The sequence below is a fragment of the Luteibacter yeojuensis genome, assembly GCF_011742875.1.
Classification (GTDB): Bacteria; Pseudomonadota; Gammaproteobacteria; order Xanthomonadales; family Rhodanobacteraceae; genus Luteibacter; species Luteibacter yeojuensis.
Map to the genome: position 1 here is coordinate 114,942 of NZ_JAAQTL010000003.1, position 54,634 is coordinate 169,575.

Annotated in this window: 57 protein-coding genes, 1 pseudogene and 1 riboswitch (2 of these 59 only partly in view); of the genes and pseudogenes, 36 read left to right on the plus strand and 22 right to left on the minus strand. The window is 67.2% G+C overall.

Annotation, left to right across the window (positions count from 1 at the left end):
* Positions 1-38, minus strand: partial view of a hypothetical protein gene (locus HBF32_RS18040; protein WP_166701195.1) — the 5' end (the start) only. It extends 151 nt beyond the left edge of the window; the window shows 38 of its 189 coding nt (coding positions 1-38); it begins with the start codon at positions 36-38; the stop codon falls past the left edge of the window.
* A 117-nt stretch (positions 39-155) separates the two neighbouring features.
* Here HBF32_RS18040 and HBF32_RS18045 point away from each other — a divergent pair, with 117 nt between their 5' ends.
* The 8 genes from HBF32_RS18045 to HBF32_RS18080 all read left to right on the plus strand — a co-directional run bounded on the left by HBF32_RS18045 (position 156) and on the right by HBF32_RS18080 (position 7,237).
* Entirely contained in the window at positions 156-1,079 is a 924-nt protein-coding gene (locus HBF32_RS18045; protein WP_166701196.1) for a LysR substrate-binding domain-containing protein, read from the plus strand.
* Positions 1,080-1,235: 156 nt separating this feature from the next.
* Entirely contained in the window at positions 1,236-1,451 is a 216-nt protein-coding gene (locus HBF32_RS18050) for a hypothetical protein (protein ID WP_166701197.1), read from the plus strand.
* A gap of 19 nt (positions 1,452-1,470) precedes the next feature.
* Positions 1,471-1,809, plus strand: coding sequence for a toxin glutamine deamidase domain-containing protein (locus HBF32_RS19760; RefSeq protein WP_425482255.1), 339 nt, complete (start codon positions 1,471-1,473; stop codon positions 1,807-1,809).
* Positions 1,806-2,090: a YrhB domain-containing protein gene (locus HBF32_RS18060; RefSeq protein WP_166701198.1), complete on the plus strand. Its 285-nt coding sequence runs from the start codon at positions 1,806-1,808 to the stop codon at positions 2,088-2,090. Before HBF32_RS19760 ends, HBF32_RS18060 begins: the two co-directional genes overlap by 4 nt.
* Positions 2,091-3,134: 1,044 nt before the next feature.
* A complete protein-coding gene (locus HBF32_RS18065) occupies positions 3,135-3,314 on the plus strand; it encodes a hypothetical protein (RefSeq protein WP_166701199.1) in 180 nt (59 codons plus the stop codon).
* A 117-nt stretch (positions 3,315-3,431) separates the two neighbouring features.
* Positions 3,432-6,062, plus strand: coding sequence for a magnesium-translocating P-type ATPase (gene mgtA, locus HBF32_RS18070; protein WP_166701200.1), 2,631 nt, complete (start codon positions 3,432-3,434; stop codon positions 6,060-6,062).
* Between the two features lie 107 nt (positions 6,063-6,169).
* A complete protein-coding gene (locus HBF32_RS18075; protein ID WP_166701201.1) occupies positions 6,170-6,628 on the plus strand; it encodes a hypothetical protein in 459 nt (152 codons plus the stop codon).
* Between the two features lie 114 nt (positions 6,629-6,742).
* The gene (locus tag HBF32_RS18080) at positions 6,743-7,237 is read left to right on the plus strand and encodes a hypothetical protein (RefSeq protein ID WP_166701202.1); all 495 of its coding nucleotides are present in this window, start codon (positions 6,743-6,745) and stop codon (positions 7,235-7,237) included.
* Between the two features lie 47 nt (positions 7,238-7,284).
* Here HBF32_RS18080 and HBF32_RS19665 read toward each other — a convergent pair whose 3' ends face one another.
* The 3 genes from HBF32_RS19665 to HBF32_RS18095 form a co-directional block, all read right to left on the minus strand.
* Entirely contained in the window at positions 7,285-9,114 is a 1,830-nt protein-coding gene (locus HBF32_RS19665; RefSeq protein WP_166701203.1) for a diguanylate cyclase, read from the minus strand.
* Positions 9,115-9,127: 13 nt separating this feature from the next.
* Positions 9,128-9,394: a hypothetical protein gene (locus HBF32_RS18090; protein ID WP_166701204.1), complete on the minus strand. Its 267-nt coding sequence runs from the start codon at positions 9,392-9,394 to the stop codon at positions 9,128-9,130.
* 97 nt (positions 9,395-9,491) lie between these two features.
* A complete protein-coding gene (locus HBF32_RS18095; RefSeq protein ID WP_338039829.1) occupies positions 9,492-10,292 on the minus strand; it encodes an SAM-dependent methyltransferase in 801 nt (266 codons plus the stop codon).
* Positions 10,293-10,439: 147 nt separating this feature from the next.
* On the opposite strand from HBF32_RS18095, the pseudogene HBF32_RS18100 reads away from it, so the two are divergent.
* The 14 genes and pseudogenes from HBF32_RS18100 to HBF32_RS18165 all read left to right on the plus strand — a co-directional run.
* A pseudogene (locus tag HBF32_RS18100) lies at positions 10,440-11,543 on the plus strand (acyltransferase family protein); the annotation flags it as partial.
* Positions 11,540-11,769, plus strand: a riboswitch (cobalamin riboswitch). It overlaps the preceding pseudogene by 4 nt.
* Before the next feature lie 78 nt (positions 11,770-11,847).
* Positions 11,848-13,764, plus strand: a complete 1,917-nt coding sequence (btuB, locus tag HBF32_RS18105; protein WP_166701300.1) for a TonB-dependent vitamin B12 receptor — start codon at positions 11,848-11,850, stop codon at positions 13,762-13,764.
* Positions 13,765-13,791: 27 nt separating this feature from the next.
* Complete coding sequence (locus HBF32_RS18110) at positions 13,792-14,373, plus strand: hypothetical protein (protein ID WP_240148058.1); 582 nt, start codon at positions 13,792-13,794, stop codon at positions 14,371-14,373.
* Positions 14,374-14,396: 23 nt separating this feature from the next.
* Complete coding sequence (cobO, locus tag HBF32_RS18115) at positions 14,397-14,999, plus strand: cob(I)yrinic acid a,c-diamide adenosyltransferase (protein ID WP_166701301.1); 603 nt, start codon at positions 14,397-14,399, stop codon at positions 14,997-14,999.
* Positions 14,996-16,285 (plus strand): cobyrinic acid a,c-diamide synthase CobB, encoded by a 1,290-nt coding sequence (locus HBF32_RS18120; RefSeq protein WP_166701205.1) that lies wholly within the window; start codon positions 14,996-14,998, stop codon positions 16,283-16,285. The genes cobO and HBF32_RS18120 overlap by 4 nt, the downstream gene beginning before the upstream one ends.
* The gene (gene cbiB, locus HBF32_RS18125) at positions 16,282-17,190 is read left to right on the plus strand and encodes an adenosylcobinamide-phosphate synthase CbiB (RefSeq protein ID WP_166701206.1); all 909 of its coding nucleotides are present in this window, start codon (positions 16,282-16,284) and stop codon (positions 17,188-17,190) included. Before HBF32_RS18120 ends, cbiB begins: the two co-directional genes overlap by 4 nt.
* Positions 17,183-18,262 (plus strand): threonine-phosphate decarboxylase, encoded by a 1,080-nt coding sequence (locus HBF32_RS18130; RefSeq protein ID WP_166701207.1) that lies wholly within the window; start codon positions 17,183-17,185, stop codon positions 18,260-18,262. Before cbiB ends, HBF32_RS18130 begins: the two co-directional genes overlap by 8 nt.
* Positions 18,259-19,725 carry a cobyric acid synthase gene (locus HBF32_RS18135; RefSeq protein ID WP_166701208.1) on the plus strand — a complete coding sequence of 489 codons (1,467 nt, stop codon included), beginning with the start codon at positions 18,259-18,261 and terminating at the stop codon, positions 19,723-19,725. The genes HBF32_RS18130 and HBF32_RS18135 overlap by 4 nt, the downstream gene beginning before the upstream one ends.
* Positions 19,719-20,240 (plus strand): bifunctional adenosylcobinamide kinase/adenosylcobinamide-phosphate guanylyltransferase, encoded by a 522-nt coding sequence (cobU, locus tag HBF32_RS18140; RefSeq protein ID WP_166701209.1) that lies wholly within the window; start codon positions 19,719-19,721, stop codon positions 20,238-20,240. The genes HBF32_RS18135 and cobU overlap by 7 nt, the downstream gene beginning before the upstream one ends.
* Positions 20,237-21,280, plus strand: coding sequence for a nicotinate-nucleotide--dimethylbenzimidazole phosphoribosyltransferase (gene cobT / locus HBF32_RS18145; RefSeq protein ID WP_166701210.1), 1,044 nt, complete (start codon positions 20,237-20,239; stop codon positions 21,278-21,280). Before cobU ends, cobT begins: the two co-directional genes overlap by 4 nt.
* Positions 21,277-21,846, plus strand: a complete 570-nt coding sequence (locus tag HBF32_RS18150) for a histidine phosphatase family protein (RefSeq protein WP_166701211.1) — start codon at positions 21,277-21,279, stop codon at positions 21,844-21,846. Before cobT ends, HBF32_RS18150 begins: the two co-directional genes overlap by 4 nt.
* On the plus strand, positions 21,843-22,565 hold the full coding sequence (locus HBF32_RS18155; RefSeq protein WP_166701302.1) for an adenosylcobinamide-GDP ribazoletransferase: 723 nt from the start codon (positions 21,843-21,845) through the stop codon (positions 22,563-22,565). Before HBF32_RS18150 ends, HBF32_RS18155 begins: the two co-directional genes overlap by 4 nt.
* Before the next feature lie 273 nt (positions 22,566-22,838).
* Positions 22,839-23,369, plus strand: a complete 531-nt coding sequence (locus HBF32_RS18160) for a hypothetical protein (RefSeq protein WP_166701212.1) — start codon at positions 22,839-22,841, stop codon at positions 23,367-23,369.
* On the plus strand, positions 23,251-24,345 hold the full coding sequence (locus HBF32_RS18165) for an N-acetylmuramoyl-L-alanine amidase family protein (RefSeq protein WP_166701213.1): 1,095 nt from the start codon (positions 23,251-23,253) through the stop codon (positions 24,343-24,345). Before HBF32_RS18160 ends, HBF32_RS18165 begins: the two co-directional genes overlap by 119 nt.
* Positions 24,346-24,554: 209 nt before the next feature.
* On the opposite strand, the gene grxD is transcribed toward HBF32_RS18165, so the two are convergent.
* The 4 genes from grxD to HBF32_RS18185 form a co-directional block, all read right to left on the minus strand.
* A complete protein-coding gene (gene grxD / locus HBF32_RS18170; protein ID WP_166701214.1) occupies positions 24,555-25,463 on the minus strand; it encodes a Grx4 family monothiol glutaredoxin in 909 nt (302 codons plus the stop codon).
* A gap of 70 nt (positions 25,464-25,533) precedes the next feature.
* Complete coding sequence (locus HBF32_RS18175; RefSeq protein ID WP_166701215.1) at positions 25,534-26,406, minus strand: UDP-2,3-diacylglucosamine diphosphatase; 873 nt, start codon at positions 26,404-26,406, stop codon at positions 25,534-25,536.
* Positions 26,407-26,624: 218 nt separating this feature from the next.
* Complete coding sequence (locus tag HBF32_RS18180) at positions 26,625-27,230, minus strand: GDSL-type esterase/lipase family protein (RefSeq protein ID WP_166701216.1); 606 nt, start codon at positions 27,228-27,230, stop codon at positions 26,625-26,627.
* 3 nt (positions 27,231-27,233) lie between these two features.
* A complete protein-coding gene (locus HBF32_RS18185; RefSeq protein WP_166701217.1) occupies positions 27,234-28,478 on the minus strand; it encodes an aminotransferase class I/II-fold pyridoxal phosphate-dependent enzyme in 1,245 nt (414 codons plus the stop codon).
* Between the two features lie 100 nt (positions 28,479-28,578).
* On the opposite strand from HBF32_RS18185, the gene rsgA reads away from it, so the two are divergent.
* The 9 genes from rsgA (at position 28,579) to HBF32_RS18230 (ending at position 36,785) form a co-directional block, all read left to right on the plus strand.
* Complete coding sequence (rsgA, locus tag HBF32_RS18190) at positions 28,579-29,634, plus strand: ribosome small subunit-dependent GTPase A (protein ID WP_166701303.1); 1,056 nt, start codon at positions 28,579-28,581, stop codon at positions 29,632-29,634.
* A 95-nt stretch (positions 29,635-29,729) separates the two neighbouring features.
* Complete coding sequence (locus HBF32_RS18195) at positions 29,730-32,036, plus strand: autotransporter outer membrane beta-barrel domain-containing protein (RefSeq protein WP_166701218.1); 2,307 nt, start codon at positions 29,730-29,732, stop codon at positions 32,034-32,036.
* A 161-nt stretch (positions 32,037-32,197) separates the two neighbouring features.
* Complete coding sequence (locus HBF32_RS18200) at positions 32,198-32,347, plus strand: hypothetical protein (protein ID WP_166701219.1); 150 nt, start codon at positions 32,198-32,200, stop codon at positions 32,345-32,347.
* Positions 32,340-32,714 carry a hypothetical protein gene (locus HBF32_RS18205; protein ID WP_166701220.1) on the plus strand — a complete coding sequence of 125 codons (375 nt, stop codon included), beginning with the start codon at positions 32,340-32,342 and terminating at the stop codon, positions 32,712-32,714. The genes HBF32_RS18200 and HBF32_RS18205 overlap by 8 nt, the downstream gene beginning before the upstream one ends.
* A gap of 13 nt (positions 32,715-32,727) precedes the next feature.
* Complete coding sequence (locus HBF32_RS18210; RefSeq protein ID WP_166701221.1) at positions 32,728-33,129, plus strand: hypothetical protein; 402 nt, start codon at positions 32,728-32,730, stop codon at positions 33,127-33,129.
* Entirely contained in the window at positions 33,126-33,326 is a 201-nt protein-coding gene (locus HBF32_RS18215) for a helix-turn-helix transcriptional regulator (RefSeq protein ID WP_166701222.1), read from the plus strand. The genes HBF32_RS18210 and HBF32_RS18215 overlap by 4 nt, the downstream gene beginning before the upstream one ends.
* A complete protein-coding gene (locus tag HBF32_RS18220; RefSeq protein WP_166701223.1) occupies positions 33,323-34,882 on the plus strand; it encodes an alpha/beta hydrolase in 1,560 nt (519 codons plus the stop codon). The genes HBF32_RS18215 and HBF32_RS18220 overlap by 4 nt, the downstream gene beginning before the upstream one ends.
* Positions 34,879-35,613 (plus strand): ABC transporter ATP-binding protein, encoded by a 735-nt coding sequence (locus HBF32_RS18225; protein WP_166701224.1) that lies wholly within the window; start codon positions 34,879-34,881, stop codon positions 35,611-35,613. The genes HBF32_RS18220 and HBF32_RS18225 overlap by 4 nt, the downstream gene beginning before the upstream one ends.
* A complete protein-coding gene (locus HBF32_RS18230) occupies positions 35,610-36,785 on the plus strand; it encodes an ABC transporter permease (RefSeq protein ID WP_166701225.1) in 1,176 nt (391 codons plus the stop codon). The genes HBF32_RS18225 and HBF32_RS18230 overlap by 4 nt, the downstream gene beginning before the upstream one ends.
* 90 nt (positions 36,786-36,875) lie before the next feature.
* Here HBF32_RS18230 and HBF32_RS18235 read toward each other — a convergent pair whose 3' ends face one another.
* Positions 36,876-38,987: a TonB-dependent receptor family protein gene (locus tag HBF32_RS18235; RefSeq protein ID WP_240148059.1), complete on the minus strand. Its 2,112-nt coding sequence runs from the start codon at positions 38,985-38,987 to the stop codon at positions 36,876-36,878.
* A 180-nt stretch (positions 38,988-39,167) separates the two neighbouring features.
* Here HBF32_RS18235 and HBF32_RS18240 point away from each other — a divergent pair, with 180 nt between their 5' ends.
* Both HBF32_RS18240 and HBF32_RS18245 read left to right on the plus strand, forming a co-directional pair.
* Entirely contained in the window at positions 39,168-40,016 is an 849-nt protein-coding gene (locus tag HBF32_RS18240; protein WP_166701226.1) for a class I SAM-dependent methyltransferase, read from the plus strand.
* A 5-nt stretch (positions 40,017-40,021) separates the two neighbouring features.
* The gene (locus HBF32_RS18245; protein WP_166701227.1) at positions 40,022-40,555 is read left to right on the plus strand and encodes a pseudouridine synthase; all 534 of its coding nucleotides are present in this window, start codon (positions 40,022-40,024) and stop codon (positions 40,553-40,555) included.
* Between the two features lie 100 nt (positions 40,556-40,655).
* Here HBF32_RS18245 and dgoD read toward each other — a convergent pair whose 3' ends face one another.
* From dgoD to HBF32_RS18280, 8 genes are read right to left on the minus strand one after another with little or no spacing between them, the layout of a single operon-like run.
* Positions 40,656-41,807: a galactonate dehydratase gene (gene dgoD, locus HBF32_RS18250; protein WP_166701228.1), complete on the minus strand. Its 1,152-nt coding sequence runs from the start codon at positions 41,805-41,807 to the stop codon at positions 40,656-40,658.
* 2 nt (positions 41,808-41,809) lie between these two features.
* Positions 41,810-42,421 (minus strand): 2-dehydro-3-deoxy-6-phosphogalactonate aldolase, encoded by a 612-nt coding sequence (locus tag HBF32_RS18255; RefSeq protein ID WP_166701229.1) that lies wholly within the window; start codon positions 42,419-42,421, stop codon positions 41,810-41,812.
* Between the two features lie 5 nt (positions 42,422-42,426).
* Positions 42,427-43,230: an SDR family oxidoreductase gene (locus tag HBF32_RS18260; RefSeq protein WP_166701230.1), complete on the minus strand. Its 804-nt coding sequence runs from the start codon at positions 43,228-43,230 to the stop codon at positions 42,427-42,429.
* Positions 43,227-44,120, minus strand: a complete 894-nt coding sequence (locus tag HBF32_RS18265; protein WP_166701231.1) for an SMP-30/gluconolactonase/LRE family protein — start codon at positions 44,118-44,120, stop codon at positions 43,227-43,229. The genes HBF32_RS18260 and HBF32_RS18265 overlap by 4 nt, the downstream gene beginning before the upstream one ends.
* Complete coding sequence (araH, locus tag HBF32_RS19125; RefSeq protein ID WP_193570551.1) at positions 44,120-45,121, minus strand: L-arabinose ABC transporter permease AraH; 1,002 nt, start codon at positions 45,119-45,121, stop codon at positions 44,120-44,122. The genes HBF32_RS18265 and araH overlap by 1 nt, the downstream gene beginning before the upstream one ends.
* 3 nt (positions 45,122-45,124) lie before the next feature.
* Positions 45,125-46,651, minus strand: a complete 1,527-nt coding sequence (gene araG / locus HBF32_RS19130; protein WP_193570552.1) for an L-arabinose ABC transporter ATP-binding protein AraG — start codon at positions 46,649-46,651, stop codon at positions 45,125-45,127.
* 2 nt (positions 46,652-46,653) lie between these two features.
* Complete coding sequence (locus HBF32_RS18275; protein ID WP_166701232.1) at positions 46,654-47,640, minus strand: arabinose ABC transporter substrate-binding protein; 987 nt, start codon at positions 47,638-47,640, stop codon at positions 46,654-46,656.
* A gap of 29 nt (positions 47,641-47,669) precedes the next feature.
* Positions 47,670-48,668 (minus strand): 2-dehydro-3-deoxygalactonokinase, encoded by a 999-nt coding sequence (locus tag HBF32_RS18280; RefSeq protein ID WP_166701233.1) that lies wholly within the window; start codon positions 48,666-48,668, stop codon positions 47,670-47,672.
* Positions 48,669-48,771: 103 nt separating this feature from the next.
* On the opposite strand from HBF32_RS18280, the gene HBF32_RS18285 reads away from it, so the two are divergent.
* Positions 48,772-49,647 carry a LysR substrate-binding domain-containing protein gene (locus HBF32_RS18285; protein WP_166701234.1) on the plus strand — a complete coding sequence of 292 codons (876 nt, stop codon included), beginning with the start codon at positions 48,772-48,774 and terminating at the stop codon, positions 49,645-49,647.
* Between the two features lie 113 nt (positions 49,648-49,760).
* On the opposite strand, the gene HBF32_RS18290 is transcribed toward HBF32_RS18285, so the two are convergent.
* The 5 genes from HBF32_RS18290 to rpsU form a co-directional block, all read right to left on the minus strand.
* Positions 49,761-50,375: a DedA family protein gene (locus HBF32_RS18290; RefSeq protein WP_166701235.1), complete on the minus strand. Its 615-nt coding sequence runs from the start codon at positions 50,373-50,375 to the stop codon at positions 49,761-49,763.
* Between the two features lie 91 nt (positions 50,376-50,466).
* A complete protein-coding gene (gene dnaG, locus HBF32_RS18295; protein ID WP_166701236.1) occupies positions 50,467-52,209 on the minus strand; it encodes a DNA primase in 1,743 nt (580 codons plus the stop codon).
* Between the two features lie 52 nt (positions 52,210-52,261).
* Positions 52,262-52,435 carry a DUF1328 domain-containing protein gene (locus tag HBF32_RS18300; protein WP_166701237.1) on the minus strand — a complete coding sequence of 58 codons (174 nt, stop codon included), beginning with the start codon at positions 52,433-52,435 and terminating at the stop codon, positions 52,262-52,264.
* A gap of 164 nt (positions 52,436-52,599) precedes the next feature.
* Positions 52,600-53,043: a GatB/YqeY domain-containing protein gene (locus HBF32_RS18305; RefSeq protein WP_166701238.1), complete on the minus strand. Its 444-nt coding sequence runs from the start codon at positions 53,041-53,043 to the stop codon at positions 52,600-52,602.
* A 135-nt stretch (positions 53,044-53,178) separates the two neighbouring features.
* Positions 53,179-53,394 carry a 30S ribosomal protein S21 gene (gene rpsU / locus HBF32_RS18310; RefSeq protein ID WP_029213735.1) on the minus strand — a complete coding sequence of 72 codons (216 nt, stop codon included), beginning with the start codon at positions 53,392-53,394 and terminating at the stop codon, positions 53,179-53,181.
* Between the two features lie 66 nt (positions 53,395-53,460).
* Here rpsU and tsaD point away from each other — a divergent pair, with 66 nt between their 5' ends.
* Positions 53,461-54,501, plus strand: coding sequence for a tRNA (adenosine(37)-N6)-threonylcarbamoyltransferase complex transferase subunit TsaD (gene tsaD / locus HBF32_RS18315; RefSeq protein ID WP_166701305.1), 1,041 nt, complete (start codon positions 53,461-53,463; stop codon positions 54,499-54,501).
* Between the two features lie 99 nt (positions 54,502-54,600).
* Positions 54,601-54,634, plus strand: partial view of a dihydroneopterin aldolase gene (folB, locus tag HBF32_RS18320; protein WP_166701239.1) — the beginning only. 326 nt of this gene lie beyond the right edge of the window; only the first 34 of its 360 coding nucleotides appear in the window; its start codon is at positions 54,601-54,603; the stop codon falls past the right edge of the window.

Below are 54,634 nucleotides of genomic sequence, written 5' to 3' on the forward strand. Positions count from 1 at the left end.
CCATGCATGAAGGCCAAGCCAGTGAAAATCGATGCCATGACAACCTCCAGCGGGAGCGCCGCAATGCCTTGCGACTACAGGGGAGCTAAAGGGTGCCCGTTCCGCGGGTTCGCAAAAAGCGATATGTTTGCAACCCGGTCTTGAGGATTTTTCACATGTCCCGGTTGCCGCTCGGTCAGCTTCAGGGGTTTGTCCTGGTCGCCCGCACGGGCAAGCTCTCGCGCGCCGCGGAACAGCTGAACCTGACCGTCAGCGCGCTCAGCCACCAGATCCGCAACCTGGAGGAACGCCTCGGACGTTCCCTGTTCGACCGCGGTCCGCGGGGTGTCACCCTGACCACGGAAGGGGCCAACCTCCTCGAGGCCATCGGCCACCATTACGAAGGCATCGAGCAAGCGCTCGGCCGCTACGAGGGGCGCCATCAGGACGCCGTGACGCTCAGCGTGCTTCCCTCGGTGGCCTCGAGCTGGCTCGTGCCGCGCCTGCCGCGCCTCGTCGGCAAGCATCCGGAGCTGGAGCTGAGCCTGCATTCGTCCGTATCGGTGGTCGATTTCGACCGCGAGCCCACCGTCGACGTGGCCTTCCGTTACGGTCTCGGCTCCTGGCCGCGCACGAAGGCCGACCGCCTGTTCGACGAATACATCGTGCCCATCGCCAGCCCGTCCCTGGTCCGTCGCATGGGCGGCCTCCCCGGGACGTCGCTCGAGGGCTGGCCGCTGCTCGGCGATCCCTCGGGTCGCTGGAACAACTGGGCCGAAGCCTTCGGCATGCCCCTGCCTTCGCGCTATGTCGCCCGCTTCGACAACACCGAGCACCTGCAGCGCGCGGTACTGGAGGGCATGGGCGTGGCCCTCGGCCGACTGGTCATGGCGCGCTCGCTCATCGAATGCGGCGCGCTCACCGTGCTCTGCGAAGAGCGCCTGCGTGTCACGGAGGCGTACTACCTCGTCTATCCCAAGCGGTCCGAAGCGCACAGCGGCGTCTCCCGTTTCCGCGAATGGCTGCTCGCCGAGGCCAGGGAATACGAGGAAGGCCTGGGCGACGGCACCCGCCTTGGCGCCTGGCGATACCTTCCCTGAGCTGCCTCTTGCCCGATTCACAATCGGATAGAACCTACGAGAACGCGCGCTCCCGCGCCATGGCTTAGTCGACCTGCCTCGATTGGAATAGCTCCCCTCTGAGCGACGGCGGGGCCGCATCCAATGAAAGCAGCAGGGGAACACGGCGGATGCGCGATGCGCCCGCTCGCACTGGCGATTGTACTCACCACCCTGGGAACGCCGGTCGTGTCGCGAGCACAGCAGGTACCGGATCCTGCCACAGGCGCCCACCGCCCGAAGATGGATTCAGCCGCGAACGGTGTGCCGGTGGTGAATATCGTTGCTCCCAACGCGAAAGGTATTTCGCATAACAAGATAAATTCGAAATATAAATCCGGGATTTCCCATTGATGGCCGGACACATAATTGTGTGAACTGCTCGGTTGCGACAGATGCAACACTTGCGGGCAACCCGGCCTCTGCGTTGCCGATCAGCTCGACTACTGGAGTGCCAATCTCGGTACTAGAGAAGCAGTTTGGAGCCAGGTTTCAGAGCATGAAAGGCTCGGACGAGATATACGCGACGATATTAGGTGCTGGTCCGGGTGCAAGGGGCATAGTCTTCGGAGCAACGGAGGATGGTCGGCTTGGTCATGTCTTCAACGTGGTAAATCAGAATGGCGTGGTTCGGTTCCTTGACGGGCAAACAGGCCAAGTTGCAAATTTTGAGCAATTTAAAGTATTTAAATTATTGAGGACAAACAAATGATTGACTACAACGTTGCTCTGGCTAAGGTGAACGAGCATCTCGGGAAATCCGAGATGGCTTTGCAAGTTACTAGTTGCGATGAGTTTCCGGTAGGTTGGCTGTTCTACTATCAAACCAAGGAATACCTGGAGACGGGGGACCCCTCATCCCTTCTTGCAGGGAATGGTCCGATGTTGATCGATCGAGAAACTGGCGATCTTTTAATTCTGGTGACGTATAGGCCGGTGGAGGTGCAGATCGAAGAGTACGCGCGACGTAGAGGGCATGCTATAGGCGGTTAGCAGGCTGTTGAGAAGCGGCTGTTTCCTCGCCTAGTGGCTTCTACAAACGGCGGGACCGCTGGCTTCGGAAATTGCAGGCGCAGTAAGAGAGAAGGTGGCGGAAATTAATGTCGATGGATCGGCCGGGTATGAGAATAATTAGGGTATTCCGGATCTTGGTCGTGGGTTATTGGTTCTTTGCGGTCGTTTTTGCTTTCTCATTAGGGATTCCCTACATCGAGAGCCTACTGATGGGTTGGAGGTTTGATCTCAGGGCCGTGTGGTTCATCGCTTTCAAGGGAGGGCCTCTTGCTGGATCTATTGGGATGCTATTGGCAAGCATCCGCCTACCGGCGCCGCGAGATCAGAATTGATGGAGGTGGATAGAACTTGATGTCCTCGGTTCCAGCAGGATAGCTAAGAACCGAGAGCCGTATGGCAGCCGGCGACTGATTGGACTCGCGATGCCAGCGCTAAAACAACTAGGATAGCCGTAGACAATGCGGTCAGTCATGAAAATAAGTATGGTCTTTAGACTTCTCCTCGTGGGCTTAATCCATTTTGCAACGGTTTTGGATTCGCTTTGGTAGTTCCGTACATTCATTTCTTGATTGTTGGTTTGGAGTTCGATGTGAAGGCGGCATGGTTTATTGCCTTCAAGGGTGGGGCTCTAGGCGGCATAGTTTCAATGTTGCTAGCGAGCATTCATTTTCCTCCGCCTCGGGATGAGGTTTGACGGGCTTGCGAGTGGGCGAGCCAGGACAGTGAAAAGCCCCACGTTCAGCTAAAGGGTCGCCCCTTCCCCTTGACCGGCCCACGCTGCGGCGCGACAATTCCCCGGCTGTCGCGTGGCGTTTCGCGTGACGGCATCCTCCTTAGCTTATCCAGGCATATGGACGTCTACCCTAGTCGACGCGCCGGCTCCCGCACGCATCGGGTCCCGGCGCTGGCAAAACTCATCGCCCGCGGCGACCGCACCCGGTCGGCCGGCGCTTTCCTCCGCTAGGGAAAGTCCGGCTCTCCTCGTCCGGAAGCCGTGAGCTTCCGTTATTCGAGGATTGAGCCATGAACCTCCAGCTCGAAAAGACCGGTCCACGCATGTTCGGTCGCCGTCTCGCCTTCGCACTCGCCCGTCGCCGCGCCACCGGACCCGTGCCGGCCAAGCGCACGGTCACCGTGCCGCGCTCGCTCGATACCGCCGAAAGCCCGGCGAAACCGGCGGATGGCAAACTCTCGCGGCCATGAACAGCGACATAGACCCTAACGACACCGCACGTCGGCTTCGCGCCGGCGCGAACATCATCGGCTGACGCCGAGGACCGCTCGCGCCCGACCGGACCGGCGTCCGGAAGGCAGCGAGCCATGAAGATCCACACCTCGCAGGCGGCCGTTGCCGCCAGGACCAACGCCCATGCCGTCGCCGCGGACGCCTACCGTCCCGCGGACGAACTGCTGCGCGCGCTGGACGCGCGTCCCGACGGTCTCGACGAAACCGCCATTTCGGAGCGGCTGGACCGCGACGGCGTCAACGAAGTCGGTCACGAGAAGCCACCGCACTGGTCGGTGCAGCTGCTGCGCGCCTTCCGCAATCCGTTCATCGTCGTGCTGCTGGTGCTCGCGGTGGTGCAACTGTTCACCGAACCCGACGACTACACCGGGCCGACCATCATCGCGGCGATGGTCGGCATCAGCGTGCTGCTGTCGTTCACCCAGGAATTTCGTTCGTCGCGCGCGGCCGAAGCGCTGAAGGCGATGGTACGGAACACGGCCACGGTGACCCGCCGCGCCGCGGACGGGCATGCCGAACGCATCGAGGTGCCGGTGGAGGAACTGGTCGCCGGCGACATCGTGCACCTCGGTGCCGGCGACATGGTGCCGGCCGACCTGCGCCTGCTGGCCGCGAAGGACCTGTTCATCAGCCAGGCCATCCTCACCGGCGAATCGATCCCGGTGGAGAAGGTGGCGCCGAACGGCACCACGGCCGTCGACGCGTCGGCGGCTCCGCTCGACCTGCCGACGGTCTGCTACATGGGTACCAACGTCGTCTCCGGCAGCGCCACCGCCGTGGTCCTCGCCACCGGTCCGCGTACCTATCTCGGTTCGCTGGCACACACGCTCGCCGGCGAGCGCGTGCAGACCAGTTTCGATCGCGGCATTTCCTCGGTCAGCTGGCTGCTCATCCGCTTCATGGCGGTGATGGTGCCCGTCGTCTTCGTCGTCAACGGCTTCGACAAGCACGACTGGCTGGAGGCCTTCATGTTCGGCCTGTCCGTGGCCGTCGGCCTCACGCCCGAGATGCTGCCGCTGATCGTCACCGCCAATCTCGGCAAGGGCGCCATCGCCATGTCGAAGCGCAAGGTGGTGGTGAAGCGCCTCAACGCGATCCAGAACTTCGGCGCGATGGACGTGCTCTGCACGGACAAGACCGGCACCCTCACGCTGGACAGGATCGTGTTGGAGCGCCACGTCGATCTCGCCGGCGAGGACTCCGACGAGGCGCTCGAATACGGGTACCTCAACAGCCGCTTCCAGACCGGCTTGCGCAACCTGATGGACAAGGCGGTCCTCGCGCACCGCGACCTCGAGCCGGCCGCCCGCCGCTTCCGCATCGTCGACGAGATTCCTTTCGACTTCCAGCGCCGGCGCATGTCCGTGGTGGTGACGGACGGGCAGGGCGAGCAGCTGCTGGTCTGCAAGGGTGCCGTCGAGGAGATGCTGGGCATCTGCACGCAGGCGCGCACCGGCGACGTCGTCGAGCCGATGACCGAGGAGAAGCGGCTCGCCATCCGCGCCATGACCCACCGGCTCAACGAGGACGGCCTGCGCGTCCTTATCGTGGCGATCCGCCGCGATCCGTCCGGCGACCGCGCATACGGGGTCGCCGACGAATCCGGCCTCACCGCCGTCGGTTGCCTGGCCTTCCTGGATCCGCCGAAGGATTCGGCGGCCACCGCCATCCGCGCGCTGCACCACCATGGCGTCGCGGTGAAGGTGATCACCGGCGACAACGAGGCCGTCACGCGAAAGATCTGCGTCGAGGTCGGTCTCGACGTGGAAGCCTCCGCGCAGGGCCGCGACATCGAACAGCTCGACGACGCGGCACTCGACGCGATGGTCGGCCGGACCACCGTGTTCGCGAAGATGTCGCCGGTGCAGAAGGCGCGCGTGGTGAAGTCGTTGCAGCGTCTCGGCCACACCGTCGGCTTTCTTGGCGACGGTATCAACGATGCACCGGCGCTACGCGACGCCGATGTAGGTATCTCGGTGGATACCGCCACCGACATCGCCAAGGAGTCGGCGGACATCATCCTGCTGGAAAAGAACCTGATGGTGCTGGAGGAGGGGGTGGTCGAGGGCCGCGTCACCTTCGGCAACATCATGAAGTACATCAAGATGACCGCCAGCTCGAATTTCGGCAACGTGTTCAGCGTGCTGGTGGCGAGCGCCTTCCTCCCGTTCCTGCCGATGCTGCCCTTGCAGATCCTCGTGCAGAACCTGCTCTACGACCTGTCGCAGCTGTCGATCCCGTTCGACCGCATGGACGAGGAATACCTGCGTCGGCCGCGCAAGTGGGATGCCGGCGACATCGGGCGTTTCATGGCCTGGATCGGGCCGGTCAGCTCGGTGTTCGACATCACCACCTTCTGGCTGATGTGGCACGTCTTCGGTGCGAACGACGTGGCACACCAGTCGTTGTTCCAGTCGGGCTGGTTCATCGAGGGCCTGCTCTCGCAGACCCTCGTGGTGCACATGATCCGTACGCGGCGCGTGCCGTTCCTGCGCAGCATGGCGTCGGCACCGGTGCTCGCGCTCACCGGTGCGATCATGGTGGTCGGCATGCTCATTCCGTACTCGGGGCTGGGCGCGCGCATCGGCATGCATCCGCTGCCCGGCATCTATTTCGCGTGGCTGGCGCTGACGCTGGCGAGCTACTGCGTGCTGACCCAAGTGGTGAAGACGATCTACATACGCCGGTATGGCCGCTGGCTGTAACCCCGGCTTGCGCAGGGATGACAGGCTACGGTGAAGCGTGGGCGATAAGGAATATCGCGTTCCCGCGGGGCAGTGCTTCATTAGCGCCTCCCAACGGAGAAACCGCCATGCTTCGACGCGCCGTCGCCCTTAGTCTCTTCACCCTTTCCCCAGCCTCCGCCCACCACGTCGACGCCATCGACTGGCCGACGAAAGAGGCCGGCATGGCCCGCTTCGCGACCATGGAATACCTGCTCGGCCTGAGCTTCGAGCGCCTCTGCGGCGACACCTTCTGCGAAGACACCTATGCCAACCTGCGTCCCATGCAACTGAGTTGCTCGGTGGATGCCCGCAAGGGAACGGTGCGGCAATGCCTGTGGATGTTCTCCGGCAGCAGTACCAGCGTTCACCCGAAGTCCGGCGCGGTGCGGGCATCCTCACGGGTCTACGCGTGCCGGCTGCCGATCGCCAGGGATACGCCGGTGGATTCGTTGTACGAAGCCCTCCATGGCGCGGAGCTGCTGCACGCGAAACTTCCGATGACCCACCGCGTCATCTACGACAGCCTGCGCGACTGCCTGCGGTGAGGTCTCCCACATGCCGCCTGCGATTACCGCTACACGGGCCCATGGGCATCGAGGGACAGACGCGTGGTCGCGGCGAGGGTTTCATACACCCTCCACCCCAACGGAGACACCAGCATGATTCGAAAGACCCTCGCCGCAGGCCTTCTCGTCCTCACGGTTGCCGGGTTCGCCGGCACGGCGGGCGCCGCGGAAGCCGCAGCGGAGCGTTACGTGGATGTCATCGACTGGCCGGCCATGGGAGCCGGCATGGATCGCTTCATGGGAGCCGAGGCGAAGCTCGTCGCGGGTTTCGACAGCGTCTGTGGCGACACCTTCTGCGAAGGCGAGTTCTCCAACCTGCGGCCGATGGACCTGCGCTGCTCGGTGGATAGCACCAAGTCGACCCTGAAGCAGTGCGTCTGGACGTTCGCGGGCAGCAGCTCCGGCGTGAACAAGAAGACCGGCGCGGTGACGACCTCGGCCAGGCTGTTCAAATGCAAGCTGATGCTCGCCAAGAACACGCCTGTCGATGCGTTCTACGAGGTGATGGACGGGGGCGATCCCTTGAACGCGAAGCTTCCGATGTCGCGCCATTCCGTTTACGACAGCGTGAGCAATTGCCTGTATTGATGCTCGCAAGGTGTCTCCCGCTCGGGCGGGAGATACTCCCAGGCCCGTCAGGGGCGTGCCATGCGCAGATGGGGCGAGGGCGCCACCGGCATAGGCGTCTCCTTGGCGGGAACGGGCTCCGTGGATGTCGCGACCACGACCCGGTCGCGTCCTGCCTCCTTGGCCCGATAGAGTGCCTCGTCGGCGACGATCAGCAGGCGATCGAGTTCGACGCCATGAAGTGCCGTGCATGCGACGCCGAAGCTCGCCGTCACGTGTGCACTGGAAGGACCGTCGGGGGGAGGCGCGGCGATGGCGCCGCGAATCGCCTCCGCGCGTTCGCTACCCTTCGCTTCGTCGGTGCCGGGAAGAAGGATGGCGAACTCCTCGCCGCCGAGGCGCCCGAACACGTCTTCCTGGAGCAGGTGGTCGCGGCATTCGGCGACGACGCGCAGCAGCACCCAGTCGCCTTCCGAATGCCCGTACGTGTCGTTCACCAGTTTGAAGTGGTCGAGATCGAAGAGGATCAGGCAAGAGGGCCTGCCGGCCTTCTGCGCGGCGAGCAGCGCCTGCTGTGCGCGTTCGACGAAGTGCTGGCGGTTGCAGATGCCGGTGAGGCTGTCGCGGCGGGCCATGCGCATGAAGCGCAGCTGCGAGCGCTTGGTGCGCACCAGCCACAGGGCGATGGTGGCCAGCACGGTGAGCAACAGCACGATATACAGGCGGCTGGTTTCCATGGCGCGCCGGTCGACTTCGCGCTGCAGGTGCAGGATCTGGTTCTGGCGATCCAGGGCATCGGCTTCCATGTGGCTGGAAACCACCTGCTGCTTCACCATCTGGTAGGCGAGGGCGCGTGCGCTCACATCGTCCAGGTAGCCCTTGTCGGCCTGCATATAGCGTTCGAGCCACCGCATCGCCGTCTGGAAATCGCCGCGTTCGCGCGCGATCAGGTACAACGTGCGCAACGCGGCGGCGAGCGGTTCGGAGGCGTCCCCTCCCGGCGCGCTCTTCACGGCGGCATTCGCGTACTTGCCCGCCGCTTCGGCGTTGCCCGCGTCCCAGTAGGCCTGCGCAAGCAACGACTCCACCTGTGAAATGAGGCTGGGGTAACTGTCGCGCAGCACGGCTGGATAGCGCTTCTCCAGCAGGTCGATGGCATCGTGCGGGCGACGATCGTGGATCGCGGTCTCGGCCACGTCGGCGCGCAGCGAGTTGGCGATCAGGTTCTCGTCGGCCGCTTCGCAATCGGCGATACCCTTCGTGTAGCGCGCGTCGCTTCCATCGATCTTCTTGCCCAGGTAGAGCGCATGGAGCTTGATGAAGGTGCCCTTACAGGCACTGTCGCCGGTAGGCGTGCTCTGGATCATGCGTTCGGCATAATCGGCGGCAAGCTCGTACTGGCCCGCGGTCGCGAGCATCTGCGCCGCCTCGCCGAGACCTTGCAGGCGTGCCTGTGGATCGGTGATCCCGGGGAGCATGTCGGTGAGCTCGGTGAGCCGCGAAAAGGCCTCCTGGTAGCGATGCGCGATGCCCAGGATGTTGATCAGCGTGGCGGTGGCGCGGAACCGCAGCACCTTGTCGGGCGAACCGCCGACGACGGCCTCGAGGAGCGGGGCCGCGTCGTCGTAATCGCCGGCATAAGCCACCTGCCAGGCTTCCAGGTAGCGCAGGTGGGCGAGCTGTGCCGCGGTGAGCTTTCCCGAGTCGTTGCCCAGGCGGGTGAGCGTCTCGAGGAAGTCGCGATGGTCGGATGTCTTGTTGGCATCGGCCCAGGCGAGGGTCGCGGTCGCGTCCTCGCCCGGCGCGAGCTGGGCGAGGACGGTGCCGGCATGGGCCGCCAGGGCGAACAGCGCGATCGCCGGCCTGCAGCGGCGGAAGATGCGACCTGCGGTGCCCACCTGCCGGAACGCCTTATGCCTGGCGCCGCGCGATGCGGATGGCGGTTTCGTCGTCCTCGCTTTCCTCTTCCTTTTCCTCTTCCTGGTCGAGCTGGATGCCGTAGAACGTGCCCGGCGCGAGCCGGTCGCGCAGGACGGTGTCGTCCCCGGCGAGGATCGCAGCCGTCAGGTCGGCGTCGACCGCGGAGGCGGCGAGTTCGTGGGCTAGCGCGTCGGCGCCTGCGGTACGCAGCGTGGCGTCTGCGCCCATGCGCTCCAGAAAATCGATAACGTTCGACATGATTTCCCCTGTTTGATGGCACCGGACACCTCCCCAGGTGGCCGCGCGCCCGCCGATCATAACGCGCCGGGCAAGGGTGTCGGTGAAGGCGTTTCGTTCAGGATTCGCCGGCAAGCGCGGCGAGCCGGCCGCGGATGGCGGGATCGGCTTCCATGGCACGGCACGGTGGTATCGCCAGCGTGTCGGACATGCCGAGGGTCGCCTCCGGCAGGGCGGACAGTGGCATGCGTTCGATGCGCGGCGCCTGGAAGGGGAGGGTCGCCGCACGGTAGACGATCGCCTCGTGGCGCAGGGGATAGTGGCGCACCAATACGTCCACGAGCACACCGAGGCGCGCGGCATCGGTATCGAACCGCCCGCCGCCGAGGTCGCCGGCAATGCCCACCTGCCACAACAGCAGCCATGCCGAGGTGTCGACCATGCGACGGTGGAGCATGAACTGTGTCGCCTCGAAGTGCTGGCAGCCGAACCTGCCCGGGTCGAGACCGAGATCGGCATAGAGGCAATCTTCCGAGGACACCCCTGGTTCCATGGTCGCCACGAAGCCTTCCTCCCGTGCGCGCACCACGGCCTCGTGCGGGGCCTGCGCGAAGACGCCGGGGTGGCCGTAGAACACGCCGCAGACCCGCCGCCCGGCACGCACCTCGGCGAGCATGGCCTCGACCATCTCGCGATACGTGGCCCGGCGCGCCTTACCGTCGGTGTAGAAGGCCTGCAGGCTGCGGACGTCGGCGTGCATCCGCCGCACCCACTGTTCGACGAGGCCGTCGGAAACGCCGACGAAGACCACGTCGGCCGAAACGATGTGGCTGCGCGCCAGCGGCGTCAGATGCGATCCGAGCGTCATGCCAAGGCCCACGCATGCAAGCGACCCCCGCGCCCCTTCCGTCATTCGCATCCCCCCGTTCCGATGGCGCCATCATAGCCGTCGTTCCTGCGAAGGCAGGAACCCAGCGACTCCTGCGCCCGAAAACTGCCACACATGGCACCTCGCCTCGCCTCACCCGTGCCCCAGCATCCCTTCGCCGACAAAGGGGAGCCGCCGATGCAAAGGACGCCGGGACTGGATACGCTTCGCGCCATCGCGATCGTCTGGGTGATGCTGTTCCACAGCGTCTATGTCGGCGGTCTCGGCGAAGGCTTCGGCTGGCTGGAGCGTTCCGGGTGGATGGGCGTGGACTTGTTCTTCGTGCTGAGCGGCTACCTCATCGGTTCGCAGGTCCTGACGTCGCTGAAGGCCACAGGCGGTATCGATGTCGCGGACTTCTACCGGCGCCGAAGCGTACGCATCCTGCCGGCGTTCCTCGTGGTGTTCGCCATCTATGCCTTCCTGCCGGCCTGGCGCGAAACCCCGGGCATGCAGCCGTGGTGGCAGTTCCCGACCTTCACCTTCAACCTGCTGTTCGACGCCAGCGACAACTACGCGTTCTCGCACGTGTGGTCGTTATGCGTCGAGGAACACTTCTACCTCGTATTCCCGTTCCTGGCCTTCGCGCTCACCCGCCGTCCGGCGGCCTGGAAGCTGGCGGCTGCCTGCGGTGTCGTGGTGCTTGGCGGCATCGTCCTTCGCGCGTGGCTCTGGACGCACATGCTGGCACCGGTACGCGACGCCGGCGGCAATGCCGGCCTCGCGTACCTGCGTCACCTCTATTACCCCACGTGGTCGCGCCTCGACGGCCTCGTGGCGGGCGTCGCCCTCGCCGCCTGTCGCGTGTACCGGCCGGCGACCATGGACTGGATGCGCGCGCGCGCCGGATCGCTGCTGGTCAGCGGCCTGTTCGTGCTCGGCCTGTCGCTCGCCCTGTTCGACGGCGCCCGCATGGCTTTCTGGCCCTGCGTGATCGGCTATCCGCTGCTCTCGCTGGCCATGGCCGCATTCGTCGCCGCAGCCAGCGGGTCCACCTGGCTGGCGCGCCTGGAGATTCCCGGTGCCGGCTGGCTGGCACGCGCCTCGTATAGCTTGTACCTGAGCCACAAGCTCGTCTTCGCCTTCATGGAGAGGAGTCTGGACGGCCATCTGGCGGACCATCGTTTCCTGCGCTTCGGCCTTTTCGCCGTCGCCACCCTCGCCGGCGGCGCCTTGCTCCACTATCTCGTCGAGCGTCCCTTCCTGCGCTGGCGTGACCGTCGCGCCTCCGCTTCGGCTACACTGTCGCCGCCCAAGGTGATCCAAGGCGTACACGCCGCGGATTGAAACGGGAATCCGGTGACGCGCGCGGTCTCCACGCCGCCGCCATTCCGGAGCTGCCCCCGCAACGGTAGGCGAGCAAAAGGTCGGCAACGAGCCACTGTGCCAGCAGGCATGGGAAGGCGCCGACCGGCAGGACATTCCTGCGCTCGCGAGCCCGGAGACCGGCCCGAGGTACACCGGACAGGCGGAGGGCCATGTCGTGGGTGGCCGTCGCGCCAAGCCGCCGGCAATCCCGCATCCCTGTTCCCGTCCCTCGCCATTCATGCCGCGCGGGTTGGCGCGGTCAGCAGGGAGTCACCACGTGTCGTTTCGTTCCTCCACCCTCGCGGTCGCCATCGCGACGGCCTTCCTCGCGCCCGTCGTATCCTTCGCCGACGAGCCTTCCTCCGACCTCGACACGGTCGTGGTCACTGCCAGCCGCACCGAACAGTCGGCCGGCCAGGTCCTGGCCGCCTCCACCGTGATCGACCGCACCGAGATCGAACGCCTGCAGCCGCGCTCGCTGGCCGACTTGCTGGGCCGCACGCCCGGCGTATCCATCGCCAACAATGGCGGCCCGGGCAAGGCCACATCCGTCTTCATGCGCGGCACCGAAGCCGACCACGTCCTCGTGCTGGTGGACAGCGTGAAGGTGGGCTCGGTCACCTCGGGCACCGCCGCCTTCCAGGACATCCCGGTCGATCAGATCGAGCGCATCGAGATCGTGCGCGGCCCGTATTCGAGCCTGTACGGCTCCGACGCCCTCGGCGGCGTCATCCAGATCTTCACCCGCCATCCCGAAGGCGCCTTTGTCCCGAACGTCTCCGTGGGCGTGGGCAGTTACGACACCTTGCGCGGTTCCGCCGGTTTCGCCGGCCGCGGCACGCAGGGCTGGTATTCGGTGGAAGCCAGCCACGACCAGACCGACGGCATCAATGCCTGTCGCGGCAAGCCCAGCCCGGGCGGTGGCGGGTGCTTCACCTATGAGCCGGACAAGGACGGTTACCGCAACAACGCGCTGTCGCTGAAGGGCGGCTGGCGCTTCGACGAACAGTGGGACGCGGACGCCAGCGCCACGCGCACGGAAGGCCGCAACCATTACGACGGCACCAGCAGCAACTTCGCCGAATCGGCGACCCAGGTGCTTGGCGGCCGCGTGCGCTACAAGCCGGCGAAGGACGTGCTTGTCACGGCGAACGTCGGTCGCAGCGAAGACCTCTCCACCGATGAGGAGAACGGCGTCTACGCCGACACGTTCAACACGCATCGCGACCTCGCGTCCGTGCAGGCGGATATCGGCCGGGTCTCCGCTGGCGCCGGCCTCACCACGCTGGGCTTCGACTGGCAGCGCGATCGCGTCGTCGGCAATACCGATTACCTCGTGGATGCCCGCCGCAACCATGCGTTGTTCGCCCAGTGGCAGGGCGAATTCGGCGACAGCTCCGTGCAGGGAAGCCTGCGCCGCGACGAGAACAGCCAGTTCGGCGGCAAGACCACCGGCAGCCTTCAGTACGGCTACGCGCTGACGAAGGAACTGCGGGTCACCGGCAGCTACGGCACCGCGTTCAAGGCACCCACGTTCAACGATCTCTACTACCCCGACTACGGCAATCCCGGTCTCGGTCCGGAAACTTCGCGGAACTGGGAGCTGGGCCTGCGCGGCACGCCCGCTTGGGGCAATTGGTCGCTCAATGCGTTCCAGAACAAGATCGATAACCTGATCGTCTTCGATGCCAGCCTCAGCGGCCCGCTGTTCCCCTTCGGCGGCGCGAACAACATCGCGCGTTCGCGCATCCGCGGCGTGGAACTGGCGGCGGACACCACTTTCGGCGACTGGCGTGTCTCCGGCAACGCCACGTGGCTCCAGCCGGAAGACGATGGCGACGGCCCCACGCACGGCAACCTGCTGCCGCGCCGGGCGCGTCGCACGGCGCACCTCGATGTCGACCGCGGCTTCGGCGCGCTGAGCGTCGGCGCGAGCGTGTCGGGCTCCGGTTATCGCTACGACGACACCGCGAACGCCAACCGCCTCGGCGGCTATGCGCTCACCGACCTGCGCGCGGCCTATGCCTTCGCCGATGCGTGGAAGGTCGAGCTGTCGGCGAACAACGTGTTCGACCGTCATTACGAAACCGCCCGCTACTTCAACCAGCCCGGCCGCAACTGGCTGCTCACGCTGCGCTACCAGCCGCGTTCCTGATCCGTCCAATCCCTGGGAGATTCCGCGATGAAACCCTTGTCACGCCCCCTGTTCGCCGCCGTCGCCGCCTTGTTCGCGATCCTCATGATCGCCACGCGCTTCAACCACTTTGGCGATGCCCTGCATCTGCCGGACGCGTCGATGGCATTGTTCTTCCTCGGTGGCATCTACCTGCGCAAGCACCTCGCCTTCGTCGGCTTCGTCGTCCTCTCGGTGTTGGTGGACTGGTACTCGGTGACCTATGCGGGCGTGAGCGATTTCTGCATCACCATGGCGTATTCGTTCATGCCGCTGGCATATGCGGTGCTTTGGTACGCGGGTCGCCTGGCCGCACCGCGCTACAACGGTTCCCTGGCCTCGCATGCGCTGGTCTTCGGCAGCCTGCTGGTCGGCGCGACGCTGTCGTACGCCGTGTCCAACGGTGCCTTCTACTGGCTCGGCGGACGCTATACGGACCCGAACATGACCCAGTACGTGCAGCGCTTCTTCCAGTGGGCACCGCTGTTCGTCCGCGCCGCGGCGGGCTACGTCCTGGCCGCGCAGGTGGTGCAGGCGCTGGTGTTCCGCTTCGTGCCGCGTGCCGCCGACGATCGGACCGCGCGGGCATGAACGACACCACGTCGTGGCAGGCCATGGACGAGGAGGCCCGTCACCGCGACCGCATGCGCCGCAAGAAGGAACTGATCGACCGGCGCATCGCGCGCGCCACCATCGATCGCGGCGTGCTGGTGGTGAACACCGGTAACGGGAAAGGCAAGAGTTCGTCTGGCTTCGGTATGCTGGCGAGGTCGCTCGGGCATGGTTTCCGCTGTGGCGTGGTGCAGTTCATCAAGGGCAGTTTCTCCACCGGCGAGGAGGCGTTTTTCCGCATGTTCGAGGACGGCCCGCTGGACTACCACGTGATGGGCGAGGGCTACACCTGGGAAACCCAGGACAAGGCCCGCGATATCGCCGCGGCGACGGCCGCCTGGGAAGAAGCGGAGCGCATGCTGCGCGATCCGTCCTACGACTTCATCCTCCTGGACGAACTGAATATCGCGCTGGTGAAAAACTACGTCCCGTTGGAGCGCGTGCTCCAGGCGCTGGTCGCGCGCCCGGAAAGGCAGCACGTCGTCGTGACCGGCCGCGGCGCTCCCGACGCGCTCGTCGCGGTCGCCGACACGGTCACCGAGATGCGCGTGGTGAAACACGCCTACCAGGCGGGCATCCGCGCGCAGAAGGGCGTGGAGCTATGAGCCGGCGCTGTCCCGCGCTGCTGGTTTCCGCGCCGGCCTCGGGGCAGGGCAAGACCAGCGTGACCGCGGCGCTCGCCAGGGCGCACACCCGACGGGGCCGGCGTGTGCGCGTGTTCAAGACCGGGCCCGACTTCCTCGATCCGATGATCCTCGAGCGGGCCAGCGGCGCGCCGGTCTACCAGCTCGATCCCTGGATGGGTGGCGACGACGACGTGCGCGGGCGCCTGTACGAGGCCGCCGGCGAGGCGGACCTGATCCTCGTCGAAGGCGTGATGGGTCTGTTCGACGGTTCGCCATCCAGCGCGGACCTCGCCATCGCGTATGGCCTGCCGGTCATGGCGGTGATCGATGGCAGCGCCATGGCACAGACCTTCGGTGCGCTGGCGCATGGACTGGCGACCTACCGGCCGGGCCTGTCGCTGGGCGGGGTGCTCGCCAACCGCGTCGGCAGCGCGTATCACGCGGGGCTGCTGCGCGACAGCCTGCCCCCCGGTCTGCAGTGGTATGGCAGCTTGCCGCGCGACGCGGCGATGACCCTCCCGGAGCGCCACCTCGGCCTCGTTGCCGCGGGCGAACTGGCCGACATCGAAGGGCGGCTGGATGCCCTCGCCGATGCCTGGCTTGCGCAGGGTGTCGTGGACCTTCCGCCGGCGGTCGCGTTCGCCGCACCGGCGGCCACCGTGACCGAACCTCGCCTCGACGGCGTGCGCATCGCCATCGCGCGCGATGCCGCGTTCGCTTTCATCTATCCCGCGAACCTCGACATGCTGCGCGCGGCCGGCGCGGCGCTTTCCTTCTTTTCGCCCGTCGCGGGCGAGGCACTCCCTCCGTGCGACGCGGTCTGGCTGCCCGGCGGCTATCCCGAGCTGCACCTCGATGCGCTTTCCGCCCACGCGGGACTGCGACGCGACCTGCGGGCGCACGTCGATGCGGCTCGCCCCCTGCTCGCCGAGTGCGGCGGCCTGCTCTATGCGCTGGATCGCCTCGCCGATCGCGACGGGCGCGAAGCGCCGATGGCGGGCCTGCTGCCCGGTCGCGCGGTCGTGCAGCCGCGGCTCGCCGCGCTCGGCATGCAGGACGTGCGGCTGCCCGAAGGCACGCTGCGCGGTCATTCGTTCCACTACGCGCAGGCGAACGTGGAGGCCGAACCCATCGCGGTCGCGGGCAACCCGCATGGCGGCCCCACGGCGGAGAGCGTGTATCGCCGCGGCCGGATGACGGCGAGCTTCGTGCACTTCTACTTTCCGTCGAATCCCGGCACGGCGGCGCGCCTGTTCCTCCCATGACGACGGCACTGGCGATGGTGGCGGCGTTGCTGCTGGATGCGGTCCTCGGGGAGCCGCGCCGCTTCCATCCGCTGGTTGGCTTCGGTCGTTTCGCGGCCGCGTTGGAAGCCCGTCTCCACGCGGATGCGCGGGTCGCCGGCGTCGCCGCCTGGTGTATCGCCGTGCTCGTGCCCGTCGCGCTGCTCTGCCTGCTGCGCGCGGCGCTGCCAGCGGCGGCCGTTTTCTTCGTGGACGTCCTCGTGGCATACCTCGCGCTGGGCCGGCGCAGCCTCGGCGAACATGCGCGGCCGGTGGCATGCGCTTTGCGCGGCGGCGATATCGACCGCGCGCGCATCGCGGTAGGCCGCATGGTGAGCCGCGACACGCAGGCACTGGATGAGACCCGGGTGGCGGTGGCCGCCACGGAATCCGTGCTGGAGAATGGGCACGATGCCGTGTTCGGCGCGATGTTCTGGTTCGCCGTGCTCGGCGCGCCCGGCGCGCTGCTGTTCCGCCTGGCGAATACGCTGGATGCGATGTGGGGTTACCGCACGCCGCGCTACGAGCGCTTCGGCTGGGCCGCGGCGCGGGCGGACGATGCGCTCGGTTACCTTCCGGCAAGGCTCACGGCGCTGACGTACGCCGCCGTGGGCCATGCCGCGAGAGCCATGCGTTGCTGGCGCACGCAGGCGCCCACCTGGGACAGTCCCAATGCCGGGCCCGTGATGACCGCCGGTGCGGGCGCGCTGGGCGTGCGCCTGGGCGGTGCCGCGCCGTACCACGGCCGGTGGGAGGAACGACCCGACCTCGGCGAAGGCGATCCGCCCGGCGCCGGCACCATCGTTCGTGCCCTGGGCCTCGTGGACCGCGGTGTCGTCGCCTGGCTCGTCGTCATGTTTCTCGGTGGAGCGGCGGCCCATGCTTGAGCACGGCGGACGCCTTGGCCGCGCGGCGCGCGAGTACGGCATTCCGCGCGAGGCGTGGCTGGACCTGTCGACCGGGGTGAGCCCCTACGCATGGCCCGTGCCGCCGGTCCCGCCGTCGGCATGGCATCGCCTGCCGGAGGACGACGACGGATTGCTGGAAACCGCGCGTGCATATTACGGCAGCCATCACCTGCTGCCCGTCGCAGGTTCGCAAGCGGCCATCGCCGCGCTGCCGCGGCTGCGCCCGCCGTCGCGCGTGGCGATCGTCGATCCCGGGTATGCCGAACATGCGCATGCGTGGCGGCGGGCCGGGCACGATGTTACGACGATGCCGATGGACGACTTGCTCGTGCGCGCCAATGAATTCGACGTCGTCGTCCTGATCCGCCCAAACAATCCGACGGGCGGTTGCCCCGAAATCGAAGCCGTCTCGACCTTGCACGCGCTGATCGACCCTGTAGGAGCCGCTATGACGGCGAGAGACCCATTGAGCGCCGAAGCATCGAGGCCGGATTCCCTCGCCGCCATGGCGGCTCCTACAAGAGCGGTCCGGTACGATGGCCCGTGGCTTGTTGTAGACGAAGCATTCATCGACGCCCATCCGGAGCGGAGCCTCGCGCCCTACGCAAGCGAAGGCCTCGTCATCCTCCGCTCGGTCGGAAAGTTCTTCGGACTTGCGGGTGCGCGGGCCGGCTTCGTCGTCGCATGGCCGGAGTTGCTTGATGCATTGGCCGAAGCGCTCGGCCCGTGGACGCTGACCGGGCCCACGCGTTACGTCGTGGCACAGGCATTTGCGGACCGCGCATGGCACGCGTCGGCGCGCGAGTGGCTGCGTGTGGCGTCGTCGAGACTGGCAGCCCTCCTGACGAAGCATGGCCTCCCGCCGTCCGGTGGGTGCGAGTTCTTCCAGTATTGCGTGCATCCCGCTGCGCGCGCACTGCACCGCGCGTTGGCGGAGCGCGCGATCCTCGTCCGTCATTTCGACACGCCGCAAGCGCTGCGCTTCGGCCTGCCGGGCGACGAGGATGGTTTTGCGCGCCTGGACGATGCCCTGGCCAGGGTGCTCGCATGAGCGCGCATGTCGTCATGGTCCAGGGGTGCACGTCCGATGCCGGCAAGAGCACGGTGGTGGCCGCATTGTGCCGTTGGCTGTGGCGTCGCGGCGTTGCCGTCGCACCTTTCAAGCCGCAGAACATGGCGCTCAATTCCGCCGTGACCGTCGACGGCGGCGAGATCGGTCGCGCGCAGGCCGTGCAGGCCCAGGCCGCGGGCGTGCCGCCGCATACCGACTTCAACCCCGTGCTGCTGAAACCGAACAGCGATACCGGCGCGCAGGTGATCGTCCATGGCCGCCCGGTCGGCAACATGGATGCCGTCGGCTACCACGCGTACAAGCGCGTGGCGATGGAGGCCGTGCTCGCCTCGCACGAACGCCTTGTCGCGGCATACGCCGCGCTGGTCGTCGAAGGCGCCGGAAGCCCGGCCGAAATCAACCTGCGCGATCGCGACATCGCCAACATGGGCTACGCCGAGGCCGTCGACTGTCCCGTGATTCTCGTGGCCGACATCGACCGCGGCGGTGTCTTCGCTCATTTCGTAGGCACGCTGGCGCTGCTGTCGGAAAGCGAACGCGCGCGCGTCGCCGGTTTCGTCGTGAATCGCTTCCGCGGCGACATCGCGCTGCTGCAACCCGGCCTCGACTGGCTCGAACGGCACACGGGCAAACCGGTGCTCGGCGTGCTGCCGTACCTGCACGGGCTGGCTATCGAGGCGGAGGATGCGCTTCCGCGGGACAACGAGAGGAAGGCCGCCGCGCGCCTTCGCGTGGCCGTACCGGCCCTCCCGCGGATCAGCAACCACACCGACCTCGATCCGCTGCGCCTGCATCCGGAGGTGGAATGCCTCTTCGTGGGACCGGGCGAAACCTTCCCCGCCTGCGACCTCGTGGTGATCCCGGGCTCGAAGTCCACGCGCGCCGATCTCGCATGGCTGCGCGCACAGGGATGGGATGAAGCGATCCTCCGTCACGTGCGCTACGGCGGGAGCGTGATCGGTATCTGCGGCGGCATGCAGATGCTCGGCCGTGCCGTGCACGACCCGGAAGGGATCGAAGGACCGCAGGGATCGAGCGAGGGCCTCGGCCTGCTCGATCTCGAGACGACGCTGGCACCCGCGAAGCAGCTGCATAACGTGCGGGGTCGACTCGCGGGAAGCGACGCGCCGGTGTCGGGCTATGAAATCCACTGCGGGATAAGCGAAGGCCACGGGATGTCGCGGCCTGCGGTCCGCCTGGAGGACGGTCGCGACGACGGCGCGCGTTCCGCGGACGGGCGCGTCGTCGGAACCTACCTGCATGGTCTCTTCGATCGTCCCGAAGCGCTTGCCGCCCTGCTCGGCGGGGCGGGCCTCGCCGGGCCGGCGCCGCTGGACATCCATGCGCTGCGCGAGGCCACGCTCGACCGTCTCGCCGATGCCGTCGACGCGCACATGGACACCGCTGCCCTCGCCTCGCTCTTCGGACTGCCGTCATGCTGACCCTCATCCTCGGCGGCGCACGCTCGGGCAAGAGCGCCCTGGCCGAACGCCTCGCCATCGACAGCGGTCGCGAGGTGGCCTACGTCGCGACGGCACAGGCACTGGACGGCGAAATGGCTTCGCGCATCGCGCACCATCGCGAACGGCGTCCCACGGAGTGGCTCTGCGTGGAGGAACCCCTGGCGCTGGCGGACACCTTGCGCCGGCATGCGCGCGAATCCCGATTCGTCCTTGTCGATTGCCTCACGCTCTGGCTGTCCAACCTCCTCGGCCTGGCGGAAGGTTCCCGCTTCGCGGCGGAACGCGAGGCGTTCCTCGATACGGTGTCCATGCTGCCGGGCGATATCGTCTTCGTCAGCAACGAAGTCGGCCTGGGCATCACGCCCCTCGGCGAACTCACGCGCCGCTTCGTCGACGAAGCCGGGCGCCTCCACCAGACCCTCGCACAACGGTGCGACCGCGTCGTCTTCGTCGCCGCGGGCCTCCCCCTGATCCTGAAAGGAACACTTCCATGAACGACTGGCTCGCGGCCCCCTGCCGCGTACCGGACCGCGCCGCCGCCGATGCCGCCGCGACGCGGCAGGCCACGCTCACGAAACCGCAAGGTTCGCTCGGGCGGCTCGAAGCGCTCGCCATCCAGCTCGCGGGACTCCAGGCCGCCGCGCGGCCGCGGGCCGATCGCGTGCACATCGCCGTATTCGCCGCGGACCACGGTGTGGCGGCGGAAGGCATCTCGGCCTTTCCCCAAGCGGTGACGGGAGAGATGCTGCGCAACTTCGCGCAGGGCGGCGCGGCCATTGCCGTGCTCGCGCGCGAACTTCGCGCCACCCTGGAAGTCGTGAACCTCGGCACGGTGAACGATCCGGGCGAGATCGCCGGCGTGCGCCGCCATGTGATCGCGGCCTCGACGGCGAACTTCAGCACCGGCGACGCGATGACCGATATCCAGCTCGACGCGGCGCTGGCCGCGGGTGTCGCGAGCGTGGGAAGCGCCATCGCCGCGGGCACGGATATCTACATCGGCGGTGAGATGGGCATCGGCAATACCACGTCCGCCAGCGCCCTCGCGTGCGCACTGCTTGGCGAGACGCCGGACGTGCTGACCGGGGCAGGCACGGGCCTGGACGCGAAGGGCGTGGCGCACAAGACCCGCGTGATCGCCCGTGCGCTGCAAACGCACGCGGATGCCATGACGCCTCGCGAGCGGCTGCGCCGGCTCGGTGGCTTCGAGATCGCGGCGCTCGCCGGCGCGTTCGTCGCGGCGGCCCAGCGCGGGATGCCCGTACTGGTCGACGGTTTCATCGCCAGCGTGGCGGCGCTCGCCGCCGTGGCGCTGCGCCCCGACGTGCGGCCATGGCTTCTTTTCGCACACCGCTCGCGGGAGAGAGGACATACGCGCGTGCTCGATGAACTCGCGGCGGAGCCCCTGCTCGACCTGCACCTTCGTCTCGGCGAAGCGAGCGGTGCGGCCGTGGCCGTTCCGCTGCTGCGGCTCGCCTGCGCCTTGCATGGCTCGATGGCGACTTTCGCCGAAGCCGGCGTGTCCGACGCATGAGCATCCATCTGCTTCGTCACGGCGACACCGGCCAGCGCAGCTACCGCGGACAGCTGGACGATCCGCTCTCCGAACTCGGTTGGCGCCAGTTGCGCGACGCCGTGGAGGGGCAGGCCTGGGATCGCGTGGTGTCGTCGTCGCTGACGCGTTGCGCCGCATTCGCCACCGAACTGGCGGAGCGGCGGGGACTGCCATTGCGCATCGATGCGCGTCTCGCCGAATACCACTTCGGGAACTGGCAGGGCGTGCCGATCGAGACCCTCGCGGAAACCGAGGGCGATGCGCTGGGACGGTTCTGGAGCGATCCCGTGGCGCATCCGCCGCCGCGGGGGGAATCTTTCGATGCCTTCTTCTCGCGTCTCTCGTCGGCACTCGACGATGTCGCCGCCGAAGCCGCGGATGCGCGTGTCCTCGTCGTGACCCACGGCGGCGCGATACGCCTCCTGCGCTGCGTGAGCGAGGGTCGCGGCTTCGGCGACATGGCGGGCATCGACGTGCCGCATGCGTCGCTGCACGCGATCGCATGGCCTGCGATCGTGTCCCATCCGGTGACGGCTGCGCCCTGATGCGTGGCCTGGCGACCGCTCTCGGCTTTCTCACCCGCTTGCCGGTGCCGCGCGTCGCCGTGCTGCCCGGCACGCAGGCGGCGTCGCTGAAGTGGTATCCACTGGTCGGGCTGGTACTCGGCGTATTGCTCGCCTGCGCGATGGGGTGGCTGCTCCGGGTGTTTCCGGTCCTGCCTGCCGCCGCGATCGTCCTCGTCGTGTGGGTCGCGTTGACCGGTGCCTTGCACCTCGATGGCCTCGGCGACAGTGCGGACGCCTGGATTGGCGGGATGGGCAGCCGCGACCGGACGCTGGCGATCATGAAGGATCCCCGCAGCGGTCCCGCCGGGATCGTCGCATTGGTGCTGTTGCTGCTGCTGAAATTCGCCGCGCTCGCCACGCTCGCCGACCCATGGCTGCTGTTGCTGCCGCCGCTGCTCGGTCGCGCCGCCATCGTCGCGTGGTTCCTGACGACGCCTTATGTGCGTACGGGTGGGCTTGGCGATCCGCTGCGCGGCGCGCCGGCGAGCGGGTGCCGTGTGGCGCTCGCCGCGAGCACGGGGCTGGCACTGTGCTTCGGCATGACCGGGCTGATTGCCCTGGCCGCGGCGTTCGTCGCCGGCTGGCTATGGCGCCGCGCCGTGATCCACCGCCTCGGCGGCTTCACCGGCGACACGGCCGGTGCGCTGGTGGAACTGGTGGAAGCAGTCACCGTCGTGGTGCTGGTCGTCACGTTGTAGGAGCCGCTATAGCGGCGAGGAAACCTCGCGACATCCTCGCAAGATTGCCCTCGCCGCTATAGCGGCTACTACAACGGTTAGTTCAAGCGCCAACCTCGCGCATCCACGCATCCATGCCGCCTTCGTCTACTCGTGGCGAAATGCGTCAGATTTTTCAGAATTTTCGCGCAGTCGAGCAGGAAGCCACCGGCTAGCTTGGACGCGCCATGCAAGGTGCGCCGTTCGTGCCCTTCCATGAGCTTCAGATGAGCCGAACGAAAAGGAGGAAGACAGATGTCATCGATCAAGAGGAAGAGAACAAGAAGTGCGAGGAAAGCAACCTTTGCACTTCTGTTCGCTATAACGGTCGCATGTCATGCGCCCATCAATTTCGCGTCAGATCACGTCAGTACGGAACTCACCGCTGAGGCTAAGGAAACGCTAGAGCGGCGGATTGACGGCATAGCCAACGAGGTAGCGAACCGAAAGCCGTACTTCGAAGACGATCCACTGCCAATTCATATCAGGTCGGAATTCGACGTGGTATCGAACAGGCTGATCATGGATATGGATGAAAGGCTAGGGCCAGTATCCGGATATGGAAGGGTTGAGGATCTGGAATCCGACGTTCAGGAAGCGATATGGCCTCTGGTTAAGGATATCCCGGGATTCAAGGGACTCGAATGGCGGTTTGGGGGGGAAGGAGATGTACCTTTGGTTCCCGAGCGATCGCCCGAGGGAACGACCGACCGAGCAGGTAAGGAGCGATGGACCAGCGGTTCTGATTGGGGCTGGACATGGATATTACTACCACCACGGATATAAGGATTGGCGTCCTCAGCGAGAGATTTACAACGGCATATTAGAGGACGAAATAACTACACAGTACGCCACTATGCTCTATGGGAAGCTTCTTCCTCACAACATCTCAGCGGGTTGGATAAGGGAGGCGAGGTTTGCCGGTCACCAACCAAGTGGTCAGCCATATCACATGGTAGCCGCAAGATATCAAATCGCGGATAAGCTGCCGGAGCGCCCCGACATCTGGCACTCGCTTCCGGATAGTTCCGACAGCCTCCGCGAGCGCGACGAAGATATAAGAAGCCGGCCGCTCTATGCCAATGAGGTTGGCGCAGGAGCACTTGTGCACATTCACACAAACGCTTCCGATAATCCATCTGCGAGGGGAACAAGGGTGTTCCACCACATGGCTAGCGCCGAATCCTCGCGGTTGGGCTCGATGATTCTCTGCTACATGCGAGAGTCGATTCACTCCTTGGATCAATACAAGGACTTTCCCATCGACTCAGCTTCGACGCCGGGCAATCACGGCGAGAATCGACTTGCCGCAATGCCATCGGTAATTGTCGAGGTAGGGTTTCACACCAACGCTGAAGATGCGGCAGCTTTGAAAGACATCTTCTTCATGGGGCATTCGATGGCCGGCGTAGCAAAAGGCTATCGGTTGTTTGAGGCCGGCGAGAAATGTCTTCCCTTGAAGATCGACGCTCCGGTCCGAGCCGAAGGGATGGTCGACGATAACGTCGTGATACCCGTATCCGCGCAGGGATTTCCAGACTTCCCTTTAGCGATCCAGGCTTCCCGAAAGAACTGTGCAAGGCGCTGCGCAGTTGACTATGAGTTGGCGGATAATCCTGATGAAATGGCAGAGATCAAGCTCGCATATCGGTGTGACGAGGCACGCGTCGAGTTAATCGAATTGACGGCACGCGACTTTTCGGGGGTGGAAGCAGAACCCATAGAAGTCTCAATCACTTGCCATCCGAAGCCTGAGCCGTAAAGCTGAAATAAAAGACGATCCTTGTCAGGACAACACGCGCTGATTGCTATTGTAGGAGCCGCTATAGCGGCGAGGAAACCTCGCGATCACATTGCCGGTCCTACCACGCCGTCATGGCGGCATTACCAGACAAGGCTGGCGCCGCCGCTTCATCGCTTTGTTGGCTTCTCGCCGCTATAGCGGCTCCTACAACGGTTACTAAAGGTGACTCAAGCGCCGACCTCGCGCATCCACGCATCCATGCCGCCTTCGACATTGAACAGCTGCGTGAAGCCGTGCGCCGCGAAGCGCTCGGCCGCGGCGCGGCTGGACACGCCCACATTGCAGATGAAGGCGATCGGCGTGTCCTTCGGTAGCTGGGCCAGACCTTCGTAGCCTTCGTTCTCGAGGATGCGCGCGCCGCCGATCGGTGCGACGGTCGCGCGGTTGTGCGCGGGGCGGGTGTCGACGAGCACCACATCGCCGGCGTCGAGCTTGGCCTTCAGTTCCTGCACGCTGAGCGATCCGATCTCGACGGCGCCCGGGAACTTGAGGCTGAGACCTTCGCCCTGCACGGTGGACACCCAGTCGATCACGATGCCCTTCGCGCGCGCGGCGCTACCGGGATCGAAGTGCACCTCGATGCCGCTGGCGACGGTGACGATGTCGTGGTCGCCGGCCGGGGCGAGCTGGAAGCCGGCGCTGTGGTCGGGACCGATCTCCAGGTGGAGGGCCATGCCCTGCGCATTCGCCATGCCGCCACGGATGGCCTCGGCGGCCTTCTCGGTGATGGTGATCTCCGGCGGCGTGCGATCCGGCGCGGGAGCGCCGAAGAGGGTGTAGAGCTCACCGCTGGTGTACATCTGCCGGATGATGTCCGATCCGCCCACCAGCTCGCCCTTCACATAGAGCTGGGGAATGGTGGGCCACTGGCCGAATTCCTTGATGCCCTCGCGGATCTCCGGGTCTTCCAGCACGTTCACCGTGTGGTAGGTGGGAACCACGTCGTTCAGGGTATTGATCGCCGCGGCGGAGAATCCGCACATCGGCTGCTGGCGCGTGCCCTTCATGAACAGCACGACGTCGTGCTGGCCGAGGAGGGATTCGATGCGCTCGCGGGTGGGTGTATCGAGGGCCATGGGGTCACCGCGGGAGGGAAAGGGGCCATTTTACCGGCATCCCTCGCACATGGGCCCGTTCCGGTCCGTTTCAACCCGCTATCGACACCTCGGCACCGCGCAGGCCGGACAGGTCCGCCCGGCAGTCCGCCAGCGGGGCGAAGCCCAGCACGGCTTCCGGCGAGGGCAGGACGGTCTCCCGGCTCGCGCGGCCGAGCGGCGTCACCCGGTCGGTCCAGTGGATCAGTTCCATCGCGCCGGTGAAATCCTCGACCAGGGCCGTGCAGTGCTCCACCCAGTCGCCGTCGTTCAGGTAGAGGATGCCCTCCATCGGCCGCACGTGGCCGAAATGGATGTGCCCGCAGATGTGACCGTCGAGCCCGCGCTCGCGGGCGTCGCGCGCTACGCGCTGCTCGTAGTCTCGGATATACGCCAGCGCGGCGCCGACATGCGACTTCAGGATGATCGACAGCGGCAGGTAGGGAAGTTCCAGGCGCGAGCGCACCGCGTGCACGCGCCGGTTCGCCCAGCAGATGAAGCGGTGCAGCGTATCGCCCAGCCAGGCGATCCAGCGCCGGCCGACGTGCTCGGGATCGAATTCGTCGCCGTGGCTCACCCGGTAGCGGCGGCCGTCGGCCCCTTCGTGGATGGCGTCCAGTTCGACGCGGATGCCCGCGATGCTGGTGCCCACGAGGCCGCGCATCTGGAAATCGTGGTTCCCCGGGATGTAGACGACCTCGATGCCGCGCCCGGCGATCGCGACGAGTTCGGCCAGCACGGCGGTGTGGTCGGCATGCCACCAGTGGCGCTTCGCCAGTGCTTCCAGGTCGACGATGTCGCCGACAAGGTAGAGCCGTTCGCAGTCGAGCCCACGAAGGAAGTCGAGGAGGTAGGCGGCCTTGCAATCGGGCGTGCCGAGGTGCACGTCGGAGATGAAGGCGCTGCGGCAGGTGAGCTTCGCCATGGCATCGGTTCCCGGGGGTTGTCCCGGGTCGCCAGTCTCGGGCCGGGAGGTAACCGGGGCATGGCGCGCGCATTGCAAAGATATTGCTATCGCGCAGGGGGCCCTCCGTTTTCCTGCACGATGCCGGCTTTGTGTGGGAGCCGCTTCAGCGGCGATGGGTGCTCGCGGCAAGCGTCCCGCTGCCGCGGGATCGCCGGCATAGCCGACTCCCACAGGGGTTATTCGCCCAGGGCCGCTTCGGCTTCGGACAGTATCGTCCGTGTCCAGATCGCGTACTGCGCCGCGGACGGATGCAGTCCGTCGTCCACCAGCATGCCGGGCCTGGCCCCGGCTTCGCGCGAGGCCGGTGTCACGTCGACCCAGTGCGCATGCATCCGCAGGGTTTCGTCGCGGGCGACGGCGTTGAAGGTATCGATCTCGCGGGCGATGGCCGCGCGGTCGCGGCCTTCCGCAAAAGACGTCACGCCCCAGTCGGGAATGGAGACGACGAGGACGCGGCGCACGTCGCCGGCAAGCTCGGCGGCACGCCGGAGCAAGGCGAGAAACTGTTCCCGGTATTCCGCCACGGATCGTCCACGGTACTGGTTGTTCACGCCGATCAGCAGCGTGACGAGGTCGTAACGCGGCAAGAGCGCGGCGGCATCCATCGCCGCCGACAGTTCGTCGGTGGTCCAGCCGGTGGTGGCGACGATGCGGGGGGCGTCGACGGCGATGCCGCGCTCGCGTAGTCGTGCGGCCAACTGGACGGGCCAGCGACCCTCTTCTTCGACGCCTTCGCCGATCGTGTACGAGTCGCCCAGGGCGAGAAACGAGGCTGCACCCACGAATCAGGCCACCGCGCTGGCGGTCGGTGCCGCCTCCGCCGCCATGCGGCCCAGCACGCGGTCGATGCGCACGAAGACCTCGGCAAGTTGCGCCGGCTCCGGCAGCAGCGTGAGGCGCAGGTGCCGGCTGGCGGACAGGTTGAAGCTGGTGCCCGGAACGACGAGCACGCCTTCCTCTTCCAGCAGGCGCAAGGCGAAGGCGGTGTCGTCGAAGGACGCGATGGCCTCGGCCCGCACCTGCGGGAATGCGTAGATCGCGCCGCCCGGGGCGACGACGTCGAGGAACGGGCTGGCCGACACGCCTTCGAGGACGATGCGGCGTGCCTCGTGCAGGCGACCGCCCGGCGAGGTGAGTTCGCCGATCGTGGGCTTGTCGAGCAGTGCGGGGCGCACGGCCCATTGCGCGGTGACGTTCGCGCACAGGCGCAGCGCGGCGAGCAGCTGGAGCGCATCGCGGTAATCGGCGGTGCGGCGCGGATCGCCGGACAGGCTCATCCAGCCCACGCGATAACCGCAGGCGCGATGCACCTTCGACAAGCCGCCGAAGCTCACGCAGGGATGGTCGCCCGCGATGGCCGCGAGCGGCTGGAACGGTACGTCGTCGTAGAGGATCTCGTCGTAGATCTCGTCGCAGAGCAGGAGCAGTCCATGCCGGCGCGCGACCTCCACGATGCGTTCCAGCAAGGCCTTCGGATAGACCGCGCCGGTGGGATTGTTCGGGTTGATGAGCACGAGCGCACGCGTGCGCGGCCCTGCGAGGGCATCGATTTCGTCCGGGTCGGGCAGGTGCCCGTTCGCGGCGAGGCAGCGGTAATAGCGCGGGCTGCCGTCGTTGAGGATGGTGGCGGCGCTCCACAACGGATAATCCGGGCTGGGGAGCAGCACCTCGTCGCCCGGCTGGAGAAGCGCGCGCAGGGAGATGTCGATCAGCTCGCTCACGCCGTTGCCGACGAAGACGCGTTCCGCATCGACGCCGCCGGCGCCGCGCATCCGCTGCTGGACGACGATGGCCTCGCGCGCCTCCTCCAGGCCTTGTTCGTGACCGTAGGCTTCGCTGTCCGCCAGGTGAGCGCCGATCGCTTCGCGCAGGTGGGCCGGGGTGGCGAAGCCGTAGCGTCCGGGATTGCCGATATTGAGCTTGATGATCGACTGGCCGGCGGCTTCCATGTCGCGGGCGCGGCGGGTGAGGGCGCCGCGGATCTCGTAACGCACGTCCGCCAGGTGGGCGCTGGGCTTGATGGGTGACACGTCTTGCGTCCGGTGGCTGCGCCGGGCCTCTCCCGGCGATCGTGTCCCGATCCTAGCAGCGTCCTTCCGGCGCCGCGAGCGGGCATAATCCCGTCCCATGATGACCGACACCCCGGAACTGGCGCGCCTGCGTCATATCGGCTGGCGCGATGTCGCCCTGCCGGACGATCCACGCCGCCTCGCGCGCGTGGTGGCGCAGCATCGCGCCGGCTACGAGGTGCATGACGGCTCGTCTGCGTTCAACGCCCAGCCGGCGGGCGCGTTCCTGAAGCGTGGCCTGGACCCGTCGCTGCGGCCGGCGGTAGGCGATTTCGTCTTCCTCGACCATGCCAGCCATCCGGTGATCGAAGCGGTGCTTCCGCGCCGTTCCGTGCTCACCCGTGCGGCGGCGGGTGAGCGATACGAGCGGCAGATCATCGCCACGAACATCGATTACGTCCTGGTGCTCACCGGCCTGGACGGTGACTTCAACCCTTCGCGCATCGAGCGTTACCTCACCCTCGTGGAAGGTTCGGGTGCGCGTCCCGTCGTGTTGCTCGGCAAGGCCGATACCGGCGTGGACGTCGACGGCGCGATCGCGGCGCTTGCCCCCCGTCTCCCCGCGGACGCGGTCGTGCACGCGATCAACGCGAAGGATCCGGCGACCGTCGACCTGCTGGCACCGTACCTCGGTCCCGGCATGAGTGCGGTGCTGGTCGGATCGTCCGGCGCGGGCAAGTCCACCCTCACGAACACGTTGCTCGGGGAGGAACGCATGGCTACGGGCGCGGTGCGCACGCACGACAGCCGTGGGCGGCATACCACCACGCATCGCGCGTTGCTCAGCCTGCCGGCGGGCGGGTGCCTCATCGACACGCCGGGCATGCGCGAACTCAAGCTCACCGGTGAGGAGAACCTCGATCTGTTCGCCGATATCGAGACGCTGGCGGCGCAATGCCGCTTCGCGGATTGCAGCCACGGCAACGAACCCGGTTGCGCGATCCAGGCGGCGCTGGCCTCCGGCGAGCTCTCGCCGCAACGCTGGCGCAACTACCTCAAGCTGCATGAGGAGCGCGAGGAACAGGCGGCGACGCTCGAAGCCCGTCTGAAGCGCAAGCCCGCGGTGAAGCCTGGCGGCAAGCCGCGACGGGGCGGCTGGTCTCGCGACGACGACTGACGCCATGACCTGACGCTCCTCGCGCGGCTGCCCGACATACAAGGCAGCGGGCCGCGACTAACGTGCCTTGCTCTGTCGCCGAGCAAGGAGCGGGCATGGTCACGAAGAGATGGGGGCACGGCACCCTGACGATGGCGCTAGCCGCCGCGTTCGTCACGCAGGCCCATGCGCGGGCGACGAACCTGGTCGTCGAACGCGGCATGGCGGAGCAACTGGATCCCGGCGACGTCGTGCATGCCACCGCTCCGGGGACGATGGCGGCCAGGGTGGACCCGCGGGCCACGCTCGATGCGGAAGACGCGAGTTTCGTCAACGAGGGCGTGGGCACGCGCACCTCGCGCGCATACGGCGTGTTCGTTTCCGATGGCGGAGGGTTGTCGCTTGTGGGCGGTCGCGTCGCGGTGAGCGGTTCGTGGGGTATCGGCATCCAGGCGCAGCGCAAGGCCCTGCTCGACCTGGGCGGGACACGGGTCGCCGCGTCCGGGCACGCCGGCATCGGTATCGTCGTGCAAAGGGAGGGCGAAGGCGCGTTCCGCGACTTGCGCGTCGAGTCCACCGGGACGCATGGCGTCGGTCTTCTCGTCACCGGTCATTCCCGTGTCGTCGCCACGGACAGTCGCATCCTGGCGAGTGGGTCCGGCGCCACGGCGCTCGCACTCGATGGCGGCGAGGTGCGCCTGCGCGATACGGTGCTCCAGGCCGGCCCCGGCTATGCCATTGCCACGCGCTTCCAGAACGACGGCGCGGCGCGCGTGCACCTGGAAGGAGGCGCGGTGCAGGGGCGAATCGAAAGCGGTGGACCCGGGCTTTCGATCCATGCCGTGGCAGGGCACATCGATGGCGATGCCGTGCGTGCCGGAAAAGGCGAACTCGACCTGCACATCGCGCGCGGCGCGTGGCGTGGGCGCGGCAGCCGGCTGAGGTCGCTTTCCCTGTCCGATGCGGCATGGACGCTCACGGGCGACAGCGATGTCCGGCAGGTTCGCCTCGATCCGGGCGGTCGCATCGTCTTCGATCGCCTCCAGCCGGGCTTTCGGACCCTCCGTGTCGGCACCTGGCAGGCGGACGTGGCGGCCGGCGGCGTCGTACTGGGCACCCGCCTGGACGCAGGGGGAACGCTGCGGCGGCAGGCGACGGATCGATTGCTGGTTCATGGCGATGCCGTCGGCCGTACCGCCTTGCACGTCGTCCACACCGGCGGCACCGGCGCATCCACGGCTGGACGCGACGGCGTGAACGGGCCCGGCGACGGCATCAGCGTCGTGCAGGTCGGCGGCGCGGCGAGCGCGGAGTCGTTCCATCTTGCCGGCGACTACGTGGCCGTCGGTCCCTGGCAATACCGGCTGTACGCATACGAGCCCGGTCGCAGCGATCCGGCACAACGGCTGGTCGACGGGCAGGGTGCCGACTATTGGGATTTCCGCCTGCAAAGCATGCGCACGGCCGGTGCGGCATCGCGTGCCGCACTGGCGCCGCAAGTGCCCGCTTACCTCGTGCTGGCCCATGCGCTCTTCGGTTATGGCCGGTCCGCCATGGGCGCACTGCGTCCCGGCGATGTCGGGCCGTCACGCGAACCGGCCCTGCGGGTAAGGGCTTTCGGCGGCGACGCGATGTATCGCAGCCGTCTTGCCGCCACCTCGTATGGCGTGGACTACCGGCGTCGCGATCGTGGCCTCCAGATCGCGGCCGACATGCTCGTCCATGCCATCGGCGAAACGACGGTGCGTACCGGCATCGCACTCTCCTCGGGCAGTTCGCGCATCCTTCCCCGTGCCGCGGAGGGTCGCAGCGACGCGCGCGCGGAAGCGCGCGCCCTGGCATGGCATGCGGTGCTGACGACGGAAAGCGGATGGGCGCTGGCCTCCGCTTACGGCTTCAGTCGCTACCGCATCGCCGCGCATACGCCGGTGCGCGGCGAGGTACTGCCGAACCTGCGCGCAAGCGCCAACGAAGCGATGGCCTCCGTGGGCTTCCACTGGCGGCCATCGGCGCGCCTTCTCGTCGAGCCCGGCGCATCGGTCCTCTGGCAGCGCCTGCGCTTCGGAAAGGCGCGCGACACCGACGGCATCGAACTGGCGGCCGGTTCACCCCGGCGCGCGACGGTGCGAGCGGGCGCCCGGGCCTCGCTGCTGCTTCAGCCGCAGGGAAGGACGATCCGCACATGGTCGCCCTACCTGGATCTTCGCTACGGCCTCGCGCGCGACACCGGTGCATCGCTCCTGGCTGCCGGGGAGCGCCTGCCCACGGGCCGCGGTGGCCGCACGATCGATGCCGCCGCCGGTGCGACATTCGAACTCGACGCGCGCTGGACAGCCTCCATCGACACCTCAGCTCGTCTTGCCCGGGGTCATGGCGGTGAATCCGGCCGTGCCGTCCGCATCGGCGCTACATGGCATTTCTAGTCTTCGTGTTGTGTGGTCGCTTCGTAGGGTGGGCCAAGGCCTGGGCAAGAAGCCATGGATGCTGCGAATAATGTAAAGGATGCTTGACACAGGCTGCCGAAGCCCGCAGGATGATGTAAAGCGTGCTTGACACGCTTCCATCCCGCCAGGAGGTTCGTCGCATGTCGTACCGCATCCTGTTCCGTCTTGCCGCGCTGGTGGCCGCCACCTGTGTCGCCTCCACCTTCGACGACGTCAAGGCCGCCGCGGCGCCCGCTCACCGCCGGCGTCGTGGCGATCGACGGACTGCCGGTCTTTCCCGGCATGGATAACGTGACGCCGGAGCAGCGCACCGCCATCGCCGCGCAGATGCGTAACCAGCTCGAAAACGCCTCGCCGGATGCGTACCGCGCACAGCAACTCGGTTACATGCGGAAGGTCGGCACCCTGGACCCGAAGCTGGCCGAAACGGTCGCACCGCTCAACGCGCGCAGCGACCAGAAGGCGGTGGCGCGCTACATGAGCGAGGATGCCGCCGCCGACTTCCGGCCGGCGCTGAAGCACGCGACGCTGCCCATCCTCGAGATCTCGCCATACAACGCGGCGGACTTTTCCGCCGGGCCCTCCCGGCACTATGTCATGCTCGACCAGCCCGCGGCCTTCCAGAAGACGCTGGTCGATTTCGTCAACGCGCACTGATGGGGGAGTGGCGATGCGTGCCGTGCACAAGCGTTACCTGCGTGAACTGTTTCCAGCGATGTTCGTCTATGTCGCGCTGATCTTCCTGTCGGTCGGATGGCTCAGGACGCTCGAAGGCACCACGGCACGCACGGTCGTCACCCTTCTTCCGGTCTTGCCCGTCGCATTCCTCATCCGCGCGATGGTGCGGGTGATCCGCGACCAGGACGAGTTCGAGCGGCGCATCGACCTCGAAGCCATCGCCATCGGCGGCGCGATCGGCGGTTTCGGATTTTTCACCTATGGCATGCTGCTGAACGCGAAGGTGATTCCGCCGCCGCCGCCCGAAGCCGTGGCGATCTGGGTGCTGCCGGTGCTGCTGGGATCCTTCGGCGTGGCGAAGTGCGCCGTCCGCTTGTATTACCGCTCGCGATGAACAACCGCGTTCGCGAACTCCGTAACCTGCTGGGCTGGTCGCAGGCCGACCTGGGCGAGAAGCTCGACGTGTCCCGGCAGACGGTGAACGCGATCGAGACCGGCAAGTACGATCCCAGCCTGCCGCTGGCCTTCAAGATCGCGAAGCTCTTCGAACTGTCCATCGAATCCATTTTCAGCCCGGGGGAAGAGGCATGAAACGTGCGCCACGGATAGCCATCGTCGTCGCCATCGTCGCCGCCGTCCTGGCCGGACGGCAGTGGACGCGCCACGATGGCGACGCATCGACCGCGGTCGCGCCACCGCTCGCGGCGACGAAACCCGCACCGCCGCGCATCTGGAAACTGGGCTCGCTGGAACTGAAGCCCTGCGAACTGCCGCAACCGCATTCGGGGCTGTCGACCGCGGCCTGGTGCACGGCGTTCGAAGTGCCGGAAGATCGCGCCCATCCCGAAGGCCGCAAGATCTCCTTGCGGCTCGCCATCGTGCGCAGCAGCGCGCAGGTGCCCGCGGAGGACATGGTCGCCTTCATCGCGGGCGGCCCCGGCCAGTCGGCGGCCGAAAGCTATCCGGCCATCGCCCCGGCGCTGTCGCCGCTGCTTTCGCACCGTAACCTGCTCCTGCTCGACCAGCGCGGCACGGGCGCATCGAATCCGCTGAGCTGTCGCGACGACGAACCGGGTGCGCCCGGCGGGGTGGAAGACGAGAGCGGCTTCGATGCCGAGGCCGTGCGCAAGGAGACGCTCGCCTGCCTCGACCGGCTGTCGAAGCATGCCGATGTGCGCTTCTACACGACCACGGACGCCGTGGCCGACCTGGAAGACGCGCGCCGCGCACTGGGCTCGCCGAGGCTGGACCTTGTCGGCGTCTCTTATGGCACCCGTGTGGCGCAGCAATACGCCATGCACCATCCCGAAGGACTGCGCACCCTCGTGCTCGACGGCATCGCGCCGAACAGCCTCGTGCTCGGCGAGGACTTCGCGGTGAACCTGGACACCGCGCTCAAGGCGCAGTTCGCGCTTTGCCATGCCGACGCGGCCTGCCGTAAGCGCTACAGCGATCCTTACCAGACGCTCTACCAGCTGCGAGACGCGCTGCGGGCCAATCCGCACAAGGTCAGCTTCCGCGATCCGCAGAACTACGCCTCCGTGCAGCGCGTGCTCAGCGAATACTCGCTGGCCACGGTGGTGCGCATGTTCGCGTACTCGCCGGAAACCGCGGCACTGCTGCCGCTTTCCATCGACGCGGCGGCGCACGGGGACGTCGGTCCGCTGCTCGGCCAGGCCAAGCTGCTTACCGGCGACCTGGGCGACACCATGGACGGTGGCATGCAGTATTCGGTGATCTGCTCAGAGGACGCCGACTTGCTGCGCTCGCGTCCGGAGGACAAGGACACCATCCTCGGCGACACGATGATCGAGGCGTTCCGCACGGCATGCTCGGTATGGCCGCACGGTGCGCGTCCGGCCGACTTCCGCCAGCCGTTGAAGAGCGACGTGCCGGCGCTGCTGATGTCCGGGGAGTTCGACCCGGTAACGCCCCCGCGCTATGGCGAGGAGGTGCTGAAAGGCCTTCCCAACGGCCGTCACTTCGTCCTCAAGGGACAAGGCCACAATGTGGTGGCGCGCGGCTGCATGCCGCGTCTGCTGGACCATTTCATCGACAAGGCCGACGCGAAGGGCCTCGACGCCGGCTGCCTCGAGCGCCTCGCGCCCTTGCCTGTCTTCGTCGGTTTCAACGGAGCGACGCCATGATCGAGGTAAGGGACCTGCACAAGGCCTTCGGCGATGTGCGCGCCGTGAACGGCGTGAGCTTTACCGCGCGCGACGGCGAGATCACCGGCCTGCTCGGCCCCAACGGGGCGGGGAAGACCACGACGCTGCGCATGCTTTACACGCTGATGACGCCGGACGCCGGACAGGTCCTGGTCGATGGCGTGGATGCCGCGGCCGACCCGCTCGCGGTACGCCGCCAGCTCGGCGTGCTGCCCGATGCGCGCGGCCTCTACAAACGGCTCACCGCGGCGGAGAACATCGACTACTTCGGCCGGTTGCACGGTGTGCCGCCCGACCTTCTGCGCGAACGCCGTGAGGCCCTCATCGAGGCGCTGGAGATGCGCGACATCGCCGCCCGCCGCACGGAAGGCTTTTCGCAGGGCCAGCGGGTGAAGACGGCGATTGCCCGCGCCCTCGTGCACGACCCGCGCAACGTGCTCCTCGACGAGCCGACCAACGGGCTCGACGTGATGGCGACCCGTGCGATGCGTCGTTTCATGCACCGCCTGAAAGACGAGGGACGCTGCGTGCTCTTCTCCAGCCACATCATGCAGGAGGTGGCGGCATTGTGCGATCGCATCGTGGTGATCGCGCACGGGCGGGTCGTCGCCGACGAGCCGCCCGGGGCGCTGCTGGCGCAGACCGGCGAAGCCAGTCTCGAGGACGCGTTCGTGAAGATCATCGGTACCGACGAGGGGCTCGCCGCATGAATGCCTTCAGCACGGTCTACTGGAAGGAAGTGCGCGAGAACCTGCGCGACCGCCGTACGCTGGTCAACGCGCTGATCACCGGCCCGCTGCTGGGGCCGGTGATGTTCATCATGCTGATGAACATCATGATCAACCAGCAGCTGGAGAAATCCGACCGGCCGCTCTCCGTCCCCGTCATCGGCGCGGCCCTCGCGCCGAATCTCGTCGTCGCGCTGAAGAGTGCGGGTATCGACGCCGCCCCGGCACCGTCCGACCCGGAAACCGCCGTGCGGGAGCAGCGTGCCGACGTCATCGTGCGCATCTCGCCGTCGTATGTGCAGGCCTGGAGCAAGGGGCAGGCCGTGCAGGTGGAGCTGATTTACGATTCGTCGCGCCGCGACGCGTCCACGCCGGTGGCGCGCGTGCGTAACGTGATCGAGGGCTACGGCAAGCGCGAAGGCGCCATGCGGCTCATCGCGCGCGGTCTGTCGCCGACGACGGCGTGGCCGGTACAGGTGGCAGAGCGCGACCAGGCCACGTCGCAGTCGCGTTCCGCGTTGATGTTCTCCTTCCTGCCCTACTTTTTCGTGCTCACCGTCTTCCTCGGCGGCATGTACCTCGCGATCGACCTTACCGCCGGCGAACGCGAGCGGCAGTCGCTGGAGCCACTATTCGTGAATCCGGTGTCGCGATGGAAGATCCTGGCGGGGAAGCTCGGCGCCATCTGTACCTTCTCCGTGGTGAGCCTGTTGCTCAGCGTGGCTGCCTTCGCCACGGCACCGTGGTTCATTCCCACCGACAAACTGGGCATCGCGCTGGACCTCGGGCTGCGTTTCGGCGCGCAGGTGGTGCTGTTGATGCTGCCGCTCATCCTCCTGCTCGCCGCACTGCAGTCGCTTGTCTCGGCCTTTGCCAAGAGCTATCGCGAGGCGCAGACGTACCTTTCGATCCTCATGATCATCCCGGTATTGCCTAGCGCCCTGCTGTCGGTGATCCCGGTGCGCGCGGAGCCGTGGATGTACGCGGTACCGCTGCTTGGGCAGAACCTCGGCATCGTGCAGCTGCTGCGCGGCGACGGTGTGCCGGCTTGGCAGATGGGCTTGTGTCTCGCGGGCGGTTTCGTCGCGGCGATCCTGGCAGTGTGGGCCACGGCGTGGATGTACCGCTCCGAACGCCTGGCCATCTCAGGCTGACGCACCTTGGTAGGAGCCGCTATAGCGGCGAGGAAAACCTGGCCTCACCGCAGCGTTCCTCGCCGCTATAGCGGCTCCTACAAAGAGCTTTCAGCGCCAGCGGACGTCTACGCCCACCAGGAAGCTCCGCCCCGGCGCCGGCTCGTAATACCGTCCGTTCCCGTCGTTGACGATCACCGAACCGATCACATGCCGGTCGGCGAGGTTGTCCACCCGCGCGAAGGTGTTCACCCGCCACGGCCCCTGGTCGAACACATAACTGCCCGACAGCCCGAACAGCGCGTAACCCGGCGCGGATTCGGTGCCGAGGTCGTTCACCGAGGTGGCGCCCATGGCGCTCACGTCGAGTCCGGCCTGCCATCCGCTCGTGGCGCCGTAGTTCAGCGCGGCATACCCCACGGAGCGCGGTACGCCCGGGATGCGCGTGCCTGCGTCCACCGGTGTATCCGGCGCGGAGCACCCGGGGGCGACGCAGGTGAGGAACGGTGTGCGGAAGCTCGCCTGCAGGTGCGTGTACGACGCGACGAAGCGGAGGTTCCTTGCCAGCTCGTCCTTGAACGACGCCTCGATGCCCTGGCGGCGCGACCGCGCGATGTTCTGGTAGGTGGTGCGGCCGCCGAGGTTCGTCGCCACGGCGAGTTCGTCGTCGCTGTCCGCGCGGAATACCGCGAGCCCGGCTTCCATCGCTTCCGACGGACGCAGCTTCAGGCCAATCTCGGCGTTGCGCGAATGCGACGGCTTCAGCCCGAAGGCGAGGCCGGGACCGCGATCGGTACGATAGCCCAGCTCGGAGAACGTCGGCGTCTCGAAGCCGCGCCCCCAGTTCGCGTAGACGTGCATCCAGGGAGTCGCGCGCCAGAGCACCCCGAACACCGGCGTCGTCGCCGAATAGGTCACCGTGCCGCTGTCGTCCGGATTGCCTGCCGCGACATAGCGGTCGGTGGAACGGAAGCGCACTTCGCTATGCCGGACGCCGCCCATCAGGGTCCAGTCGTCGGCCACGCGCCAGTCGGCCTGCGCGTACTGGTCGAAGTCGAACACGCGGTCGATTTCGTCGCGGCGCTTTGCGCCACGCACGCCGAGGGTGTCGCCCTGGAAGTTCTCGTATCCCTGGCGGTGCTGTTCCTGATTGTCGTACGCCACGCCGGCCGCCACTTCGAGCGGCATGCCTGCGAGCGTGTCGCGCCAGGTCCAGCGCGCGTCGCCGCCACCGTATTCATTGTCCAGGTCCACCACCCCGCCGGAGCTGCCAGGCTGCGAGACCTGGGTGGCGACGGGGATGGACAGGTATTGCCTCACCCCGCGCCGGCCGTAATAGCCCATCACGCGCAGGCTGTTGGCGTCGTCGATGCGCTGGTCGTAGACGACCCCCGCCTGCTGCTGGTCCACCGACTTGCGCGTATCGAAGGTCTTTGCCGCCGCGGCGACCTGGCGCGGATCGGCCTGGTACTGGCGCCGCGTAAGGCCCAGGGGATCCTGCGCATCGGGCACGTCGAGCGTGTTCACCACGAGGGTGAGCTTCGCATCCTCGTCGATCTTCCAGCCGATCTTCGCGTTGCCCGACTCGCGGCGTGCGGCGCTGTGCTCGCGATAACCGCTGGTGCGGAAGTGGGTGAAGTCGACGTTGTAATCCACGGGACCGTCCACGCCCCGCGCGTTGACCGAGCTGCGGAAGTTGCCATTGCTGCCGCCGGCGACGCCGAAGCGGAGTTCGGCGGGATCGGTGCCGTCGGCGGTGAACAGCTGCACGACGCCGCCGGAGGCATTGCCGTAGAGGGCGGAGAACGGCCCGCGCAGGACTTCGACGCGCTCGGCGGAGTCGAGGTTGAAGTGCGAGACCTGGCCCTGGCCGTCCGGCATGCTGGCCGGGATGCCGTCGGTATAGAGCCGTACGCCGCGGATGCCGAAGGTGGAACGTGCACCGAAGCCGCGGATCGACACCTGCGCATCCTGGGCGTAGTTCTGCCTGTCGCGGGCCACGATGCCGGGGATCGCCTGAACCCGCTCGGACAGATTCACGTCCAGCGACCCGTCCGGCGGCGTGGTGGCGACGTCGATGGCGGCGGGGATGTCGTACGGCGATTGCGCGCTGCGCGTCGCGGTCACGACAACCGGTGCCAGTCGTGCGTCTTGTGCCGCGGCTGTCGCACACAGCGCGAACAAGACTCCGCCTGCCAGCGGGCGGATGTGGCGCATGGACATGCGGATTTCCCGGGGAGGTGGGACAGACATGATGCGTTCTTTCTGTAGGAGCCGCTATAGCGGCGAGGGAATGCGCCTCACGGCTTCGACGCTTCGTTGGCTTCTCGCCGCTATAGCGGCTCCTACAAGTCCGCCGTGCTAGCCTTCCCGCCCATCCCCCAAAGAGGTAGCGGTGTCGCCATGAAGAAGTTCACGAAGAAGTTCGTCATCGCCAGCGTGATCGGCCTCGCCGTCTCCTGCGGCGCCGAGGCATTCCAGGCCGACCAGCCGGCCCAGGCCACGCCGCCGGCCAGCGCCGGGCAGGTGGCTTCGACCCAGCTGAAGGCCGCCGTCGACGGCAGCTGGCGTTCGGAGAAGAACAAGGCCCGCGATCCCTACCGCCACCCGGAACAGACGCTCACCTTCTTCGGCATCCGCCCGGACATGACCGTGATCGAGATCTGGCCGTCGGGCGGCTGGTTCACGGAAATCCTTGCGCCGTTCCTCAACGACAACGGTCATTACATCGCCGCCGTGCCCCCCGGCTCCAAGAGCGCCGCGGCCCTGAAGAAGAAGTTCGGTTTCGACAAGGCGCATTACGGCAACGCCGGCTTCGTCGAATTCGAGGACAAGACGCCGAACCTTGGTCCCGACGGTTCGGCCGACATGGTCCTGACCTTCCGCAACGTGCACAACTGGGCCGCCGACGGCAGCGCCGAGGCCATGTTCAAGGCGTTCTACAAAGTGCTCAAGCCCGGCGGCGTGCTCGGCGTGGAAGACCACCGCGCGGACAAGGGCAAGAAGCTCGACGAGGTGGTGAACACGGGCTACCTGCCGACCGACTACGTCGTCAAGCTGGCCACCGACGCGGGATTCAGGCTCGACGGCCAGAGCGAGGTCAACGCCAACCCGAAGGACAACCACGATCACCCGAAGGGCGTGTGGACCCTGCCGCCGACGTACGAACTGGGCGAGAAGGACAAGGCGAAGTACGCGGCGATCGGCGAATCCGACCGCATGACCTTGCGCTTCGTGAAGCCCGCGAAGTAAGCGAGGTGCTGGTCGCGCTGAACAAGCCGTTTGGCGTGCTCTGCCAGTTCACCGACGACGCCGGCCGGCGCACGCTGGCCGACTTCGTCCCGCAGAAAGGCGTCTACGCGGCGGGGCGGCTCGACCAGGACAGCGAGGGTTTGCTGCTGCTTACCGACGACGGCAGGTTGCAGCATCGCCTCGCCGATCCGAAGCACAAGCAGCCCAAGACGTATGTGGTGCAGGTCGAGGGTACGCCTTCCGCGGAAGCCCTCGACCGGCTGCGCCGCGGCGTGTTGCTGAAGGATGGCCCGACCCTGCCGGCCGGCGTCGAGGCGATCGATGAACCCGAATGGCTCTGGCCGCGCGATCCGCCGGTGCGCTTTCGCAAGACCGTGCCGGACGCATGGCTACGTATCGTGCTGCGGGAAGGACGTAACCGGCAGGTGCGGCGAATGACCGCCGCCGTGGGGTTGCCCACGCTGCGGCTGATCCGCGAGGCGGTCGGTGATTACCGGCTGGATGGACTGGGCCCTGGCGAAGTGCGGATTATCGCTTGACCGAATCGCCGCTGAAGCGGCTCCCACACAAGCCTCGCGATTCCCTTGTGGGAGCCGCTTCAGCGGCGATCCCGCGGCAGCGGGCACGCCGCCACGAAGTTCACCACTCCGCGACGGAGCCATCCGGATGCCGCCACAGCGGATTCCGCCAGTCGACGGGTTCCCGGCTGCGCTCGATCACCAGTTCCTCGTTCACGTCGATGCCGAGGCCCGGCCCGGTGAACGGCTGCGCATAGCCGCCGTCGTCCAGCGCGAGGGCTTCCTTGTTGAGCACGTAATCCAGCACCTCGCCGCCGCGGTTGTAGTGGATGCCGATGCTCTGTTCCTGCAGCGTGGCGTTCCAGCTGACGAAGTCCACGTGCAGGCACGAGGCCAGCGCGATGGGCCCCAGCGGGCAGTGCGGCGCGAAGGCCACGTCATAGGCCTCGGCCATCGCGGCGATGCGCACGCACTCGGTGATGCCGCCGGCGTGGGAAAGGTCGGGCTGGATGATGGAGATGCCGCCGCGCTCCAGCACGTGCTTGAACTCAAAGCGCGAGTACATGCGTTCGCCCGCCGCGAGCGGAATGGATGTCTGTGCCGCGATGCGCGGGTAGTATTCCGCCTGTTCCGCCAGCACCGGCTCCTCGATGAAGAGTGGACGGAACGGCTCCAGCTCCTTCACCAGCACCTTCGCCATCGGCGCGGAAACGCGTCCGTGGAAGTCCAGGCCGAATTCGATGGTGTTGCCGAACGCCTCGCGGATTTCCGCGACGCGCGCCACGGCCTCGTCCACCGCCTTGCTCGACCCGATCACGCCCATCTCCTCGCACCCGTTCATCTTGAACGTGTCGAAGCCATGCGCGAGGCGTTCGCGGATCTGCGCGATGACGTCGGCGGGGCGGTCGCCGCCGACCCAGCAATAGGTCTTCATGCGGTCGCGCACGCGGCCGCCGAGCAGCTCGAACACGGGAGCGCCAAGCGCCTTGCCCTTGATGTCCCAAAGCGCCTGGTCGATGCCGGCGATGGCGCTCATGAACACGGCGCCGCCACGGTAGAAGCCGCCGCGGTACATCGTCTGCCAGAGATCGTTGATGCGCGAAGGGTCCTTGCCGATCACGTACTCGGAAAGTTCGTGCACCGCGGCCTCGACGGTACGCGCGCGCCCTTCGATCACGGGCTCGCCCCAGCCGACGATGCCTTCGTCGGTCTCCATCTTGAGGAACATCCAGCGCGGCGGGACGCGGTAGGTGGTGATGCGGGTGATCTTCATGCTTATACCGAGCGATAGGCTTTGACGAAGGCCTGCGCGCGCTCTCGCGTGCGCGACACGGACTGTCCCGCTTTATACAGGTCGCCGCCGAGCCCCGCACCGATGCAGCCGGCGTCGAGGAACTGGCCGATGTTCTCCGGCGTGACGCCGCCGACCGCAAGCAGGGGGACATCCGGGGGCAGGACGGCGCGGATGGCCTTCACGTAGCCCGGGCCCCACTGCGATGCCGGAAAGAGCTTGAGGGACTGCGCACCCGCCGCCAGGGCCGCGAAGGCCTCGCTGGGCGTGGTGAACCCGATGGACGTGTACATGCCGCGCTCGCGGCCCCGGCGGATCACCGCCGGATCGGTGTTCGGGGTGACCAGCAGGTGGCCGCCCAGGTCGGCCACGGCATCCACGGCCTCGGGCGTGAGCACGGTGCCGGCGCCGACCAGCGCGCGGTCGCCGGCGGCGTCCAGCGCCAGCGGGATGCTGCGCTGCCAGTCCGGCGAGTTGAGCGGTACCTCGATGGCGTCGAACCCCGTCTCGAGCAACACCTCGACGTGGGCGACCACCTCCTCCGGCGTGACGCCGCGGAGGATGGCGATGAGGGGTAGGGCGGTGGGCCAGGCCATGGCGTTCACTCGTGGTAGAGCTGGGAGCGGCCGCCGTCGATCGTGATATCGGCGGCGTTGATGTAGCGGGCCTCGTCGGACGCGAGGAAGAGCGCGGTGTAAGCGATCTCCTCGGGCTCGCCGATGCGCTTGTTCGGCAGGATCTCGGTCTGCTTGCGGCGTTCGGCCTCGGGATCGGGCGCGGCGGCGAAGCCGGCTTCGGCGATGGCCGTGAGCACCAGCCCCGGCGAGATCGAGTTCACCCGGATGCCGCGCGCGGCGTACTCGATGCCAAGCGCCTTGGTCAGGCCGATCAGCCCGTGCTTGGCGACCGGATACGGGAAACAGTGCGGGATGATCTTGTGGCCGTGCACGGAGGCGATGTTGACGATGCTGCCCCGGCCCAGTCCGAGCATGCCGGGCAGCACGGCCTTCGCGCAGTTCCAGGCGCCCTTGAGGTCGACCTCGAAGCAGCGCGTCCATTCCTCGTCGCTGAGCGACAGCGGGTCGTTGAACACGTTGATGCCGGCGTTGTTCACCAGCACGTCCGGCGCGCCGAAGCGCTCGGTGGCCGCGGCGACCATGCGCCGTATGGCGACGGGATCCGTCACGTCCGCCTCGAAGAGCATGGCCTCGTCGGTATCGAGGCCGGCGAGGGTCGCGCGCGCCTGCGCGTTGTCCTCGAGCACGTTGAGGACGATCTTCGCGCCGTGCGCCGCGAACAGGCGCGCGGTGGCGGCGCCGATGCCCTGCGTGGCACCGGTGACGATGGCCACCTTGCCGGCGAGCCGGGGCAGCGGGGTGGTACGCGGATCCGGCCGCTGTGTCATGCGCTCACTCCATGGCCGTAGCGGGCTTCCGGCAGTCCGCGGCCGCGCGGCGGCGTACCGATGAAGATGGCGCCGTTGGCGGGTTCGTCTTCCAGGACGGCCGGGCCGAGCCCGACGTGGGCCGACGTGATCACCATGCGTTCCAGCGCCGGGCCAGCGAAGGTCACACAGCTCGGCTGCCGTGCCGGCAGGTCGATCACGGCGTCGAAGCTGCCATCGGGCGCGTAGCGGATCACGCGCGAACCGCCCCACTGCGTGTTCCAGAGGAAGCCTTCGGCGTCGACCGTCGATCCGTCCGGCTCGAGGCCCGGCGGCAGCTCGGCGAAGACGCGGATGCGATCCACCTCGCCGCTCGCGGCGTCGTAATCGCAGGCCATGATCTGCGCCGTGGGCGAATCGGTGAAGTACATCGTGCCGCCATCCGGGCTGAAGCAGATGCTATTGGTGATCGCCGCCTTCGGCAGCGCCAGGCGGCCCAGCTTGCCGTCGTGCGTGTAGCGCCAGAACGAGGCGATCTTCTCCGGCCCGCGCTCGTTGAGCGTGCCGAAGACGAAGTTGCCGCCGCGGTCGCAACGGCCGTCGTTGGCGCGCATGCCCGTGAGGTCCGGCTCGATGTCCTCGAGCACGTGCAGCGTACCGTCACGGGTGTCGTAGCGGGCGAGTTGCTTCTCCAGTGCCAGCAGCAGCACCCCGGGGACATGGGTGAGCGCGAAGCAGCACAGGCGCGCCGGCAGTACGGATTCGGAAAGGGCGCCGGTAGCCGGGTCGTAGGCGTGCAGCCTCGAGGTGGCAATGTCGGTCCAGCGGACCAGGTTCGCCAGGTCGTCCCAGATCACGCCTTCGGCGTGCGCCTGGCGCTGCGGGGAGATCGGCTTGAAGGGATCGGTCATCAGCGGGATTGCCTGCGGTTCTTGAGCTGGTCCACGAGCACCGCGATCAGGAGGATCGCGCCGCGCACGAGGTATTGGTAGAAGGCGTCGATGTTCATGAGGCTCATCGCATTCTGCACCGTGCCCATGATGAGGACGCCGACGATCACGCCGCTGATGGTCGCACGGCCGCCCATGAGCGACACGCCACCCAGCACGCAGGCCGAGATCACGTTGAGTTCGAAGCCCTCGCCCGCGTTCGGCTGGCCGCTGGTCATGCGCGAGGCGAGGATGACGCCCGCCAGCGCGGCGACCAGGCCCTGGACGAGGAAGATCGCGATGCGCACGCGATCCACCGCCACGCCGGCGAGGCGGGCCGCATCGGGGTTGCCGCCGATGGCGAGCGTGTTGCGGCCGTAGATCGTCTTGTTGAGCAGCACGCCGAAGACGACGAAGCAGGCGAGGGTGATCCAGACGGGTACCGGCAGGCCGAGCACTTGCGAGCTGCCCAGTGTGAAGAACGCCTCGCTGCTCACGCCCACCGCCTGGCCGTGCGAGGCGATGAAGGCGAGGCCGCGCACGATCTCCATGGTCGCCAGCGTGGTGATCAGGGCATTGATCCTGAGCTTGGCGATCACCGCGCCGTTGACGAAGCCCACCAGCGCACCGGCCACGAGCGCGGCGGCGACGCCCAGCGTCACGCTGCCCGTCGCGTTCGAGACGATGGCGCAGAACACGCCGGCGAAGGCCACGGTGGAGCCCACGGAGAGGTCGAAGTCGCGCGAGGCCAGGCAGAACATCATGGTGCAGGAGACCATGCCGATCTGCGAGACCGACAGGGCGAGGCCGACCACGTTGTCCCAGGAGAAGAAGTACTGCACCGTCACGCTGAGCACGGCGAACAGCACGATGAAGATGCCGATCAGGCTGTAGTCGTCGACGAGCTGCCAGAGCAGGGCGCGGCGGCGTGCCTCGGGCGTCCCGCGAGTCGCGGCGATGGCGGCGGCGTTGGACTCGGTCATGGGTCAGGCGTTCCTTGGAAGAGTGATTCCCGCGCTCTCGGGCAGGGCGGCGGCGAGGACGTTCTCCTCGTTGGCCGAAGCGCGGTCGAACTGGGCGGTGATGCGACCGTGGCACATGGCGACCACGCGGTCGGAAACGCCGAGCACCTCGGGAAGTTCGCTGGAGATCATGACCACGGCCACCCCCCGCGCGGCGAGTTCGTAGAGCACGTTGTAGATCTCGTTCTTCGCGCCGACGTCGATGCCCCGGGTGGGCTCGTCCACGATCAGTACGCGCAGGTCCTTCTCGGCCAGCCAGCGCGAAAGCACCGCCTTCTGCTGGTTGCCGCCGGAGAGCAGGCGGATTTCCTGGCGGCGGTGCGGCGTGCGGATGCGCAGGCGCTCGATGTAACTGTCCGCGGTGCGCGCCTCGATGCGGTCGTTGACGAACAAGCCCGCCGTGAGGTGGTTGCGCCGCGCGCTGATGTTGATGTTTTCCGCCACGGAGCGCACGCCGATGATGCCTTCTTCCTTGCGGTCCTCGGGACAGAGCACGAGACCGTGGCGGATGGCGTCGCGGATGTGCGAGGGCCTGACCGGCGCCCCGTCCACGAGCACCTCGCCGGCGGTGCGGCGGTCGGCGCCGTAGACGACGCGCATGATTTCGGAGCGCCCGGCGCCGACGAGCCCGAAGAAACCGACGATCTCGCCTGCGCGCACGTCGAAACTCACCGGTGCCGGCAGCGCGCGACCGGTCACGCCCCTCACGGAAAGCCGCACTTCGCCCTGCTCGCGGGGGCGGTAGCCGAAGATGTCGCTGATCTCGCGGCCCACCATGCGCTGCACCAGCGTGTCTCGCGTGATGCCTTCCAGCGTGTCGAAGTCGGCCACCTTGCGGCCGTCGCGGAAGATCGTGGCCGCGTCGCAGAGTTCGAAGATCTCGTCCATGCGGTGCGAGATGTAGATCATCGCCTTGCCCTGCGCGCGCAGGTCGCGCACGAGGCGGAAGAGCACGTCGGTCTCGCGGTGCGACAGGGAACTGGTGGGCTCGTCGAGCGCGAGGATCTTGGCGTCGCGCAGGATCGCCTTGGCGATCTCCACCATCTGCCGCTGGCCGATCGAAAGCTGCTTCAGCTTCGCGCGCGGATCGAGGTCGACGCCCAGGGCGTCGAGTCGCTCGCGCGTCCAGGCCAGCGCGCGGCGGCGGTCGACCAGTCCGAATCGCGTGGGCAGGCGGCCGAGCAGGAGGTTCTCCATGACCGAGAGCTCCGGCACGTACTGCAGTTCCTGGTGGATCACCGCCACGCCCGCGTCGATGGCGTCGGCCGCCTTGCGGAAGTGCATCGTCTCGCCGTCGATGGCGACTTCGCCCTCGTCGGGGACGTACTCCCCGCCGAGGATCTTCATCATGGTGGACTTGCCCGCGCCATTCTCGCCGAGGAGGCCGTGCACGCTGCCGGCGCGTACCTGGAAGCCGACCTCGGCGAGCGCACGCACGCCGGGAAAGGTCTTCCCGATGCGGCGGAACTCGAGGCGCGGGGCGTCGGCCATCGTCAAAGTCCCATTTCCTTGCGGATCTCGTCCGCGTTGGCGCGGGTGATGAGGCGACCCGTGGTGAGCGTGAGCGCGGGCGGCGCCTTGCCGTCCTTGATCCACTCGTACATGTTCAGCGAGGTCTCGTATCCGTGGCGCTTCGGACTGATGAGCACGCTGCCGAAGAAGCCGGTGGCCTGTGCCTTGGAAAATTCGTTGAGCGCGGATTTGCTGCCGCCGATGCCCACGCCGATGATGTCGTCGGCGGAGAAGCCGCGGCCTTCCGCCGCGCGCACGGCGCCGAGTACCGCCTCGTCGTTGAGGCCGAAGGCCACCCAGTGCTTGAAGTTCGGATGCTGGGTGATCGCGATGTTCGCGGCGTTGAAGGCGTTCTCGGTGTCGGTCTTCGCCTGGGGCGCGTTGACGACGTTGTCCTTCGGGAAGCCCGCCGCGGCGAGCGCGGTCACGGCACCGTCGGTGCGGTCGCGCGCCGTCGGCAGCTGGTCGTAGGAGACGCGGAGCGCGCCGGTTTCCTCCGGCTTCCAACCGCGCTTCTGCATTTCCCCGGCGATCGCCTGGCCTACCTGTTCGCCGATCTTCGAGGCGGAGATGCCCATGTGCGGCACCGAGTCGATGGGCTTGCCGCTGCCGTCGACGAGCCGGTCGTCCACGGTCATCAGCTTGAGGCCGTCGGCCTTCGCCTTGGCGACGATGGAGGGGCCGAGCTTCACGTCCGGCGTGCAGATGATGAAGCCCTGGGCGTGCTGCGCCTTCAGGTTGTCGATGGTGGTGAGCACCTGGCCGCCGTCGGGCGCGCCGATCTTCACCAGGGTAAAGCCCTTTTCCTTTGCCGCCTGCTCGGCGTACTTCCATTCGTCCTGGAACCAGGGTTCCTCCGGCTGCTTCACCACGAAGCCGATCTTCACCTGGTCGTTCGAGCCCGAGGAGGAGCAGGCGGATAGAACCAGGGCAAGCGCCGTGAGGCCAAGGGCGATCTTCATCTTCATGTGCTGCTCCTCGTGAAACGCATGGGGAATTACCCGGCCAGCCCGCGGCGGCGGGCCACGGCGATGGCGCCGTGGCCCGCGAGGTCGCGCTGCTCGTCGTCGCCGAGCACCGTGACGGTGCCGGAAAAGAAGTCGTCGCCTTCGACCAGTCTCGCGATCGCTTCGCGCAGGATCGGCTTGCCGCTGACGACGAAGCGCGTGCCGGGACTCATCCGGATCGCGCTGGAATTCTTGAGGGTGAGAAGGTCCGAACCGAGCACGGCGCCGAGCAGGAAGTTCGCGCGCGCGTTCGCATCGTATACCGCGAACTGGTCGAGGATGCGCACGCTGAAGCAGGCGCGTCCCAGGCCGATCTTCTTTGCCGAGGCGGCGCCCGCGAGCAGCATCTCCGCATCGATGCGCTGGGCGAACCCTTCTTTCAGCGAGCTGGCGAGGATCGTGTCGTGCGAGATGACGTGGAGCAGTTCGCCGGCGAGGGTGGTGACGCAACCCTCGATGCGGCGTGCGGCGTCGATGCTCACGAACTTGGAGTGCGAGCCGGGCAGCACGATCACGGTGGGCTCGTCGAGGCCCAGGCGTTCCACCAGCGCGAAGGATTCCACCTCCTCGCCACGCATCATGTCCATGGCCTCGCAATTGTGCAGGCCGATGTGCTCCACGGCGTTGCGTACGCCCGGCACGAACCAGATCGGGTCGTGCCAGACATTCGGCAGGTGGGCTTCGCGCATGGCGCCGGCGAGGCCGTCGATGTCGACGGCGGCCACCACGTGCGGAATCTCGCACAGGCCCATGTTGGAGGTGATCATGCCCGAAGCCAGCACCCGGCCGATGTCGGCCGCGTCCAGGCTCGCCGTGGCGAGGGCATCCGCGATCGTCTCGCGCACGCCTTCCTCGAGCTTCGCCTTGCTGCCGGTGATGGCGGTATCGCGCACGCCGACCTGCCGCGCGGCCTGGCCGGCGACGTTGCCGTCCTGCCACACGCTGACACGGGTGTTGGTGGTGCCGGTGTCGATGGTGAGGATGTTCATCGCGGATCCGTTCGAGGTCGCCACCGATTCTTGGCGTGGGCCGCCCGGGCAGGCAAACTAGAATTTCTTCGGCCTTCCCCAAATTTTTCTTGATGACCATGCAATGAAGCGCTCGCTACCTCTCAACGCCGTGCGCGTGTTCGAGCTTGCAGCGCAGCATTCGAGCTTCACGAAGGCGGCCGAGGAGTTGTCGCTGACCCCTGCGGCGGTCAGCGCGCAGGTCAAATTGCTGGAAGCCTACCTGGGCACGCCGTTGTTTGTGCGAAGCAACAATCGACTGAAGCTGACGGCGGCGGGACAGAATTATTTCCCCCGCATCCGCGATGCTTTTCGTGCACTGCAACAGGCCACGGACCAGGTTCGGGGCCAGCGCAGTGCCTCGCTGCGCGTCTCCGTGCCTCCGACTTTCGGAACGAAGTGGCTGGTGCCTCGCCTTTTCCGCTTCTTCGCCAGGCATCCGGATATCGCCGTCGAGGTGGTCACCGACGGTGGCGAGGGCGGTGGCTGGGATCTTGCCGTGGACGACCGGCTGGCCGAAGGGATGGAGCAGTCGATCCTCGCCGTCAGCCGCTACACCCCGGTGTGCGCGCCGGGCCTCGCCGGTCAGCTGCGTGGCCCCGACGCGCTGCCGACCCAGATGCTCCTGCATGAACGTCCCGGTCGCCGCGCCGCCCCGGCCATCGGCTGGGACCAGTGGTTCGAGCGCGCGGGCGTGACCCCTGGCCCCGTGTCCCGCGAAATGGGCTTCGGCGACGGCACGATGATGCTGCAGGCGGCCATCGAAGGGCAGGGCGTGGCCCTGGCACAGGAACTGCTGGTGGCCTACGACCTGGCCGCCGGGCGCCTCGTCGAACCGTTCCGGCTCGAGGTGCCGTTGCAGCACACGTATTACCTGGCCGTGTCGCGCGAGGCGGAGTCTCGGGAGGAGACAGGGCTGTTCAGGGCGTGGCTATTCGCCGAACTGGACGCCACCCCGTAGGGTTCGATGCGCCATACCTTGTGGGCGCCGGCTATGCCGGCGATCCCGCGGCAGCAGCCCAGCCTGCCCCGAGCACCCATTCCCGCTGAAGCGGCTCCCACACAGAGCGCGACTCAACAATCCCGCGCCGTCTTCCGCTTCCGCCACCAGATCACGCCGAGCGCCGCGACGGCCGCGAAGATGGCCAGCCACACCCCGGTCTGCCCGCGGCGGATCCACATCGCCAGCCACTCGTGGTTGTGCGCGCCGAAGTACCCGAGGTAGACCCAGATCGGCACGCTGATGGCCGCGGCGAGGCCGTCGAGCAGCAGGAAACGGAAGAACCCCACCCGATGGGTGGCACCGGCGGTGATGAACACGGCGGTGCGCATGCCGGGGAGGAAGCGCGCCACGAACATCATGCGGTTCCCGTAGCGCTCGAACTTCTCCTGCACCTTCGCGTAGCGCTCGGGCGTGAGGAGCCGCGCGACCAGGCGCCAGCTCATGATCCGTCCGCCGAAATGGCGGCCGAGCAGGAACATCGTGGAATCGCCCACCAGCACGCCCGCCATGCCCACGCCGACCATGGTGTGCACGTCGCCGTAGCCCAAGCCGGTGATGATGCCGCCCGCGACCAGGCTGATGTCCTCGGGCAGGGGCAATCCCGCGCCGCAGAGCATCAGCGCGAAGAAGACGGCGAGGTAGCCGTTCCTTCCGAAGAAATCGACGAGGTCGTTGAGCAGGTCCATCAGTGGAGCACGTACCCGGGCGTTGCCGGTCCTTTGGATGCACGAAGGCGGGATGATCCCATGGATCGCGTTAGGAACGCGGTGCGGCGCATCATTCGCCGTCCGCCGCGGCCGGTGCGGCGCGGGCGGCGAGCAGCACCCGCAGCTCGGCCTTCTCGGTATCGTCGAGCACGCCTTCGCGGCTGCGGGCGATGAGGTACTCGCGGCGCTGCGTGGTGACCTGGCGCTGCATCTGGGCCAGGGCGTCGAGGAACTCCACGCGCTGCATTTCCGCCTCGCCGATCACCTCGGCCTGCATCAGCTTCTGCAGCGAGCCGTACTCGGGCCGGTCGAGGAAGTGCTCGACCAGCACCGCCGGGTTGATGCCCGGTCGGGCACGGGCCACGTCGATCAGTTCCGCGAGCAGGCCCACGCCCGGCCGGTCGAGGCGCAGGAAGGGGTAGGGCGGCTCGACGTCTTCGGCCAGCGAAGGTTGGGCCAGGAGCAGGGTGATCGCGCTGCGGACGAGGCTGCGCTGCACGTTCGCGGGGCGGGCGGGAAGCTTGCGTGCCGGTTCGGGCTCGGCGTCGAGCACGGCGCGCGCGCCGGTGCGGCGCTGCAGCTCCTGCGCCATCAGGTCGCGGAAGGCGCCGTCGGGAAGCTTCGCGATGAGCGGCCGGGCGCGCTCGGCCAGGCGGGCCTTGCCGTCGATCCGGCTGGTATCGACGTCGCGGCCGAGTTCCTCGAAGAAGTACTCCGACATCGGCATCGCGTTCTTCATGCGCTGCTCGAAGCCGTCCTTGCCTTCCTTGCGCACCAGCGTGTCCGGGTCCTCGCCGTCGGGCAGGAAGAGGAAGTGCGCCTGGCGGCCGTCGCGCATGCGCGGCAGGATCGATTCCAGCGCGCGCCAGGCGGCCTGGCGGCCGGCGCGGTCGCCATCGAAGCAGAAGTACACGTCCGGGGCCGCGCGGAAGAGCACCTCGGCGTGTTCCGGCGTCGTTGCGGTGCCCAGCGTGGCCACGGCGATCGGCAGGCCCGCCTGGTGCAGCGCGATGACGTCCATATAGCCCTCCACCACCATGATCCGGGTGAGGTGCTGGTGGGCCTGCTTCACCTGCCACAGGGCGAACAGTTCGCGCCCCTTGTGGAACAGGGGCGTCTCGGGCGAGTTGAGGTATTTCGGGCTCTGCTCGGAGGAGAGCACGCGGCCGCCGAAGGCGATGACACGGCCGCGGCGGTCGAGGATGGGGAACATCACCCGTTCGCGGAAGCGGTCGTAGCGGTTGCCGCGTTCGTTGCTGGCGACCATGCCGGCTTCGTTGAGCAGCTGGCGCCGGCGATCGGTCGTGCCCAGCGCCTTCATCACGCCGTCGAAGCCCGCGGGCGCCCAGCCGATGCGGAAGCGCTTCACGGTCTCGTCGTCGAGCCCGCGGCGGTCGATGTAGGCACGGGCCTCGGGACTGTTGCCCAGCTCGCGCTGGTAGAACGAGGCCGCCTCGTCGAGCAGGGTATAGAGGTCGCTGCGGTCCTCGCGCGGCTTGTCGTCGCGGCCGCCTTCGTACGGCACCTTCATGCCCACCGACTGCGCCAGTTCCTCGATGGCGTCGGGGAACTCGAGGCGGTCGTAGTCCATGATGAACTTGATGGCGCTGCCATGGGCGCCGCAGCCGAAGCAGTGGAAGAACTGCTTCTGCGGGCTCACGTAGAACGAGGGAGAGCGTTCGTTGTGGAACGGGCAGCAGGCCGTCCACTCCCGGCCGGCCTTCTTCAGGGGCACGCGCCGCTCTATCACGTCGACGATGTCGACGCGGGTCAGCAGTTCATCGATGAAGTTGTCGGGAATCCGGCCACGCATCAGTCCCCTAGGATGCCATGCATCCGCTTCCGTATGGAGTCCGGGAAATGACTCAGAAGGCCATCTTGAAGACGCCGATCATGGCGAGGATGGCGATCACGAACAGGATCAGGAAGATGGCGAAGCAGACCTTGGCGATGGTCGCAGCCACGCCGGAGACCCGGCTGAAGCCCAGCGCGCCGGTGACCAGGGCAATCAGGCCGAAGATGATGGCGTACTTGAGCATGGGCATTCCTCCTTTGGGGGCGGCGGGGAGGATGCGGGGGCGACTGTGGGAGGGTCGTGAACGCTGGACCCTGTAGGAGCCGCTACAGCGGCGAGGGGACGATGCCTCGCCGCTTCAGTGCTCTATTGGCTTCTCGCCGCTATAGCGGCTCCTGCAAGGTGTTGTCAGGCCAGCTTGGCCTTCACCTTACCCGCCACGGAGGCCATGTCGGCGCGGCCGGCGGCCTTTTCCTTGACCAGGGCGACGACCTTGCCCATGTCGCGGGCCGTGGTGGCACCCGCCTCGATGATGGCCGAGTCGATGATGGCGTCCAGTTCGGCCTCGCTGAACTTGGCCGGGAGGTAGCCGTCGATGACGCCCATCTCGTAGCGCTCCACGTCGGCCAGGTCCGTGCGCCCGGCCTTGTCGTACTGCTCGATGGAATCGCGGCGCTGCTTCTGCATCTTCTCGAGCACGGCCAGCACCTGGGCGTCGTCCAGCTCGATCCGTTCGTCGACCTCGCGCTGCTTGATCTGGGCCTGGACCAGACGGATGACCGCGAGGCGGTCCTTTTCCCCGCCCTTCATGGCGGCCTTCATGTCTTCGGTGATCTTTGCCTTGAGGCTCATGTTTTTTCTCCGGGACGACGAAAAGCCGGCTTCACCTTTCGGCAAAGCCGGCTCGGGATTTCCGCCTGATCGCGGTGGCTGCGGGAACGCGCCAGCCGCGGTACCACGCCGGCCGCGAGGCCGGACGGGGTATCATCAGTACATGCGGGTCCGGCGCGTCGTGTCGCGGGACAGACGGCGCAGGTGACGCTTCACAGCAGCGGCGCGCTTGCGCTTACGCTCCTGGGTCGGCTTTTCGTAAAATTCGCGCTTGCGCGTTTCGGCCAGCACGCCAGCCTTCTCGCACGTACGCTTGAAGCGGCGAAGGGCAAGCTCAAACGGCTCGTTCTCGCGGACTTTAACGCTCGGCATGGAAACTCCACTTGATTAAACTGACCCGGTGAATCCGGGTGAGCCGTGGATTATAACGTGATCGAGATGAGAAATTCAAAGCCCGTACTGGGCGTGGAAACCTCCTGCGACGAGACGGGCGTGGCCCTGCTCCGCTGGGACCCGGACCAGCCGGGCCGGGGGTTGCTGTCCCATGCGCTTTTCAGCCAGATCGCCCTGCATGCCGAGTACGGCGGTGTGGTGCCCGAACTGGCCAGCCGCGACCATGTCCGGAAGCTGCTCCCCCTGCTGCGGGAAGCCCTGAAGGCCGCCGGGCTGACCCCGGCCGACCTCGGCGGCGTGGCCTACACGGCCGGGCCGGGCCTTGTCGGCGCCCTGCTGGTCGGGGCTTCCGCCGCCCGGGCCATGGCCTGGGCGCTGGGCGTACCGGCCATCGGCGTCCACCACATGGAGGGCCACCTGCTGGCGCCGCTGCTCGAGGACGATCCGCCGGAGCCGCCCTTTGTGGCGCTGCTGGTGTCCGGCGGACACTCCATGCTGGTGGAGGTCAAGGCCATCGGGCAGTACCGGATCCTCGGCGATACCCTGGACGACGCCGCGGGCGAGGCCTTCGACAAGACGGCCAAGCTCATGGGCCTGCCTTATCCGGGTGGCCCGGCGCTGGCGAAACTGGCCGAGCAAGGCACGCCCGGTCGTTTCCGTTTCTCGCGTCCGATGGTCGACCGGCCTGGGCTGGACTTCAGTTTCTCGGGGCTGAAGACCCAGGTCCTGCTGGCCTGGCAGGCCTCCGATAAGAGCGAGCAGACCCGTGCCGACATCGCCCGCGGGTTCGAGGAGGCCATCGTCGACACGCTGGCGATCAAGTGCCGGCGCGCGCTGGAGGCCACAGGCGCGAAGCGGCTGGTGATCGCCGGTGGCGTGGGCGCGAACAAGCGCCTGCGCGAGCAGCTGGCTCAGGCCGGTGCCGCCGACGGTTTCCGGGTCTATTTCCCGCGGCTGGCGTTCTGCACCGACAACGGCGCGATGATCGCCCTGGCCGGGGCGATCCGCCTGGCTGCGGGCCAGCACCAGGACGAAACCATCCAGGTGTTTCCGCGCTGGAACCTCGAAACCCTGCCGGCGGCATAGACATCCCGTAGGAGCCGCTGGAGCGGCTCCTACAACCGAACGCTTGCGCGATCGCCTTTCGTCGTCGACCCTGTAATCCCTCTTTACCGCCCTATCCCCATGGACATCGTCTTCATCGAAGACCTGCGCATCG

Excerpts from the sequence above, each read along its gene's own strand:
- HBF32_RS18045 (WP_166701196.1), top strand. The coding sequence starts at position 156 with ATGTCCCGGTTGCCGCTCGGTCAGCTTCAGGGGTTTGTCCTGGTCGCC.
- HBF32_RS18050 (WP_166701197.1), top strand. The coding sequence starts at position 1,236 with ATGCGCCCGCTCGCACTGGCGATTGTACTCACCACCCTGGGAACGCCG.
- HBF32_RS18060 (WP_166701198.1), top strand. The coding sequence starts at position 1,806 with ATGATTGACTACAACGTTGCTCTGGCTAAGGTGAACGAGCATCTCGGG.
- HBF32_RS18065 (WP_166701199.1), top strand. The coding sequence starts at position 3,135 with ATGAACCTCCAGCTCGAAAAGACCGGTCCACGCATGTTCGGTCGCCGT.
- mgtA (WP_166701200.1), top strand. The coding sequence starts at position 3,432 with ATGAAGATCCACACCTCGCAGGCGGCCGTTGCCGCCAGGACCAACGCC.
- HBF32_RS18075 (WP_166701201.1), top strand. The coding sequence starts at position 6,170 with ATGCTTCGACGCGCCGTCGCCCTTAGTCTCTTCACCCTTTCCCCAGCC.
- HBF32_RS18080 (WP_166701202.1), top strand. The coding sequence starts at position 6,743 with ATGATTCGAAAGACCCTCGCCGCAGGCCTTCTCGTCCTCACGGTTGCC.
- HBF32_RS18090 (WP_166701204.1), bottom strand. The coding sequence starts at position 9,394 with ATGTCGAACGTTATCGATTTTCTGGAGCGCATGGGCGCAGACGCCACG.
- HBF32_RS18095 (WP_338039829.1), bottom strand. The coding sequence starts at position 10,292 with ATGCGAATGACGGAAGGGGCGCGGGGGTCGCTTGCATGCGTGGGCCTT.
- btuB (WP_166701300.1), top strand. The coding sequence starts at position 11,848 with ATGCCGCGCGGGTTGGCGCGGTCAGCAGGGAGTCACCACGTGTCGTTT.
- HBF32_RS18110 (WP_240148058.1), top strand. The coding sequence starts at position 13,792 with ATGAAACCCTTGTCACGCCCCCTGTTCGCCGCCGTCGCCGCCTTGTTC.
- cobO (WP_166701301.1), top strand. The coding sequence starts at position 14,397 with ATGGACGAGGAGGCCCGTCACCGCGACCGCATGCGCCGCAAGAAGGAA.
- HBF32_RS18120 (WP_166701205.1), top strand. The coding sequence starts at position 14,996 with ATGAGCCGGCGCTGTCCCGCGCTGCTGGTTTCCGCGCCGGCCTCGGGG.
- cbiB (WP_166701206.1), top strand. The coding sequence starts at position 16,282 with ATGACGACGGCACTGGCGATGGTGGCGGCGTTGCTGCTGGATGCGGTC.
- HBF32_RS18130 (WP_166701207.1), top strand. The coding sequence starts at position 17,183 with ATGCTTGAGCACGGCGGACGCCTTGGCCGCGCGGCGCGCGAGTACGGC.
- HBF32_RS18135 (WP_166701208.1), top strand. The coding sequence starts at position 18,259 with ATGAGCGCGCATGTCGTCATGGTCCAGGGGTGCACGTCCGATGCCGGC.
- cobU (WP_166701209.1), top strand. The coding sequence starts at position 19,719 with ATGCTGACCCTCATCCTCGGCGGCGCACGCTCGGGCAAGAGCGCCCTG.
- cobT (WP_166701210.1), top strand. The coding sequence starts at position 20,237 with ATGAACGACTGGCTCGCGGCCCCCTGCCGCGTACCGGACCGCGCCGCC.
- HBF32_RS18150 (WP_166701211.1), top strand. The coding sequence starts at position 21,277 with ATGAGCATCCATCTGCTTCGTCACGGCGACACCGGCCAGCGCAGCTAC.
- HBF32_RS18160 (WP_166701212.1), top strand. The coding sequence starts at position 22,839 with ATGTCATCGATCAAGAGGAAGAGAACAAGAAGTGCGAGGAAAGCAACC.
- HBF32_RS18165 (WP_166701213.1), top strand. The coding sequence starts at position 23,251 with ATGTACCTTTGGTTCCCGAGCGATCGCCCGAGGGAACGACCGACCGAG.
- grxD (WP_166701214.1), bottom strand. The coding sequence starts at position 25,463 with ATGGCCCTCGATACACCCACCCGCGAGCGCATCGAATCCCTCCTCGGC.
- HBF32_RS18175 (WP_166701215.1), bottom strand. The coding sequence starts at position 26,406 with ATGGCGAAGCTCACCTGCCGCAGCGCCTTCATCTCCGACGTGCACCTC.
- rsgA (WP_166701303.1), top strand. The coding sequence starts at position 28,579 with ATGACCGACACCCCGGAACTGGCGCGCCTGCGTCATATCGGCTGGCGC.
- HBF32_RS18195 (WP_166701218.1), top strand. The coding sequence starts at position 29,730 with ATGGTCACGAAGAGATGGGGGCACGGCACCCTGACGATGGCGCTAGCC.
- HBF32_RS18200 (WP_166701219.1), top strand. The coding sequence starts at position 32,198 with ATGTCGTACCGCATCCTGTTCCGTCTTGCCGCGCTGGTGGCCGCCACC.
- HBF32_RS18205 (WP_166701220.1), top strand. The coding sequence starts at position 32,340 with ATGGATAACGTGACGCCGGAGCAGCGCACCGCCATCGCCGCGCAGATG.
- HBF32_RS18210 (WP_166701221.1), top strand. The coding sequence starts at position 32,728 with ATGCGTGCCGTGCACAAGCGTTACCTGCGTGAACTGTTTCCAGCGATG.
- HBF32_RS18215 (WP_166701222.1), top strand. The coding sequence starts at position 33,126 with ATGAACAACCGCGTTCGCGAACTCCGTAACCTGCTGGGCTGGTCGCAG.
- HBF32_RS18220 (WP_166701223.1), top strand. The coding sequence starts at position 33,323 with ATGAAACGTGCGCCACGGATAGCCATCGTCGTCGCCATCGTCGCCGCC.
- HBF32_RS18225 (WP_166701224.1), top strand. The coding sequence starts at position 34,879 with ATGATCGAGGTAAGGGACCTGCACAAGGCCTTCGGCGATGTGCGCGCC.
- HBF32_RS18230 (WP_166701225.1), top strand. The coding sequence starts at position 35,610 with ATGAATGCCTTCAGCACGGTCTACTGGAAGGAAGTGCGCGAGAACCTG.
- HBF32_RS18235 (WP_240148059.1), bottom strand. The coding sequence starts at position 38,987 with ATGTCCATGCGCCACATCCGCCCGCTGGCAGGCGGAGTCTTGTTCGCG.
- HBF32_RS18240 (WP_166701226.1), top strand. The coding sequence starts at position 39,168 with ATGAAGAAGTTCACGAAGAAGTTCGTCATCGCCAGCGTGATCGGCCTC.
- dgoD (WP_166701228.1), bottom strand. The coding sequence starts at position 41,807 with ATGAAGATCACCCGCATCACCACCTACCGCGTCCCGCCGCGCTGGATG.
- HBF32_RS18255 (WP_166701229.1), bottom strand. The coding sequence starts at position 42,421 with ATGGCCTGGCCCACCGCCCTACCCCTCATCGCCATCCTCCGCGGCGTC.
- HBF32_RS18260 (WP_166701230.1), bottom strand. The coding sequence starts at position 43,230 with ATGACACAGCGGCCGGATCCGCGTACCACCCCGCTGCCCCGGCTCGCC.
- HBF32_RS18265 (WP_166701231.1), bottom strand. The coding sequence starts at position 44,120 with ATGACCGATCCCTTCAAGCCGATCTCCCCGCAGCGCCAGGCGCACGCC.
- araH (WP_193570551.1), bottom strand. The coding sequence starts at position 45,121 with ATGACCGAGTCCAACGCCGCCGCCATCGCCGCGACTCGCGGGACGCCC.
- araG (WP_193570552.1), bottom strand. The coding sequence starts at position 46,651 with ATGGCCGACGCCCCGCGCCTCGAGTTCCGCCGCATCGGGAAGACCTTT.
- HBF32_RS18275 (WP_166701232.1), bottom strand. The coding sequence starts at position 47,640 with ATGAAGATGAAGATCGCCCTTGGCCTCACGGCGCTTGCCCTGGTTCTA.
- HBF32_RS18280 (WP_166701233.1), bottom strand. The coding sequence starts at position 48,668 with ATGAACATCCTCACCATCGACACCGGCACCACCAACACCCGTGTCAGC.
- HBF32_RS18285 (WP_166701234.1), top strand. The coding sequence starts at position 48,772 with ATGAAGCGCTCGCTACCTCTCAACGCCGTGCGCGTGTTCGAGCTTGCA.
- HBF32_RS18290 (WP_166701235.1), bottom strand. The coding sequence starts at position 50,375 with ATGGACCTGCTCAACGACCTCGTCGATTTCTTCGGAAGGAACGGCTAC.
- dnaG (WP_166701236.1), bottom strand. The coding sequence starts at position 52,209 with ATGCGTGGCCGGATTCCCGACAACTTCATCGATGAACTGCTGACCCGC.
- HBF32_RS18300 (WP_166701237.1), bottom strand. The coding sequence starts at position 52,435 with ATGCTCAAGTACGCCATCATCTTCGGCCTGATTGCCCTGGTCACCGGC.
- HBF32_RS18305 (WP_166701238.1), bottom strand. The coding sequence starts at position 53,043 with ATGAGCCTCAAGGCAAAGATCACCGAAGACATGAAGGCCGCCATGAAG.
- rpsU (WP_029213735.1), bottom strand. The coding sequence starts at position 53,394 with ATGCCGAGCGTTAAAGTCCGCGAGAACGAGCCGTTTGAGCTTGCCCTT.
- tsaD (WP_166701305.1), top strand. The coding sequence starts at position 53,461 with ATGAGAAATTCAAAGCCCGTACTGGGCGTGGAAACCTCCTGCGACGAG.